Source organism: Pseudomonas sp. GW821-FHT07E12 (assembly GCF_058986605.1).
In genome coordinates, this window is sequence record NZ_JBYSVX010000043.1 from 1 (window position 1) to 41,107 (window position 41,107).

The following is a 41,107-nucleotide window of genomic DNA, read 5'->3' on the forward strand; positions in this document are numbered from 1 at the left end:
CCCCCCCCCCCCCCCCCCCCCCCCCCCCCCCCCCCCCCCCCCCCCCCCCCCCCCCCCCCCCCCCGCTCCTACACGGTCATCATTTTCTTGGGGATGCCTGATGCCCAATGACCTGCAATCACTGAAGGACGAGCTGGCGCATTTCGGCGACGACAACGACGCCGCCATCCGCGCCGGTGCCGACGGTCTGCGCATGCTCAACATCACCCCGGATACCGGCGAGCTGCTCGCGGTGCTGGTGCGTTCGATGCAGGCGCGGCGGGTGCTGGAGATCGGCACTTCCAATGGCTATTCCACCTTGTGGCTGGCCGAGGCGGCCGCCGCGATCGATGGCCACGTCACCACGCTGGAATTTTCCGAGGCGAAGCTGGCGATGGCGCAGCGCAACTTCGCGCGCAGTGGCCTGGAATCGCGGATCACGCTGGTGCATGCCGATGCCGGCGCGTGGCTGGCGCAGGCGCCGGAGGCCGGCTTTGATCTGGTGTTTCTCGATTCGGACCGCAGCCGCTATCTCGACTGGTGGCCGGCGTTGCGGCGGGTGCTGAGGCCGGGTGGGTTGCTGGTGGTCGACAACGCCACCTCGCATGCCGCGCAGATGGCGCCGTTCGAGCAGGCGCTGCGTGCGGACGGTGATTTCACCTGCGCGCTGGTGCCGGTCGGCAAGGGCGAGTTGCTGGCGGTGCGTGCGGGCTAGCAATCCCACCGTCGTCGTCCCCGCGCAGGCGGGGACCCAGTGACTTGGTTTGTGGTGAAGCAACAGAAGCAAAGCCACTGGGCCCCCGCCTTCGCGGGGGCGACGTTGAGTCGTTTGCGCGACGTGGCTACGGACTCACTGCGCCGGCTTGGCCACCTTGGCGAAGAACTCGTAAATGCCGTCGTCGCTCATCTTGCGTGCGTTGGCCAGTTCGCCGGCCTTGGTGGTGTAGACCACCTTGCCCTGCGGCGAGACCACCACCGCGGCGGGAATGCCCTTCTGGATCGGGTCGCCGTAGGCCTGGCTGATGTCCAGGTTGTGGTCGAAGTTGCCGACATCGACCTTCACCACCTCGAAGTGCTGCGCGATCAGTGCGGCGTTCTTGTCGGTGTGCAGCGACTTGTCGAGCGCGCGACAGTCGCCGCACCAGTTGGCACCGAACACCAGCAGGGTCGGTTTGTGTGCCTGCTTGCCGGCGGCCAGTGCCTGCGTCACCTGGGCCTTGGCGTCGGCGTGGTCGTCGTAGGGAAGGTCGACGGCCTGGGCCAGCGGTGCCAGCGCCAGCAGGGAAATCAGCAGCAGCTTGTTCATGGGCATGCCTCGCGGTGGGGAAGCCATCGTCCGCGTGGTCGGCCGGGCGCGTCAATGTGCCGGGGGCGTGCCTGGCGGGAAACAGTGGCGTGTTGGTGTGGGCAATGGCACGGTGGGTGCCGGTGCTGGGCCTTTAAAGCCCCCAGAAGTGTCGCCATTCCCGCTTTCGCGGGAATGACGGGAAAAAAGCATCCGGAATCAGTGAAGAGCCCTGACCAGGCTCTTAAAGAGTTCTTAAAAGCCCGGGCGCAAGCTGACAGTCCGAGGGCGAATGCCGCCCGCAACGGAGCGCTCCGATGGTCCTGCGCAATCCCCCTGTTTCATCCCTGGCCGATGCAGCTGCGCGACGCCGCGCGGAGTGCGCGGCATGATCGCGCTGGCGGTGTCGACGCCCCATGTGCGAGCCGTTGCGGTGCCGGTGATGCCGTCGCTGCGCCGGGCGCTTTCCGGCGATGCACGCGCGCTATGGTCGCTGTGCCACGAGGCTGCGCCTGCGTCACCGCTCGCGGCGGAAATGCCATTGCCGCTGCGCGAGGCGTTGTTCGATACGCCTTGCCGGAGTTGGGCGTGGCTGGCCGAAATCGGCGGTGAAAAGCTCGGCGTGATCGTCGCCAGCGTCGGCCTGGCATTGCCGCAGGGCGGTTATTGCCTGACCGTGGATGCGGTGTATGTGCGGCCGGCCTGGCGCGGACGCGGTATCGGTAGCCGTCTGCAGGCGCACGCGCGGGCAATGGCGGCGGAAATGGGCTGCCAGCAGCTGCGTTTGAGCGACGGACGGGTATTGCCCACGGTCGTGCCCGAGCACGAGGCGCCGCCATGAAGCGTCCGCGCCGTCGTCGCTACATCGCCTTGTTCTCGCTTACCTGTCTTGTTGGAGTCTCCATGTTCCTGGTTCCCGGCCGTACCGCCGAATATCCCGACTCGCCGCAGTTCCGTGACGGTGAGTTCGTCAATCCGATCACGCCCAAGATGCCGCAGGGACGCGAGGGGCTGACGCTGTGGTGGAAATTCCTGACCGGCAAGCGCCCGACCACGCGGCCGGCGCTGCCGGTGCCGGTGCAGCCGCTGACCGCGCAGATGCTGGAAAACGCGCCGGACAACCGGCTGTACCGGCTCGGCCATTCCTCGGTGCTGGTCAAGCTCGATGGCGGCTGGTGGCTGATCGACCCGGTGTTCGGCGAGCGTGCCTCGCCGGTGTCCTGGGCCGGGCCGCGCCGTTTCCAGGCGCCGCCGATCGCGCTGGATCAGCTGCCACCGCTGCGCGGGGTGATCTTCTCGCACGATCATTACGACCACCTCGACAAGCGCACGGTGCGCGCGTTGGCCGATCGCGCCGATGTATTCCTGGCGCCGCTGGGCGTGGGCGAGCTGCTGGTGCGCTGGGGCGTGAAACCGGACCGGGTGGAACAGCTGGACTGGTGGCAGTCGTTGCGCGTCGGTGAGGTCGAACTGACCGCCACGCCGGCGCAGCATTTCTCCGGTCGCGGCCTGTTCGGGCGCAATCGCACGCTGTGGGCGTCGTGGGCGATCCGCGCGCCGGGCATGAACCTGTTCTTCAGCGGCGACAGCGGCTACTTCCCCGGCTTCGCCGAGATCGGCGAGCGGCTCGGGCCGTTCGATGTGACCTTGATCGAATGCGGCGCCTACGACCCGCTCTGGGCCGGCGTGCACATGCTGCCGGAGCAGACCGTGCAGGCGCATCTGGATGTGCGTGGACGCTGGTTGCTGCCGATCCACAACAGCACCTTCGATCTGGCCTTCCACGATTGGAACGAGCCGTTGGAGCGGGTGGTGGCCGCAGCACAGGCGCAGGGCGTGGCGATTTCCACGCCGCTGCTTGGGCAGGCGGTGGATGCGGCTTCGCCGCCGCCGGTGGAGCGTTGGTGGCGCGGTCCGGCGGAAGCGGACCGGTCGCCGTCATCGCTGGTGGTCAGTGCGGAGCCGGAGCCGGCAGAGGGAATGCCACGCTGATACCCAGGCCCTGGCCGCCGATGCCGTCGGCGGCGCGCAGGGTCGCGCCGTGGCGGCCGGCGATGCGGGTCACCAGCGACAGCCCGATCCCGCTGCCGCGTTCGCCATTGCCGTTGCTGCCGCGGAAGAAGCGCTCGAAGATGCGCTCGCGCTCGGTGGCGACCACGCCCGGGCCGTTGTCGCGCACGCACAGCTGCGAATAGCCATCGGCGACGTGGCAGTCGATCTCGATACGCGCGCCTTCGCCGGCATAGCGCACCGCGTTGTCGATCAGGTTGCGCACCAGGATGCCGAGGTCGTCCAGATTGCCGCGCACCGGGGTCTCGCTGGCGGTCACCGACAACACCTGGCGCCGGCGCGAGGCCATGCCCTCGAACTCGCGCGCGACCATCGTCACCACCTCGGCCAGCTCCACCGTGCTGTCGTCGCGGTTGCGCTGCGAGGCTTCCAGACGCGCCGAATCGAGCAACTGCTGGGCCAGTCGCGAGGTGCGCTCGATGCCGCCGGTCAGGCGCTGCAACGCGAGCTGCGCTTCGTCACGGGTGTCGGCGTGCATGGCCAGCTCGGCCTGGGTCAGCAACGCCGCCAGCGGGGTGCGGATCTCGTGTGCGGCGTCGGCCAGGAACTGGCGCTCGCTCTGCATCGCCTCGCCCAGGCGCGCGAGCAGGGCGTTGAAGGATTCCACCAGCGGCAGGATTTCGCGGGTGATGCCGTCGGTCGGCAGCGGGGTCAGGTCGAGCGATTCGCGCCGCGCCATGTCACCGCGCAGCCGATCGATCGGGCGCAGGCTCCAGTGCACCGCCAGCCAGGTCACCGCGACCAGCGCCAGCAGCGCGATCAGCGCGTAGAACAGCCCGGCGCCGGCCCAGTAGCGCAGCTCGGCCTGCACCTGCGATTGCGCCAATCCGGTCTGCACCTGCACCCGGCCTTCGGCATCGCTGACGGCGTACACCCGCCACTGGTCGTCGGTGCTGCGGCTATGGCCGAAGCCGGGCAGGAAATCCGCCTTCAGCGGCGTCGCCGGCGCGCGCTGCGAGGCGACCACTTGTTCGTGCCCGGTCAGCGTCCAGACCTGGAACTGCAGCTTGTCGAACTTCTGCATCGACACCACCGCCTGGTCCGACGGCAGCCGCAACCGGCTTGATTCGCCGATGCCGGCGATGTCGCGCGGCATCGACAGCAGAATCTGTTCGGCGACCTCGCGCAGCATCAGATCGCTTTGATGACTCTGCTGGCGCGACATCTGCACGTAGCTGCACGCCAGCCACGCCAGCCAGCCGAGCAGCAGCACCGCCATGATGGCCTTGAGCAGCTTGAGCTTGAGCGAGCGATGGCGCATGTCAGCCGATCCGGTAGCCGATGCCGTGGACGGTGGCGATGAACTCATCGCCGAGCTTGCGCCGCAGCTGGTGCACGTATACCGCGATGGTGTTGCTCTCGATGGTGCCGTCACCGCCGTAGACCAGGGTTTCCAGCATCTCGCGCGGGACCGTGCGGCCGCGTCGTTCCATCAGCGCCAGCAGCGTGCGGTACTCGTTGGTGCCGAGCCGGATCGGTTCACCGTCGCGGCTGACCGTGCGCGAGGCCGGGTCCACGCTGACATCGCGCCAGGACAGCTGCGGCGTCACCCGGCCCTGCGCACGGCGCACCAGCGCGCGCAGCCGCGCGCACAGCTCATCGCTCTGGAACGGCTTGACCAGATAGTCGTCGGCACCGGCATCCAGGCCGCTGACGCGGTCGCTGAGGCGGTCGCGCGCGGTGACGATCAATACCGGGGTGGCGTCGTAGCGCTGGCGCATCCCGCGCAGCACGTCCAGCCCGGAACCGTGCGGCAGGCCCAGGTCCAGCAGCACCGCGTCGTAGGCGTGATCGACCAGCGCCAGACGCGCGGCGGTGACGTCCTCGGCGCGATCGACCTGCCAGCCGTCACGGACCAGCGCGGCGGCGACCGCGTCGCCGAGCATGCGGTCGTCTTCGACGAGCAGGACCTGGGACAAGGCGTGAATCCGGGAGGCTTAGTAGCCGGGGATAGTAGGACGGAAGCTTTAAGGAGTTCTTAAACAGCCCGGTTTGTGCTGGCGGGTGGTCCTTGTGGGAGGGCCTTCATCGAGGGACTTTCCTGTGGGAGGGACTTCAGTCCCGACGCTTTCCCGGGAAAGCGTCGGGACTGAAGTCCCTCCCACAAAGGCCTCGCTCCGGCGGGCTGGACTTGTCGAACACGAACAGGGCCTTCGTAAATCACAGCGCGCGCGCCGATAATGCGCGGGTGAGCAATACCCCTGAATCCGTGCAGATCCTGCACCTCGACGATGCCCTGGCCGTGGTCGACAAGCCGGCCGGCCTGATGGTCCACGACAGCAAGCTGGCGCGCGGCGAGGACGATTTCCTCGCCGACCGGCTGCGCGAACAACTGGGCCGGCCGATCTTCCTGATCCACCGGCTCGACCGTGCCACCAGCGGCTGCCTGCTGCTGGCATTCGACCGCGACGCGGCCAGCGCGCTCGGCAAGGCCTTGATGGGCGGCGAGGTCGAGAAGGATTACCTGGCGGTGTGCCGCGGCTGGCCGGCCGAGGAGGCGTTCACGGTCGATCACGACCTGGACGGCGGCCCCGGCAAGCCCCAGAAGAAGCCGGCGATCACCCATTTCCAGCGGCTGGCGACCGGCGAATTGCCGGTGCCGTCGACGGGTTTCGAGACCTCGCGCTACGCGCTGCTGCGCTGCCAGCCGCAGACCGGGCGCTTCCGCCAGATCCGCCGCCACCTCAAGCACCTGTCGCATCACCTGATCGGCGATACCAGCCACGGCGACGGCCGCCATAACCGCACATTCCGCATGTTGGGCGTGCATCGCATGCTGCTGCACGCCGAGCGGCTGGCGTTCCCGCATCCGTCCGGTGGCCGCATCGAGGTGCGTGCGCCGGTGGATGCGGAGTTCGGTAAGGCCTGCGATCTGTTCGGTTGGAAGGTCTGAGCGCCCAAACCATTCGTCATCCCCGCGCAGGCGGGGATCCAGCGGCTTTCCTTGCCTGCACCGCTCAAGTCGCGGGGTCTCCGATCCCCGGCCCTCGCGCATGGCACTCGGGCGTTCGGGCGGGCGAGAGCCAATGGCTCGCTGGCGGCCCGCCCTCACCCCCGCCTGCGCGGGGATGACGGAGGGGGAAAGCTCCGCTCTGGGGCGTCGTGATTACTTCGCTTGCGCCGCCGGCGCCGGCTCGTTGGCGATCGCCTGCAGGTCCTTCTGCAGGTTGACGAACATTGGCTGCATCTTCTGCTGGATCGCCACCATCAGGTTCTGCATCAGCGCCGGGGTTTTGTCGAGCAGGCTCTGGCCGGCCGGGCTCTCGTAGAACTCGGCCATCGCCAGCACGTCCTCGCGCGAGAACGATTGCTTGTAGAGGTCCACGTACAGCGGCCGCATCTGCGACCACGACAGCGCCTGGCGCAGGGTTTCGCGGGTGCGTGCCTGGATCCGCTCCAGCTTGTCCTTCTGCTCGGCGCTGAGTGGGCGCTGCGCAGCCAGCTGCTCGAACTGCTGGCGCTGCATCGCCTCGATCTGCGGCAGCATCGTGTCGAGCATGTTCTGCGCACGCGAGGCCGACAGCAGCCGGTTGACGTCGGCGTCGCTGGGCGGGGCGGCCAGTGCCAGCGGCGCGGCGGCGGCCAGCGCGACGGTCAGGCACAGGCGCACGGCCAGGGCGCGCAGCGGGCGGAATCGGGACTTGGTCATCGGAGCATCCTGCGGAATGAGCGAGGCGGCAGGATAACGCCGCCGGCCGCGCGGCCCTATCGGGGAGTGGGCCCGGCCCGGTCCCGCGCCGGCCGGGACCGGAACTACGTCCTGACACCGAGGGCCGATACAATCGGCACATGGGGTACGCACCAATCCACATCGATGCCACCTTGGCGATTCCGGAGACGGAGATCGTCGAGCGCTTCGTGCGCGCGTCCGGCGCCGGTGGCCAGAACGTCAACAAGGTCGCCACCGCGGTCGAGCTGCGCTTCGACGTGGCCGGCTCGCCGTCGCTGCCCGAGCCGCTGCGCGCGCGCCTGCTGGCCCGGCGCGACCGCCGGCTCACCGACGAGGGCGTGCTGGTGATCGACGCACAGCGCTTCCGCACCCAGGACCGCAACCGCGAGGATGCGCGCGCACGCCTGGCCGAATTCATTGCCGGCAGCCTGTCGGTTCCCAAGCGACGGATCGCGACCAAGCCTTCCCGCGCCGCCAAAGCGCGCCGCCTCGACGCCAAGCGCGGGCGCGGTGACATCAAGCGCGGGCGTTCATCGCCCAACGTGGAGTGAAAGTGAGTCAGACCGTCCCGCCGTTGCCGCCCACGGCACCGCTTGACCCCCTGCAGCAGCCGATCCCGCCGAACATGCCGCTCGCGCATGGCCGGTTCGGGCGCTGGCTGGGCCGCACCGCGCTGCGCCTGACCGGCTGGAAGATCGTCGGGCGGCTGCCCGACCTGTCCAAGCTGGTGATGATCGTGGCGCCGCATTCGTCCAACTGGGACGGCTTCCTCGGCTTTGCGGCCAAGTTCGCGCTCGGCTTCGGGGTCAAGGTGCTGGGCAAGGCCAGCCTGTTCTGGTGGCCGCTGGGGCCGCTACTCAAGCGCCTGGGCGCGATCCCGATCGACCGCAGCCTGCCGCAGGGCACGGTCGGGCAGGCGATCCGGCTGATCCGCGGCTCCGACAAGCTGTGGTACGTGCTGACCCCGGAAGGCACCCGCAAGCGCGTGGAGCAGTGGAAGGCCGGCTTCTGGAAGATCGCCAAGCATGCCGGCGTGCCGATCCTGCCGGTGTATTTCGATTATCCGAGCAAGACCATCGGCCTCGGCGAGCCGTTCTGGCCGGGCGAGGACATGGAGGCGGACATCGCCGCGATCCGGGTCTGGTACCGGCCGCGCATGGGCAAGAATCGCGGCACTGTCTGAAGCATGAAAAAAACCGGCCCCAGGGCCGGTTTTTTTGTTGCGTCGACCGGGCTATTGGCGACTACCGCCGAAATCCAGGCTGTATTGCAGGTACATGCTGCGTCCCACCGAGTCGTACCAGGCGATGTCGTAGTACGGATAGGCGCTGTAGGTGGGGTCCTTCGGCGGCATCTTGTCGAACAGGTTGTCCACCGCCAGCGACAGCCGCGAGCGTGGGTTGATCCGGTACTGCAGCGAGGCGTTGTAGCGCCAGGTCGCGGGGATCCACGGGTTGTCGCCGCTGTCCGGGTCGTAGCTCTGGTCATAGGCGACGTAGCTGGGCAGCTTGCCCAGGCGCTGGCCGTAAAGCGTGGTGGTCCAGGCGCCACGCTCCCATGACAGCGTCACGCCGGTCTTGGTGCGCGGGATGTCGTAGCCGCTGTTGATCGCGAACTCGTCGATGGTTTCATCGCCGGCATAGACCTGGATGTCGTGCGTGTGCACCCAGGTGTGGCTGCCGCTCAGGCGGAACGTGCCGATCGCGGTGTCGAGCCGGTAGTGCAGGCTCAGGTCCAGGCCGTTGGTGCGTTCGCGCGCGATGTTGATCGGGTTGACGTACACGCCGTAGAGCGTGCCATCGCTCAGTCGTGTCACCCGCGCCAGTGCGTCCACGCAGGTCGGCGAAGCGGCGTCGAGGTCGCCCAATCGGCAATCGGCCTCGTTGCGCAGGATCGCGTCCACGCGCATGTCCTGCACCTGGTTGCGCATGTCGATGTCGAACCAGTCCAGCGACACGTCGAAGTTCGCGATTGGCGAATACACCACGCCGGCAGTCCACGAGGTGCTGGTTTCCGGTTTCAACTTCTTGTTGCCGGAGCGGCCGCGGATGATGTTTTCGTCGCCATAGCTGCAATCGCTGTAGCTCTCGTCCGGCTCCTCGCTGCGGCAGCGGTAGTAATCCACGCCCGAGGTTTCATCGTTGCCGGGACCGGCGAACACGTAATGCAGGTCGGGCGCGCGGAACGCGGTGCCGTAGGAGCCGCGCAGCAGCAGTGATTGCACCGGGCGCCATTCCACACCGGCGCTCCAGGTCGGTTTGTCGATGGTGCTGCCGGCGAAGCGGTACTGGTCGTAGCGGCCGGCCACGCTCAGGTTGAGCGTTTCCAGCACCGGCATGCGCAGCTCGCTGGCCACCGCCCAGCGGTTGCGGCTGCCGCGGCCGTCGGAGTCCTTCCAGCTGTAGTAGTAATACTGCGTCGCCAGCGGATCGGGATTGAGCTGGTAAGCCTGCTGGCCGACCTCGGCGGTGGCCGACAGGCCGGCCTCGCCGCCGGGCAGCTTGAACAGCGATGGATGGGTCGCGGTGAAGGCGAGCGTGTCGTTGCGCGATTTCGGGTGGTAGTCGCTGCGTGCGGTGATGCTGTCGTACTCGGCACGGCTCAGCGGCGTATACAGGCGGGTCGGATCGGCGTCGTGGATCTCGTAGCCGGAGTCCTCGTCGATGCCGAGCGATTCGCCGAGGAACAGCGCGTTGGCCTTGGCCGCGATCACCTGCGGCCAGCTGATCCGCGACTGGTACTGCGAGTGGCTCAGCGAGGCTTCCCAGTCCCAACTCTGGCCGAAGCTGCCGGCCAGGCCGGTGGTCAGGCTGAAGGTCTTCTGGGTGCTGCGGATCATGCCGTTGCCGAGTCCACCCATCTCCTCGGGCGAAAACTGACGCTGCCAGTACTCCACCTGGTCGGTGGCGTGGTTGTAGAAATAGCCTTCCTCGTTGCCGTCGGTGGCCTGGTAGCTCCACGACAGCACGTCGCGAAACAACGCGACCTTGTGATAACCCAGCTGCACGTCGGCAAACCAGCGGATGCCGTTGCCGAAGTCGTAGTTGAGCGAGGCGTAGCCGTTCAGGCCGCGGCGCTGACTGAGGATGGTGCCGTAGCCGATCGCGCGATCGCTGCCGCAGTAGTAGCCGGGGCCGTAGTCGTCGAGCGCGTCGTCCCATTCGCCGTAGCGCGGACGCGAGGCGTGGTAGGTGCTGCCCTTGTTGAGCGAGGCCAGCCCGGCGCAGGTGTCCGCGCCGGGATCGAGGTAGGTGTCGTAGTAGTCGGTGCGCAGGAATCCACGCCGGGCGATGCGGCCGCTGGCGACCGGCGAATCCTGGCTGGAATCCTGGATCGCGCGTTCGTATGCCCACAGCGGTTTCTGATACGTGAGTTCGGCGCCGAACACGCTGTCGAACGCGCCCCGGCTGAAACCGGTGGAGAGCGTGACGTCATAAGACTCGCCACCACCACGCCGGGTGTCGCCGTAACGCAGGTCGAGATGGGTGCCGTCGATCTTCTTCTTGAGGATGAAATTGACCACGCCGGCGATCGCATCCGAGCCGTACACCGCCGAGGCGCTGCCGGTCAGCACCTCGATGCGGTCGATCATCCCGAGCGGGATGTTGGACACATCGGTGAAGTTGCTGCGGCCCTTGAACGGCATCGGGAAGTCGGCGATGCGGCGGCCGTTGACCAGCACCAGCGTGTGGTTGGGGCCGAGTCCGCGCAGGTCCACCTGCTGCGCACCGGGCGAGAAATCCGCGCCGCTGGCCGATTGCTGGCTCTGGGTCTCACCGCCGTTCTGGGTCATCGCCTTGAGCACGTCCGGCACGCTGGTGAAGCCGCTGGCCTGGATCTGCTCGGAGGTGATCACCGCCACCGGCGCCGGGCCTTCCACCTGCGCGCGCGGGATGCGTGAGCCGGTGACCTGCAAGGTCTGCAGCTCGGTCGGTGCCGGTGCTTCGGTCGTGGCGGCGGCGGGTACCGGCACGGGCTTGGGCGGCGGTGGCGGCGTGCTGCTCTGGCGCACGATCAGCACCGCGCCGGAGGGATCGCGTTTTGCCGCCCAGCCGGTGCCGCGCAGCAACTGATCGAGCGCCTGCTGTGGATTGGCGGCGCCGTGGCTGCCGGAGGTGCGCACGCCCTTGAGCTGATCGGCGCGATAGACGAACTGGCTGCCGGTCTGGCGCGCCAGCGTATCCAGCGCGGTCGCCAGCTCGCCGGCCGGTACTTCCGTCACCGCCTGTGCCTGCGCGGCCAGCGCCGCCGAACAGGCAAGACCCAGCAGCACACCCCGGTATGCATTGCGCATCGTGTTTTCCCCTGCGGCGCCGGCTCGTGGCGCCTTCCAATGTGCCGGGACGAACGAGACGCCGCGATCCCTACGTCCGGCTGCAGACGTGCAGCTCGATGCGCTGCTGGGTACGCGTGGTGCAGACCGGGAAGCCCTGTTCGAGCAGGCGCACGAAACCGTCGAGGTTGTCCCAGCGGAACTGCCCGCCGATCGGCAGCGCGCCGGTGCCGGCGTCGGTCACCACCAGCTGTTGGTGGTTGTAGCGGTTGAACTCGGCGGCGGCCTCGGCCAGCGGGGTGTTGCGGAAGGCGAGCAGGCCGCTGCGCCAGTCGAGGTAGCGCTCGGCCTCGGCGACGCTGAGGCGGCGTACCTGCACGCCGTGCGCATCGGCCTGCGCGACGCTGCCGGCCGGCAGCAGTGCCGCACCGGGCGTGGCCGGATCGTCCAGTCGCACCGTGCCCTCGGTGACCACCACGCGCACGCCATCGCCCTGATCGTCGCGACGCACCGCATAGCGGGTGCCGACCGCCACCGCCTGGCGGCTGCCGGCAGCGACCACGAACGGGCGGCTGCGGTCGTGTGCCACTTCGAAAAACGCCTCGCCGCGTTCCAGCGCGATGTGCCGTTCGCCGCGCGAGTAACTCACCGCGATCCGGCTATCACTGCTGAGTGTGGCGCGCGAGCCGTCATCCAGTTGCAGCGTGCGGGTTTGCCCGAGTGCGCTCTCGAATGACTGCGCCGGTATCGGCGCGGTGTACAGGCGCTGGCCGGTGATGCCGAGGGCAAGCACCGCGCAGGCCGCCAACGCGAATCCGATGCCGACGAAACGCCGCCGCCGTGGCCGCACGCCCGTACGCGCGGCGAAACGGGCGGCGAAACGGGCGGCGCGCAGATCGGGCACGGCCGCGACAGGCAGCGGATCGGGTGGTGCCAGCGCGCGCAGCCGCACGGTTTCTTCCCACGCCGATTGCAGTCGCAGCCAGGCAACGCGATGCGCCAGTGCCGCGTCCAGCCAGGCGTCGAGCGCGGCCTGATCGAGCGCGCTCCAGCTGTCCGCATCGTGCCGCGCCAGCCAGGCCGCGGCCTCCTGCTCAATCTGCCGATGGCTTGGCATGCGAACGTGCTCGTGCGGTGGCGTGCGGGCTGCCGGCCGGCTCGGCGGCGGTGCCGTGGAAACGGTCGGCGATCAGCCGCGTCGCACGCGCGATGTGTTTTTCCACGGTCTTCTCGCTGATACCCAGACGCATGGCGACCTCCTTCTGCGACAGTTCCTCGACCCGGCGCAGCCAGATCACCTCGCGGCAACGCTCCGGCAACGCCTCCAGCGCCTCGGCCAGCCGCCCCAGCAACTGGCGGCCGCCACACCAGCGTTCCGGCGAGGCCTCATCCACCAAGACGTTCAAGTCATCGAAATCACCCACCGGCTCGATCGACACCACCCGCGCGCGGCGGCGGCGATCGCTCATCAGATGGCGCGCGGTGGTGAACAGGAACGACTTGGGCGAGGTTGGCAGCGCGCGTGAGGCGGCCTCGTAGACGCGCACGTAGGTCTCCTGGCGCAGGTCGTGGACCTCGTCGCGCTGCGGCCAGCTGCGCAGCAGATAACGGGTCAGCGCGGCCTCGTGGACCAGCACCTGCTGCACGAACCAGTCGTCGAGGGGGGAGCGCATAGTGGTCACCATAGCCGATGATCGGGATCGCAACGGGGGAAATCGCTGCGTCGTTCGTCCTGTCATCCAGGGCCATCGCGGCCGTCCTTTCATCGATGGAGATCGAACATGAAGCTTCGTGTGGGCAAGATCGGCTGGCTGTGCGTGCTGTGGCTGCTGCCGTGGTTGGCGTTGGCGGCGGCTCCCGGTTACGAGCGCTATCTGGTCGGCGATCGCAAAGCGCCCACGCACGCCAAGACGGCTCCCGGTCTGCTGCTGATGGGGGGCGGCGACCGCAACCACGGTGCGCTGCGCTGGTTCTTCGACAAGGCCGGGCACGGCCACATCGTGGTGTTGCGCGCCTCGCTGGGTGGCGAGATCGGCGAGGAGTTCTATCGCGAGGTCGGCGGCGTCGCCTCGGTGGAGACGTTCGTCCTGCATGATCGTGAGCAGTCCTATGACAAGCAGCTGCTGCACGCGCTGGCCAATGCCGACGGCATCTTCATTGCCGGCGGCGACCAGTCGCGTTACGTGAGGTACTGGCGCGGCACGCCGGTGGCGAAAGCGCTGGACGCGCATGTGCGCGCCGGCAAGCCGCTGGGCGGTACCAGCGCCGGGCTGGCGATGCTGGGCGAGTACCTGTACGGCGCGATGGACGGCGGCAGCCTGAGCAGCGCCCGTGCGCTGGCCGATCCGCTCGGCGAGGCGACCACGATCGAGACCGGCTTCCTGCACCTGTCGTTGCTGAAGGGCGTGATTACCGACACCCACTTCCGCGAGCGCGATCGCCTGGGCCGGCTGTTCGCTTTCCTCGCCAAGGCCGAAACTGAAGCAGGTCATCCGCTACTCGGCCTCGGCGTGGACGAGAGCGCGGCGTTGGCGGTGGAGGGAGACGGCAGCGCCCGTGTGTATGCCACCGATCCGCAGGGTGGCGCGTGGCTGGTCAAGGGGGGATTGCCGCCGCAGCGCAGCGAGCAACCGCTGGAACTGTCAGCGACGCAGGTGTTGCGGATCGGAACCGGGTCGGTGCTGCACCTGCCGGACGGCCGTGTCGATGCGCCGCTGGCGGTTTCCAACTACGCCGCGCATGACGGCGTGCTGCGTCTCGTCGGCGGTACCAAGCTGGTGATCCATGGTGGCGCCGGCGTGACCCGTGGCGATCTGAACCCGCAGGAAGAAGCTGAAGCCCGCGCCGTGCTCGAACGCGCGTTGCGGGCTGGCAATACGGTGCTGGCGCAGGGCGGCACTGCGGTCGATGCGGTGGCCGCGACGATCACCGTGCTGGAGGACGCGCCGCAGTTCAACGCCGGCAAGGGTGCGGTGTTCACCCACGATGGCCGCAATGAACTGGACGCGGCGATCATGGACGGCGCCAGCGGCAAGGCCGGCGCGGTGGCCGGCGTGCATCGGGTCAAGAACCCGATCCAGCTCGCACGTGCGGTGATGGATAAATCCCAGCACGTGATGCTGGTCGGCGACGGCGCCGAAGTCTTCGCCAGACAGCAGGGCATCACCCTGGTCGATCCGTCCTATTTCCGTACCGAAAAACGCTGGCAGCAATTGCAGAAGGCGCTGAAGGAGGAGGCCTCCGGCCAGGCGCATGCCGATCTGGAAACCGCCAAGCATTTCGGCACCGTCGGTGTGGTGGCGCTGGACAAGCAGGGCCAACTCGCCGCCGGCACCTCCACCGGCGGCATGACCAACAAGCGCTACGGCCGGGTCGGCGACTCGCCGATCATCGGCGCCGGCACCTACGCCAACCCCCAATGCGCGGTGTCCGGCACCGGCTGGGGCGAGTTCTATATCCGCGCGGTGGCGGCCTACGACATCTGCGCACGGGTGAAGTACGCCGGCCAGTCGCTGGCACGCGCGGCCGACGAGGTGATCGACCGGCAGATTCCCAAGGCCGGCGGCGACGGCGGCGCGATCGCGATGGACTCGCAGGGCAACATCGCCTTCCCGTTCAATACCGACGGCATGTACCGCGGCTGGATCGACGGCGACGGGGAGCCGCACGTGGCGATCTTCAAGGGCGAGGAGCTATGAGTTAAGGCCGGGATTGGGGATTGGGGATGATCGGCCTTCGGCTGCTGTGAAGCGTTTCGGGGATTCGTAAAAGCGTGCCGCCCTTCCAATCCCCGATCCCGCCGCTGTTGTGGGAGGGACTTCAGTCCCGACAGGGCTTTACTGGTAAAGCCCTGTCGGGACTGAAGTCCCTCCCACAAATGAAGCCTCAACAACTACCGGATAGGTAATCGAGGTCAAGAGCTTTTACGATTCCCCATTCCCCATTCCCAGCTCTTCCGGCACATGCCGCCCAAAGCGAAACCGGGTAGCGTGCGCGCCTATCGCCGTCACCCCCTGATTCCCAGGAGTTTCATCCCATGTCGCGTACCGTCCTACTGGCCGCCGCCATCAGCCTGGCGCTGGCCGCCTGTTCCGGAAAAGAGTCCCCCGCCGTGCCCGAGAAGACCGCCACCGCCCAGCAGACCCCGGATGCCGCGCCGAACCCGCTGCTGACCGCCAGCACGCTGCCGTTCCAGGCGCCGCCGTTCGACAAGATCCAGGACAGCGACTACCTGCCGGCGTTCGAGCAGGGCATGACCGAGCACCTGGCCGAGGTCCGCAAGATCGCCGACAACCCCGCGCCGGCCGATTTCGCCAACACCATCGAGGCGCTGGAGCGCTCGGGCGAGACCCTGACCCGCGTCTCGCGCATCTTCTTCGGCCTGGTGCAGGCTGATACCAACGACGCCCGCCAGAAGATCCAGGAAGAGGTCGCGCCCAAGCTGGCCGCCCACCAGGACGAGATCAGCCTGGATCCCAAGCTGTTCGCGCGCATCAAGTCGATCTACGACCAGCGCGACACGCTGAGCCTGGATCCGGAGCAGAAGCGTCTGGTCGAGCGCGACTACCTGGAGTTCGTCCGCGCCGGTGCGCAGCTCTCCGACGTCGACAAGGACACCCTGCGCAAGCTCAACGTCGAAGAAACCACGCTCGCCACCCAGTTCCACACCAAGCTGGTCGCCGCGACCGCCGCCGGTGCGGTGGTGGTCGATGACAAGGCCAGGCTGGACGGCCTGAGCGATGGCGACATCGCCGCCGCCGCGCAGGACGCGCAGTCGCGCAAACTCGACGGCAAGTACGTGCTGTCGCTGCAGAACACCACCCAGCAGCCGGTGCTGGCCTCGCTGAAGGATCGCGACCTGCGCACGCAGGTGCTGCAGGCCTCCGAGACCCGCACCGAGAAGGGTGACGGCAACGACACCCGCCAGACCATCCAGCGCCTGGCCCAGCTGCGCGCGCAGAAGGCCAAGCTGCTCGGCTTCGACAGCTATGCCGCCTACAGCCTGGGCGACCAGATGGCCAAGGTGCCGGATGCAGCGCTGAAGCTGCTGACCGACACCGTGCCGGCCGCCACCGCCAAGGCGCGCAGCGAGATCGCCGAGATGCAGAAGGTGGTCGACGCGCAGAAGGGCGGCTTCAAGCTGACCGCGTCCGATTGGGACTTCTACGCCGAGCAGGTGCGCAAGGCCAAGTACGACCTGGACGAGTCGCAGATCAAGCCGTACTTCGAACTGGACAACGTGCTGAAGAACGGCGTCTTCTACGCCGCCACCCAGCTCTACGGCATCACCTTCAAGGAACGCACCGACATCCCGACCTACCACGCGGACATGAAGGTGTACGAGGTGTTCGACAAGGACGGCACCTCGCTGGCGCTGTTCTACACCGACTACTTCAAGCGTGACAGCAAGTCCGGTGGCGCCTGGATGGACGTGTTCGTCGAGCAGGACGGCCTCACCGGTGCCAAGCCGGTGGTCTACAACGTCTGCAACTTCACCAAGCCCGCCCCGGGCCAGCCGGCGCTGCTGAGCTTCGACGACGTCACCACGATGTTCCACGAGTTCGGCCACGCGCTGCACGGCATGTTCTCGAAGGTGAAGTACCCGTCGATCGCCGGCACCAGCACCTCGCGTGACTTCGTCGAGTTCCCCTCGCAGTTCAACGAGCACTGGGCGAGCGATCCGAAGGTATTCGCCAACTACGCCAAGCACTACCAGACCGGCGAAGCGATGCCGCAGGCGCTGGTCGACAAGATCCGCAAGGCACGCACCTTCAACCAGGGCTACGCGACCACCGAGTACCTGTCGGCCGCACTGCTCGACCTGGCCTGGCACACCCTGCCGGCCGACGCGCCGCTGCAGGACGTGGACAAGTTCGAAGCCGACGCGCTGAAGAAGTTCAAGGTCGACCTGGCCGAAGTCCCGCCGCGCTACCGCACCAGCTACTTCGACCACATCTGGGGCGGCGGCTATTCGGCCGGCTACTACGCCTACTTCTGGTCGGAAGTGCTCGACGACGACGCGTTCGAGTGGTTCAAGGAAAACGGCGGCCTGACCCGCGCCAACGGCGATACCTTCCGCGACAAGATCCTCTCGCGCGGCAATACCGTCGAGCTGGCCGACCTCTATCGCCAGTTCCGCGGCAAGGATCCGAGCGTGGAACCGCTGCTGGAAAACCGTGGCTTGAAGTAAGTCTGCTGAAAACTGTGTGCGGTCAGCCGTCGTCCCCGCGGAGGCGGGGACCCAGCGACTTCAGCTTCGCAAGTGAAGGCATAGCGCCCGCCAGTGCGGGCGCTGTGAAACAGACGGGATGGCGCTCAACGCCATCCCGTTTCTGTCTGCGCGGGTCATGACGATCGTCACTGGCCGCAGGCATGGGCCTGATCGATGCTGCGACGAACACCACGTCGGAGCCGGCCATGCACACATCCGAACAACCGAATCGCTGGCACAAGATCCGCCATTGGTTGCGCCGCGAGGCCTTGCCGCTGGCGGTGATGATCCTGCTGATGACCGCCGCGCGCTCCTCCTTCGCCAACCACTACTACGTGCCCAGCGGCTCGATGCAGCCGACGCTGCAGCCGGGCGATCGCGTGGCGGTGGACATGAGTGCGTATGGCCTGCGCCTGCCGTTCACCGAACGCGTCGTGATCGCGCGCGGCCGGCCGCAACGCGGCGACGTTGCCATATTCGATTCTCCGCACGACGGCACCCGCTTGATCAAGCGCGTGGTCGCCGTGGCTGGCGATCGCGTCGATGTGCGCGTAGGGCATCTGTACATCAATGGCGAGCCGCTGGCGGCTGATCAGAGCGGCTTGAGCGAGCGCTTCGGCGAGCGCACCGCGCAACTGGACCTGGACGACGGCGGTGGTCCGGACCTGACCGATGTGGTGGTGCCGCCGGGCAAGGTACTGGTGTTGGGTGACCATCGCGGCAACAGCTTCGACGGTCGCTTCTTCGGCTTCGTCGATGCCGATCGGATCTATGGTAAGGCGCTGGCGGTTTATTACCGCAGTGGTGAAGGATTGGAGTGGGCGCGGCTGTAAGGGCGCAGTCTGACGTGAGGTAGCCATCCTCCAGACCCGTCATCCCCGCTTTCGCGGGGATGACGATAGGAAGCACCGGAGGCCCGTGCCCATTGACACCCTCACCCCTGCGACCACACCGCCCACGCATAACCATCCGGATCGGCGAACTGAAAACGACGTCCGCCTGGGAAGTCGAACACCTCATGCGTGAGACGTCCACCTGCGCGCTCGACCGAAGTTTGGGTCGCGACAAGATCGTCTGAATACAGCACCACCAGCGGCCCGCCCGGCTGCGGCACGCCGTGGAAAAAGCCGCCGCTCAAACGGCCATCGCGGAACTCGCAGTAGTCCGGGCCGTAATCCTGAAAACTCCAGCCAAAGGCGTCACCGAAGAAACGCTTGGACTTGGCAATCGAGGCGACGGCGTATTCCAGATAGTCGATGCGATGGTGCGCGTCGGGGCGGGGCTGAGTCATGCGTGATGTCCGGTAGGATGACGCCACCAGTATCGTGATCTCACCACGTGCTGGCATGTGAAAAAAGCCGGTTGAACGCACGACGCCAATCACCGCTCCGACGGCCCACTCTCGTCATAGCTGCGCGGTGCAAACAGATCAGGCTGGATCAGCTCAATGAAAGCGCGCGCCTGCGGTGACAGGAACTTGCCCTTGCGCACCACCACACCGTAGCTGCGGGTCGGGAACCAGTCCTTCAGCGAGCGCATCGCCAGCTTGTCGCGGTCGGCCTCGGTCAGGCAGATCGCGGTGACGATCGAGATGCCCATGCCCATCGCCACGTACTGCTTGATCACCTCCCAGCCGCCGACTTCCAGCGCCACCGTGTACGGCACGCGGTTCTGCTGGAACACCAGATCCACCAATCGATAGGTGACCTGGCGCTTGGGCGGCAGGATCAGCGGATAGGGCGAGAGGTCCTGCAAAGTCAGGCGTGGCTTGCCGGCCAGCGGATGGTCGGGCGGCGTGATCAGCACCTGCTCGAAGCGGTACACCGGGGCGTAGCTGAGGTCGGCCGGCACGTCGAGCATCGAGCCGACCGCCAGATCGACCGCGTCCTCGCGCAGCAGCTCGGTGCCGTCGGCGCTGATCGCGTTGTGCAGGGTCAGGCGCACGTCCGGATGGCGCGCGCGGAAGTTCTCCACGATCTTCGGCAGCAGGTACAGGATCGTCGAGCTGTTGGCGGCGATGTTGAGTTCGCCGGCATCCAGGCCCTTCACCTTGTCGCGGAAGCTGGCCTCCAGCCCGTCCAAGCTTTCGACCAGCGGCTGCGCCATTTCGTACAGCAACTGGCCCTCGCGGGTGGGGGTCAGGCGGCGGCCGACCCGCTCGAACAGGACCACTCCCAGCTCACGCTCCAGCGCCTGCAATTGCAGCGTCACCGCCGGCTGGCTGACGAAAAGTGCCTCCGCCGCACGCGAAACCGAGCCCAGCCGCACCGTCTGGCAGAACGCCCGCAGCGGCTTGAGGCGGTCGGATTTGTAGGAAAAACGCGGACTTGCGTCGGTCTTGGTGGTCATGGCGTTATCAATATAAGCCAGTTTTATATAAATCATTGACAAAACTGTTTTGTCAAATACATCGCACGGCGAGATGGTGGCACCCCCGCAGCCAGCGCAGGAAACCACCATGTCCGCCACCGCTTCTTTGGCGAGTCCCCCGCAGGACCACCGCACATCCATATCGGCGGTCTCTTCCATCCGTCCCGAACCCATCGAGCGCGCGACCCCCGGCCTGACCCTGACCACCCAGGTCGTCGGCCAGTCCGAACTGCTTCCGGCCGCCGCCGTGGGGTTGCTGGTGTCGCTGCACCGGGCGATCGAGCCGGAACGGCAGGCCCGGTTGGCCGCGCGCCGTGAGCGGCAGGCGTTCTTCGACCGCGGCGGGTTGCCCGACTTCCGCAGCGACACCGCCGCGATCCGCGCCGGCGACTGGCGCGTCGCCCCACTGCCGGCCGCATTGCAGGACCGCCGCGTCGAGATCACCGGCCCGACCGACCCGAAGATGGTCATCAACGCGCTGAACTCCGGCGCCAAGGTGTTCATGGCCGATTTCGAGGACTCGACCTCGCCGACCTGGAAGAACCTGCTGGCCGGCCAGCGCGCGCTGATCGGCGCGGTGCGCGGCGACCTGAGTTTCGAAACGCCGACCAAGCACTACGCGCTGCGGCCGTTCGAGGAGCAGGCGGTGCTGATCGTGCGCCCGCGCGGCTGGCACCTGGACGAGAAGCACGTGCTGATCGATGGCCAGCCGATCGGTGGCGGCCTGTTCGACGCGGCGCTGTTCGCCTTCCACAACGCCCGCGCGCTGATGTCCAAGGATCGCGGCCCGTACTTCTACCTGCCCAAGCTGCAGTCGATGGAAGAGGCGGCGCTGTGGGAAAGCGCGCTGTCGCACATCGAGGCGATGCTGGGCCTGCCGCACGGGCAGATGAAGGTCACCGTGCTGATCGAGACGTTGCCGGCGGTGTTCGAGATGGACGAGATCCTGTACGTCCTGCGCGACCGCATCGTCGGCCTGAACTGCGGTCGTTGGGACTACATCTTTTCCTACCTCAAGACCTTCCGTCGCCATGCCGACCGCGTGCTGCCCGAGCGTGGCCAGGTGACGATGACCCAGCCGTTCCTGAAGGCCTATTCGGAACTGCTGATCAAGACCTGCCACCGTCGTGGCGCCCACGCGATGGGCGGCATGGCCGCGCAGATCCCGATCAACCACGACGAGGCCGCCAACGAGCAGGCGATGGCGCGGGTGCGCGCCGACAAGCTGCGCGAAGTGACCGCCGGCCACGATGGCACCTGGGTCGCGCATCCGGCGCTGATCCCGGTGGCGAAGGCGATCTTCGACGAGCACATGCCGACGCCGAACCAGCACCAGGTGCTGCGCAACGACGTGCAGGCCGATCGCGACATCCTGATCGCACCGAGCGTGGGCACGATCAGCCGCGCCGGCTTCGAAGGCAACGTCGAAGTCTGCGTGCGCTATCTGGCGGCGTGGCTGGACGGCAACGGCTGCGTGCCGATCCACAACCTGATGGAGGACGCCGCCACCGCCGAGATCAGCCGCTCGCAGCTCTGGCAGTGGCTGCATACGTCAGGTCAGCACCTGGACGACGGCACCGCGATCGACCTGCCGCTGCTGGCGACGACGCTGCACAGCTTGCCGACCCGCCTGGGCAGCCAGACCGGCCTGCCCGGCGCGACGCGGATCGGTGAAGCGATCGCGCTGCTGGATCGGCTGAGCCGTGCTGACGAGCTGGTCGATTTCCTGACGTTGCCGGCTTATCGGCTGATTGATTGATTTCATCCCGTCATTCCCGCGAAAGCGGGAATCCATGGACTTTGCTTTTTGCCCTCCAGGTTCCGACATCGACATCGACGTCCCTGGATTCCCGCTTTCGCGGGAATGACGAGCAAAAGAAGCGCAGCACCCCATCCAACGGAGTACACACATGACCACCAAGCTGCCCACCGCCACCGAGATCCAGCACGACTGGGACACCAACCCGCGCTGGACCGGCATCACCCGCAACTACAGCGCCGAGGACGTCGTGCGCCTGCGCGGCACCGTCCACGTCGAGCATTCGCTAGCGCGCCTGGGCGCCGAGAAGCTGTGGCGCTACCTGCATGAAAAGGACTTCGTCAACGCGCTCGGCGCGTTGACCGGCAACCAGGCGATGCAGCAGGTCAAGGCCGGCCTCAACGCGATCTATCTGTCCGGCTGGCAGGTCGCCGCCGACGCCAACCTGGCCGGGCAGATGTACCCCGACCAGTCGCTGTACCCGGCCGACTCGGTGCCGGCGGTGGTCAAGCGCATCAACAACACCCTGCTGCGTGCCGACCAATTGCACCACGCCGAGGGCAAGGACGAGATCGACTTCCTGCAGCCGATCGTCGCCGATGCCGAGGCCGGTTTCGGCGGCGTGCTCAACGCCTTCGAACTGATGAAGGCGATGATCGAAGCCGGCGCCGCCGGCGTGCATTTCGAAGACCAGCTGGCCTCGGTCAAGAAGTGCGGCCACATGGGCGGCAAGGTGCTGGTGCCGACCCGCGAGGCGATCGAGAAACTCAACGCCGCGCGCCTGGCCGCCGACGTCATGAACGTGCCGACGATCCTGGTCGCCCGCACCGACGCCGAGGCCGCCGATCTGGTGACCTCCGACATCGACGCCAACGACCGCTCGCATACCACCGGCGAGCGTACCGTCGAAGGCTTCTACCGCACCCGCAACGGCCTGGACCAGGCGATCAGCCGCGGCCTGGCCTACGCGCCCTACGCCGACCTGATCTGGTGCGAGACCGGCAAGCCGGACCTGGCGTTCGCGCGCAAGTTCGCCGAGGCCATCCACGCCAAGTTCCCGGGCAAGCTGCTGGCCTACAACTGCTCGCCGAGCTTCAACTGGAAGAAGAACCTGGACGACGCCACCATCGCCAAGTTCCAGAAGGAGATCGCCTCCTACGGCTACAAGTTCCAGTTCATCACCCTGGCCGGCTTCCACAGCCTGAACTACTCGATGTTCAACCTGGCCCACGGCTATGCCCGCCGCCAGATGAGCGCCTTCGTCGAGCTGCAGGAGGCCGAGTTCGCCGCCGCCGACAAGGGCTTCACCGCAGTCAAGCACCAGCGCGAGGTCGGCACCGGCTACTTCGACGCCGTTACCCAGGCGATCCAGCAGGGCCAGTCCTCGACCACCGCGCTGAAAGGCTCGACCGAGGAAGAGCAGTTCCACGGAGACAAGGCCGCCTGAGCCGAAGTTGCTTCGCCCAATCCTTCTCCCGCCTGCGGGCCGGGGCGCGGAGCGAGGTGCCCCCAGGGGGCGGATGAGGGAGGGGTACGGGCGAAGCCTCGTGCAGTTGAAACATCGCAGGGCTTCGCCCCGTGCCCTCACCCCAACCCCTCTCCCGCACGCGGGAGAGGGGCTTTGATTGCTGACACTCGGCGCTGATCAGGCCCCGGCAAGCCTCATTCGATCTTGATACGCCCGGACCCATTTGCCGAACCTCTAAGACTTTAATGAGAGGAGGACCCCGTTTCTGTTCCATCGCCGGCGCTACGATCGTCGAGAATCCACCACGGCAATGAGTCTCATTTAATTCTGAGATTAAATGTGACGCCCGGGTGGACAGGGGTTTCAACTGCTATGATCAAGGACTGACTGGCAGTCTTCGCCAGCCGCGGGATGACGGGGATGACGTGCGATAGCGCGGTGCCGGGGTCGGCTGACCTTACCGGCCATATTGTCGACAAGCTGCCGAATGCCTTGCATGCGGTGTTGACCGCTGACGAATTGGCGTTGTTCGCCAGGTTCGGACGTGAGTGTGAGTTTCGCGCGGGCGACGTCATCTTTCGTCGTGGCGAGATCCAGACCCAGATGTATGTGTGCCTGCAAGGCGAGATCGACCTCGACTTCGGCGAAGACCTGATCGTCAAACACCTCAGCTCCGGGGAGTTCTTCGGCGAGCTGGGCCTGCTGATCGGCAACCACGCCCGCAGCGCCGATGCCGTGGCCGCGACCGCCTCGCGCCTGATCGAACTGGATCATCGCGATTTCCAGCGGCTGGTCGATTTCGATCCGGCGCTGATCGCGCACTTTCTCCGCCGCACGATCCTGCGCGTGGTCAACAACGAACAGCTGCTGATCCGTCAGTTGCGACGTCGCAACCACGACCTGGAGCAGGCGCTGGACAGCCTGCACGCGACCTCGCACCAGCTCAACCAGACCGAAGAGCTGGTGCGCACCGACGAACTGACCGGCCTGCACAACCGCCGCGGCCTGGCCCTGCACCTGCAGGAATGCCGCCGCAGTGGCCGCCAACCCGGTTTCGGCCTGCTGCTGGTCGACTGCGACCGCTTCAAGCACGTCAACGACGAGTACGGCCACATCACCGGCGATCGCGTGCTGCAGAACATCGCGCAGGTGCTGCGCTCGGTGATGCACGAGAACGACCTGGCCTGCCGCCTCGGCGGCGACGAGTTCTGCGTGTTCGTCAACGTCGATGATGCACAGCAGCTTCGCCAGATCGGCGAGCGCGTGGTCGCGCGCGTGCATGCCGAGCTGGAGCGTACCGGCGAGATACCGCACATCTGCTCGGTCAGCATCGGCATCAGCCTGCTCGACGGCGCCGGTGGCTGGAACGAATGGTATGCGCGCGCCGACAACGCGCTCTACGAAGCCAAGCGCCTGGGCGGAAATCGCCTGCATGGCGTGGAAAGCGTGCCGGTCGCGGCCAGCTGACGTGTAGCGCCTGGGGACTCGGCCATGAACGATGCTCACCAACCCCAGCTCGAAGCCCCCCGGTTGCGCACCCTGCTGCTGACCGACCTGTGCGATTCCACCGAGCTGGTGGAGAAACTCGGCGATAGCCTCGCCGCCGAACTGTTCCGCGAACACGACCACATGGTGCTGATCCTGCAGCGCGAATGGCGGGCGCGACTGATCGACCGCTCCGACGGTCTGCTGCTGCTGTTCGAACGCCCGATCGACGGCCTGGGCTTCGCACTCGACTATGCGCGCGGCCTGCAGGAACTGGGCAAGACGCGCAAGCTCAAGCTGCAGGCGCGCGCCGGCCTGCACGTCGGCGAAGTGCTGACCTGGCGCAACAGCGACGAGGCCGTCAGCATCGGCGCCAAGCCGTTGGAAGTGGAAGGCCTGGCCAAGCCGATGGCCGCCCGACTGATGACCCTGGCCCGCCCCGGTCAGATCCTGCTCTCGGCCGTAGCCGAATCGCTGACCCACCGCGCCTCCCGCGAACTGGGCGAACGCGGCGATCGCCTGCTATGGAAATCGCACGGCCGCTGGCGTTTCAAAGGCGTGCCGACCGCACAGGAAATCTACGAAGTAGGCGAGGCCGGCCTCACGCCGCTACGCTCGCCCAGAAGCTCGGCGAAGGCTTGGCGCGACCTGCCGCTGTGGCGCCGACCTGCGGCGTTGGTAGCCGAAGTGGTGCTGGCAGCTGTCATCGGTATCGGGGTCTGGATTGCGATGCGACCGGAACCGGCGATCGCTTTCGCCGAGCGGGATTGGGTGGTAGTAGGAGATGTGCGCAATCTAACCGGCAACTCGTTACTGGATGACTCGTTACAACAAGCCTTTCGGATCAGTTTGGAGCAATCGCGATATGTGAATGTACTGGGCGATCTAAAAGCAAGGCAGTTGCTTGCTTTGATGCAAAGAAGCCCCAGCGAAGGACTCAATCGCGAAAATGCCATGGAGGTCGCGCAGCGAGAAGGTATTCGCTTTGTTTTTCTACCATCGGTTACCGAGGTTGGCGGCAAAGTTCGTGTCAGCGTAGAAGTCGTGGAGCCGAGCAGCGGGAACACAGTTTTTGCAACTCATCATGATGGTCGAGGTCTTGATTCGGTATTGCCTTCAGTAGACGAGGTTGTACGGTCGCTAAGGCTTGGGTTCGGCGAACCTCTAGCTTCCGCCTCACAAATGAGCTCTCCGCTGCCGCAAGTAGCAACGGCCAGTTTGGACGCCTTAAAGGCCTATGCATTGGGCGAGGCTTCCTACGCAAAAGGTGAATTGTCCTCAAGTCTTCGTTATTTCAAACAAGCCTTGGAATTGGATCCTAGCTTTGCGCTTGCACACGCCGGAATGATGCGAGTGCATATAAGACATGCAGACAATACAAATGCGAATCTGGAACTTGAACAAGCGCTGATGCTTTCTTCTCGCCTGCCAAAGCGAGATTTGCTTTATCTCCGGGCTTGGAAGGCGCAAGTCATGGACTTGCAGTTAGGCGAAGCGGCGCAGCGCTGGAAGACACTGGCGGAACTGTACCCGGACTTTTATCCAGCTTCGGCCAATTACGGTTGGTTAGCACTGGTAGCCGGTGACTACGCTGAGGCAGAACGGTATTCAATGGCTGCGGTATCTGCAAAGAACCCTCTCAACGGGCTTGCACTGGATCAGCTTGCGCGTGCGCAGCTGGGCCAGGGGAAATTTTCTGTATCTATACAAAATTTCCGTAAAGCCGATGCCGAGATGGGAATTTCATCCACGCTCGGGCTAGCATCGGCGGTTGCAGCAAGTGGCCAATTGAAGGAAGCCAATGAGATCGTCGAGCGTAGCATCAGCGTTAAAACTGCAAGTGCAGCGGTGGCGCGAGCTGGTTTAGCTATGCATGGCGACAATTGGAGAAAAGCTGCAGAAATCGCCAGGGAATATGCGGATTCGGTGAGTGAAGACTCCAATCTTATAAATCAAGATTTCCGAATTATTGAAATATCTTCCGAGATAAAAGGAGAGGATCGGGAAGTGGTTCGCCGGAGGCTTTATGATTATTTGCATGAAGTGGAGACTAAGGTGATGGCTCGGAATACCCCAGACTGGATTGAATACCGAGTCTTCGCACTTTACGCTGTTTATTTGCTGCAGCGCCTTGGAGATTCTCAGGTAGCATCTGAATATCTTCCAGCATTACGACCTTCATCGAACGAAGGAGGCTCTGATATTGCTCTACAACTCGCCACTATCATTGAGGCTAGTCAGCAACGGTTACTTGGCAAGCCCAAGACGGCTATTCAAATGCTCAGTGGACCAGGTGCACCAAGGATTTTCCAAGCACGCGTAGCTCTCCGCGATGCCTTGGCCGCCGCAGGTGACATTAATGGAGTGGAAAAACAGAACGAACTTCTTAAGGAGAAAATAGGCCAAGCTTATGCTGAGGTGGCCGGCAGTTACGTGTTTCAAGTACTGAATGTTTCGGATGCATCTTCTGCCGGCGCCCCCAAAAAAAAAGAAATATATGATTAATCGGTAGCGCGAAGATAATTCTGAACCTGCCCAGCTTCAAAGCAATGGGGGTTCTGGAAGGCGGCAGCCGAAATCAGAAATTCCGCAAGCGCCTCCTTTGCTGCGCTGATCTCTTCCTTTGATGCAAGCGTCGTGGTGACTAGGCATGCCCCTGTGCCAGAAACCGGAAAGCCCTGCGTGCGCATGGCCTCGGCGGGATCTTCCTGGAAGGCATTGCGGAAGTCATCATTGTCGGCAAGAAGGTCCAGCAATCTCAGCGCTTGAGCTAAGTCGAGCGGGACATTGTCGTTGGTGGGCTGGGTCATAGATTCCCCTGATTGATTGGAATGAATATTGCATTGCTTAAAGCGGTCGCTACATTGAACGACGCCTTCAGAGCATAACTCACTGTTTGTTCCAAGTGATTGCAACGATATGGTTGGTCAAGTCAGGCAGACTAAGCAAACGCCTTCGTTCTTGAGGCATGATGAGGATGAATCGGGTTAAATTCCATCGTCCTCTAAGCTTCAGGAAGGTGGTGGTATGTCTTGATGCTTGTATGTGCATAGGTCTGGCAGTCTACTTGTACAAAATAATGAATCATCCAGCCCATCACCCCCAGGTCTTTATGCACCCACAAACAAGTGCCTTGATTCGCCGTTGCGAAGTACTTTTTATGGAGCCGCTTGAGACGCTCGACTTTGACTTTGAAAGTTTACTGGTTGGCGGCGATGGATTGCGTCGGACCTTGATGTGGCGAGCTTTGGCACCGCATCTTGATGAGCCAATTGAAGTCGATGCGGCGCAACGAGAGGTATTAGGTCAGGTCAGTCCGTCACGTTGGATGGCATTCGAAGAGCTTGATGCTGACCGTGTCACTGTTGATACGTTACTCGCCAGTGGTTTATTGGTAACGACTGAGCAAGGCATCCTTGATGTTCATCGCGAGCGTGACGGGCGTCTACGCTCGGCCTACTGGCATCCGGTAGGGGCTGTGCTGCATGCCTTCACCCGCTGGGACGAAGTCGATGCGGTGAAGAACATGAAGGACTCTGGTACCGAGACCGCGCTGGAGATGCGTCAGGTGCTCGGTGTGCCCCCGGCTGAAGCCAAGCGTCTTGTGTCGGAAGACGAGGCGCTGATCCGCCTGCCGGAAGTGCCACACAACGACTTCGACGATCTCATGCATCGCCGTGTCACCTGCCGCAACTTCGATGTGTCGCGCCCGGTGCCGCTGGCCACGTTCTCCAAGATTATCGAGCGTGCCTTGGCCGCGCAGACGAAGGTCGAGGTGACTGAGGACATGGTGTTCCTGAAGAAGAACGTGCCCTCCGGTGGTGGCCTGCATCCGATGGAGGCCTATCTGATCGTGCAGAACGTCGAAGGGTTGGCGCCTGGTCTGTATCACTATCGCGCCGATGTTCATGCACTGGAAGCGCTACCGGCTCCGGAAGGCGAGTTGAGCGAGTTCGTGATGAACGCTGTCGCGCAACAGCACTGGTTCCGCGATGCCCACGTTCTGATCGTGTTGGCACCGCGCTTTGACCGCACGTTCTGGAAGTACCGTCAGCACGCCAAGGGCTATCGTGTGGTTACGTTGGAGGCCGGACATATCTCGCAGACGCTCTATCTGTCGGCCACCGATCTGGGATTGGGTGCCTTTATCACCGGTGCCATCAACGAGAAGCACCTGGAGCGTGCGTTTGGGCTGGATTCTGTCACTCAGGGAGCACTGGCAGTCTGTGGTTTTGGCTGGCGCGCCAACGTGATGACCACCGCCGAACTGGATCCTGCCAGTAAGATCTGGGCCTGAGGAATCAGGCCCAGATCACGCGGATTCAAGCTGCCCAATCCCTGTCGGCGCTGACATCCGATTGCAAGTAGCGTTCGGTGACGTTGTTCGCATCGAGTGCCGGAACGCTGTAGTTTGTCCCCCGCGTCAACATCCTACGAATATCTTCACGCGCTGCCATGATTGAAGCCTTATCGGCGAGGGTCACATTGCAGTAACAACGCTTGAGAAAGGCATCCAGCTCCGCCACATCGGCCACGTGTCCGACCTCGTGCAATGCGGCGGCAGTGTCGCTCGCGAAGCGCTCGCGAAAAGCATCATCTGTTGCGAGTCGATCGATCAGTCGCGTGGCGACAAGGGGTTCGATCTTCAGTGTAGGCATGGCTGACTGCTCCTGTTGTACTGGCGATGGAAGAATCAGGGCGCCCATCCCCATGCCGGAGTCGTGGCTATGGCCAACGGGCTTAGGCATGAGCGCGTCGTTACCGCAGCGCTGAGATAGCACGCACATCCAGGCAAGGCAATGTGGAAGCTCCTGAGCGGGGTTTCTCCTGCCCTCATTCCGTTTCAAACTCCACCAGCACCGCCCCCTCACTCACCAGCTCGCCTTCAACCACGCGATAAGCCTTGAGTACGCCATCAGCCGGCGCATTGAGGCTGTGCTCCATCTTCATCGCTTCCAGCACCACCAGCGGCTGGCCGCGGGTGACGTGGGTGCCTGGTATGACGGGCAAGGCGATCACGCGGCCGGGCATCGGTGCGCCGAGGCCGCCTTGCTCGACCGGTGGCTGGTCGGCTTCGGCGATGGCGTCGTGGATAAGGAATGGATGACCGTCATCCTGCCCGAACAGCTGCAGACGTGAACCGTCGCGCCAGGCCCGTAGTGACCATTGGCGACCAGCGAGGTTGATTCGCAGCAGTTCGCCGTCGCCCTGTGCGTGGGCATGGTCGTGACGTTCGCCCAATGTGACATCCCAGCCGTCGCCCTGTCGCTGTAGCCCGACTTCGCGCCGTTGTTCCCTGTGTTCCAGTTCGATCCGTTGCCGTGTCGGTGCGCCCAGGCGCCAGTCATTGGATTGCGCCCAGGGCGAATGCGGGTCGGCGGGTTCTGCTGTGGCGGCTGGACGCAGCGCCTGGGTGGCGAGTGCGGCGAGTAACCAGGCGGTGTCATCCAGTACGGCATTGTCGGGAAACAACGAGGCGTGCTCGCGCTCGATCAGTGCGGTGTCCAGTTTTGCTTTTGCGAAGGACTCGGTGGCCGTCAACCGCGCCAGGAATGCAACATTGGTGGTCACGCCGCCGATCTCGCATTGCGCCAGCGCACTGCGCATCCGCCGCAGCGCCGCATCGCGATCCACATCCCATACGATCAGCTTGGCGATCATCGGGTCGTAGTACGGGGTGATCGCATCGCCTTGCTCGACGCCGGTGTCCACGCGTACGTGCGGACCGGGCTCGGGCAGGCGCAGGTGGCGCAGGCTGCCGGTGGAAGGCAGGAATCCGCGATCGGCATCCTCGGCATACAGGCGGGCTTCGATCGCGTGGCCGTGGATCGTCAGTTGATCCTGCTGCAGGGGCAGCGGCGCGCCGGCCGCGACGCGCAGTTGCCATTCGACCAGATCGGTGCCGGTGATCATTTCGGTCACCGGGTGCTCGACCTGCAGCCGGGTGTTCATTTCCATGAAATAGAACGTGCCATCCGGCGCGGCGATGAACTCCACGGTGCCGGCGCCGACATAACCAACCGCGCGTGCGGCGTCGATGGCGGCGGTGCCCATCGCGGCGCGCCGTTCGGGTGTCATGCCGGGGGCGGGGGCTTCCTCCAGTACCTTCTGGTGACGGCGCTGTACCGAGCAATCGCGCTCGAACAGATGGATCACGTTGCCGTGCGTGTCGCCGAACACCTGCATCTCGATGTGGCGTGGACGTTCGACATACTTTTCGACCAGCACATGGGCATTGCCGAAGGCGTTCTGTGCTTCGCGCTGGCAGCTGGCGAGTGCGGCGATGAAGTCCCCGCTCGACTCGACCTTGCGCATGCCCTTGCCGCCGCCACCGGCACTGGCCTTGATCAGCACCGGGTAGCCGATGGCATCGGCCTGCTCGCGCAGGAACTCGGCATCCTGACGCTCGCCGTGATACCCCGGCGTCAGTGGCACGCCAGCGCGCTGCATCAGTGCTTTGGCGGCGCTCTTGTCGCCCATCGCACGGATCGCCTGTGGTGGCGGGCCGATGAAGATGACGCCGGCCGCTGCGCAAGCCTCGGCGAAATCAGCGTTTTCCGAGAGAAAGCCGTAGCCGGGATGGATCGCCTGCGCGCCGGTGGCATGCGCGGCAGCGAGGATGGTATCGCCGCGCAAATAGCTTTCTGCGGCGGGCGCGGGGCCGATATGGATGGCTTCGTCGGCCAGTCGCACGTGGCGCGCGTCGCGGTCGGCGTCGGAGTACACCGCGACGGTGGCGATGCCCAGGCGTCGGCAGGTGGTGATCACGCGGCAGGCGATCTCGCCGCGGTTGGCGATCAGGATTTTGTTGAAGAGATGGGTTGCCATGGAATCCACCAGTTGCAGCGAGGTGTAGGAGCGGCGCCAGCCGCGATGGGTTTTACCGGGAAAGCCTCATCGCGGCTGACGCCGCTCCTACGGGTTACATGCGGAACACGCCGAAGCGTGTTTCCTGCGCAGGAGCATTGAGCGCGGCGGACAAACCGAGCGCGAGCACGCGGCGGGTGTCGGCCGGGTCGATCACGCCGTCGTCCCAGAGGCGGGCGCTGGCGTAATAGGGATGACCTTGCCGCTCGAACTGCGCGCGGATCGGCGCTTTGAACGCGTCTTCCTCCTCGGCCGGCCATTGCCCGCCGCCAGCCTCGATACCATCGCGGCGCACGGTGGCGAGCACGCTCGCGGCCTGCTCGCCGCCCATCACGCCGATGCGCGCGTTCGGCCACATCCACAGGAAGTGCGGCGAGTAGGCGCGTCCGCACATGCCGTAGTTGCCGGCGCCGAAGCTGCCGCCGATCATCACGGTGAACTTCGGCACGCGCGCGCACGCCACCGCCATCACCAGCTTGGCGCCGTCCTTGGCGATACCGCCGTGTTCGTACTTCTTGCCGACCATGAAGCCGGTGATGTTCTGCAGGAACACCAGCGGGATGCCGCGCTGGCAGCACAGCTCGATGAAGTGCGCGCCTTTCAGTGCGGCTTCGGAAAACAGGATGCCGTTGTTGGCGATGATGCCGACCGGGTAGCCATGCAGGTGCGCGAAGCCGGTCACCAGCGTGGCGCCGTAGCGCGGCTTGAACTCGTCGAAACGCGAGCCATCGACCAGACGCATGATGACCTCGCGCACGTCGAACGGCTTGCGTGTGTCGGTGGGGATCACCCCGTACAACTCCTGCGCCGGATAACGCGGTTCCTCCGGCGGTTGCAGTGCCTGTGCATGCGGCGGCTTGCGCCAGTTGAGCTGGGCGACGATCGCGCGTACGCGGGCCAGCGCCTGCAAGTCGTTGTCGGCGTAGTGATCGGCCACGCCGGAGATGCGCGTGTGCACGTCGGCGCCGCCGAGCTCTTCGGCGGTGACCACTTCGCCGGTCGCTGCTTTCACCAGCGGCGGGCCGGCGAGGAAGATCGTGCCCTGTTCGCGCACGATCACGGTCTCATCGCTCATCGCCGGCACGTAGGCACCGCCGGCGGTGCACGAGCCCATCACGCAGGCGATCTGCGGGATGCCCTGCGCCGACAGGTTGGCCTGGTTGTAGAAGATGCGGCCGAAGTGATCGCGATCGGGAAACACCTCGTCCTGCATCGGCAGGAACGCACCGCCGGAATCCACCAGGTAGATGCATGGCAGACGATTCTGCTGCGCGATTTCCTGCGCACGCAGATGCTTCTTCACCGTGATCGGGTAATAGGTGCCGCCCTTGACCGTGGCATCGTTGGCGACGATCACGCACTCCACGCCGGAGACACGACCGATCCCTGCAACCACACCGGCGCAAGGCACCGCATCGTCGTACATGCCGTGCGCGGCGAGCGCGGCGATTTCCAGGAAGGGGCTGCCGGGATCGAGCAGGGCATCGATGCGCTCGCGCACCAGCAATTTGCCGCGCGCGGTGTGCTTGGCACGCGCGGCTTCGCTGCCGCCGAGGGCGGTGCGGGCGAGCGTGGCGCGAAGGTCCTCGACCAGAGCGCGCAGTGCGGTGGCGTTGGCCTGGAAGGTTTCGCTACCGGTTTGCAGTTGGGTGGTCAGCAGGGTCACGACACCGGATTCCTAGTGGAAGAGGCTTCAGCCCCGACTGCGGACACCCCGGAAAGCGTCGGGGCTGAAGCCCCTCCCACAGGTTGTCGCGTTGGATGGCGCTTGCACATCACTTACATCGTCCGCGCGAACAGCTCGCGGCCGATCAGCATCCGGCGGATTTCCGAGGTGCCGGCGCCGATCTCGTAGAGCTTGGCGTCGCGCCACAGTCGGCCGGTCGGATACTCATTGATATAGCCGTTGCCGCCGAGGATCTGGATCGCCTGACCGGTGGCCCAGGTCGCTTTCTCGGCGGCGTAGAGGATCGCGCCCGCGGCATCGCGGCGTGTGGTGTGGCCGGCGTCGCAGGCGCGCGCGACCGCGTACACGTAGGCGCGACACGCGTTGAGGCCGACGTACATGTCCGCCAGCTTGGCCTGGATCAACTGGAAGCTGCCGATCGGTGCATCGAACTGGTGGCGCTCATGCACGTAGGGCAGCACCACGTCGAGTGCGGCGGACATCAGCCCGAGCGGCCCGCCGGCCAGCACCACGCGTTCGTAGTCCAGTCCGGACATCAGCACGCGCACGCCGCCGCCGACTTCGCCAAGCACGTTCTCGGCGGGCACCTCGCAGTCGACGAACACCAGTTCGCAGGTGTTGGAGCCGCGCATGCCGAGCTTGTCGAGCTTCTGCGCGGTGGAAAACCCCTTGAAGCCCCTCTCGACGATGAAGGCGGTGATGCCGCGTGCGCCGGCGCCCGGATCGGTCTTGGCGTAGACCACCAGCACGTCGGCTTCCGGGCCATTGGTGATCCACATCTTGTTGCCGTTGAGCACGTAGCGATCGCCACGGTGCTCGGCGCGCAGCTTCATCGACACCACGTCCGAACCGGCACCGGGCTCGCTCATCGCCAGCGCGCCGACGTGCTCGCCGCTGCACAGGCGTGGCAGATAGCGTTGCTTCTGCTCGGCGCTGCCATTCTTGCGCAGCTGGTTCATGCACAGATTGGAATGCGCACCGTAGGACAGGCCGATCGCGCCGCAGGCGCGCGAGATCTCCTCCATCGCCACCACATGGGCGAGGTAGCCCATGCCGCTGCCGCCGAATTCCTCCTCGACCGTCATGCCGAGCAGGCCCTGCTCGCCGAGCAGGCGCCACAGTGCGGAGGGGAACACGTTGTCGTGGTCGGCCTGGGCCGCGCGCGGGGCAATCTCGCGTGCGGCAAAGTGGGCCACGCTTTCGCGCAGCAGGTCGATCTCTTCGCCCAGATCGAAGTTCAGGGCTGGCACATGCATGGGGCGACTCCGCAAAGACGGAACGCTCCGGGTGGGGAGTGGCGGCATGGGCCGCCAGCACGGGCGTTTTCAGCCAGCCTACTCGGTTATCTTCAAAAAGTGAACACAAATTCAAAAATTGAATATAGAATCACTCCATGGTCTACAAACGCTCAGCACTGATGGAAGAGCGCCTCGCCGGCAATCGCGAGCGGATCCTGCTGGCGGCACGCAAGCTGGTCGCCGGCGGTGGCTATCGCAACGCGCCGGTGACGGCAGTCGCGGAGGCGGCCGGGGTATCGACCGGGCAGATCTACCGGTATTTCCCGTCCAAGGCGGAGCTGTTCGTCGAGGTGCTCAACGAGGCGGTCACGCACGAGGTGGCGCTGCTGCGTGAGATCGCCACCGGTGAGGGCACGGCGCAGGCGCGGCTGCGCCAGGCGATCGAGTCGTTCGTACGACGTGCGTTGGCGGGGCCGGGACTGGCCTACGCGTTCATCGCCGAGCCGACCGAGCCGGAAGTCGAGGCCGAGCGTATCCGCGGTCGCCGCCTGTTCGGCGAGGTGTTCCGCGATCTGCTGGCTGCTGGCGTCGCGTCGGGCGAGTTCCCCGAGCAGGATCTGGATGTCGGCGCGGCCTGCATCGTCGGCGCGTTCACCGAGGCCTTGGTCGGGCCGATCGCACCGACGCGCACCAGCCCGCGCGATGGCGAATGGCTGGTCGAGGCGATCTGCGGGTTCTGCCTGCGTGCGGTGGGTGCGCGCGAAGCCCGCCAGCGTGCACGCAAGAAACCGTAGGAGCGGCTCTGGGTGGCCTCGGGCCATTAGCCGCGATGGGCTTTATCGAGAAGGCCCCATCGCGGCTAATGGCCCGATGGCCACCCAGAGCCGCTCCTACATAAAAGCGGCCAACACGAGTCCGACGACTGGAGCGGCCAGAGCGGCCGGCACAATCGCCTTCGGCCGATACGGCAGCAGCCACAGCGCCAGCACCACCGCGCCCGCGGTGAGCGCGCCGAGCCATTGAACCGGACCGATCGCCCAGCCGCGCGCGGCTACACACAGTCCGAACGCCACGACCAGCAGCAGCCAACCCAACACGCGCAACGTGCGCATCCGCTGCGGGCTGGCTTTGTCCTTGCCGTACAGCTCGAGCTGGTGCTTCTCCATCGTCAGACACAGCGCGCTGAAACCGGAGTAGCTGAGCGCGAGCGCAAGCCAGATCACGAGGCACTCTCCTGCACGGGCAGCGTGGCCTTGGTCGCGCGTGCTGGTGCGGCGCCGGCCTTGGCGCGCCGCTCCGCGGCCGACAGCGGTGGCTGCCAGTGCTGCATCCGCCAGCCGGCCACGCCCAGACACAGGCCGATGAACAAGGTGACCAGATCCACGCCGGCCAGCGCCCAGTCCCCGGCGGGCAAGGTGACGCCAAGATGGATATGCGTGGTCAGCGCGTTGAGTACCGGCACACCGGCGAACAGTGCAGCGCCCAGATACAACTGCCAGCTCCACATCGCGCGCTTCGGCCAGATGAAGGCCGCGACCAGCGCAGCGGCCCAGGACCAGAAGAACACCGAGACTTCGACCTCGGCACGCCCTGCGATACCGACCGGCACCAGCCGGTTGCCCCAGAAATAGCTGGCGAACGCAATTGGCAGGCCGGCGACCGCGCCGATGTTGAGCGAGTCGACCAGCCGCAGGCCGAAGCCGATGCGGCCGGCCTTCTGATGCTTGGGCCGCTCCTTCACCGCCCACAGCACCACGCCGCTGGCGACCATCAGGCAGCCGAGCAGGCCCGAGCCGAAGAACAGCAACCGCAGCAACGGCCGCGCGAACTCGGCCATGTGCAGGCCATACATCACGCCGCGTGTCTGTGTCGCGCCGCCTGCATCGTCGCCACGCCGGAGCAACTGCCCGGAGACACCGTCGAACAACAGCGAGGGCGCATCCACCGACAGCGACTGCGCGCGTTGGGTCACCGCGACGCTGGCATGCGCATCGCCGGGAAGATTGACGAACACGGTGCCGATCGCGGCGTCGGCGTGCCATTGCTGGCGTGCCTGTTGCAGGAAGCGCTCCAGCGGCAGCGTCGTTGCCGGTTTCCCGGCGGCTTCGCGGGTGTCGGCGAGACGGTTGAACGCCTCGTCGTAGAAACGCGTCTCGCCTTCCGGATAAGTCGCCTTGATGCCCCACGGCAGGTACATGAACATCAACGTGACGATGCCGGTGTAGGTGATCATTGCGTGGTACGGCAGCGCCAGCACCGCGCTGACGTTGTGGAAATCCAGCCACGAGCGCTGGCCCTTGCCGGGGCGGAAGGTGAAGAAGTCCTTGAAGATCTTCTTGTGGGTGATCACGCCGCTGATAATCGCCACCAGCATGAACATCGCGCAGAAGCCGACGATGTAGCGTGCCCAGTACACCGGGATGTAATGCAGGTCGAAGTGCAGGCGGTAGAAGAAGTCGCCGCCCATGGTGTCGCGTGCGCGGATCTCCTCGCCGGTGGACGGATCGACCGTGGCCTCGCCGTATGTCGGACGCGGCGGGGCTGTCGAGTTCGCCGGTGGCGTCGGATTGAGCCAGTACATGCTCATCACCGGGTCGCGCGGCGTCGGCAGGGTAATGCTCCAGCCCTTCGCATCACCGGCATGCTCGCGCAGGTAGTGCTCGGCACTGCGCAGCGCGGTGGCGGCATCGACCTGCGTGACCGGCAGCTCAGGGCGCATCCAGCGACTGATTTCCTGCCGGTAATAGCTGCTGGTGCCGCCCATGAAGATCAGCAGCAGCAACCAGCCGACCAGCAGGCCGGTCCAGGTGTGCAGCCACGCCATCGATTGGCGGAAGCCGTGTTTCATGGCGCACATCCCTGTGCGCCACCCTTCGGGCGGCTTCGCCGTGCAAAGCGGCTGTCCTGCCGTGCAGATTCTTGTGCGCCACCTAGCGGGCAGCAGCGCCGTGAAAAACGACGGTCCTGCCGGTTTTTCATGCCGCGCCCCGCTGCAGCAGTTCGGCGATGCCGAACATCAACAGCGCCGGCACCGCGATGCCGGCCCACGCTTTGAATGCACTGCGTACCGCGAACGCCCACAGCGCCGCGCAGGCGCATACAACAATGCCGCTCATCATGCCGGTGAGCACCGCCTGGCTGCGCGACATCGGCAGTGCCAGCGACATCAGCAGCGCGGTCGCGCTGGCCAGTGCGTAGCCACCGAAGATCGCCGCGCAGCTGCGCGACAGCACGCCGAGCCACGGGCGTTGCAACCCGTGGATAAACCGGTGTGCCAGCGAGCCGGCCAGCGCGGGGGAGGGGGCGTCGGACATCAGCGGCGGGTGCCGGTCATGCGCGCGCGCGTGGGCACTGCGCTGTTCATTCGGCGAGGAAGGTCAGCGTGCTGATGTGGTGGATGGTCTCGACCGACTTGCCGGCGATCTGGCGCTGCACCGGTTCCTTGTGGGTGGCGACCACGATGTAACGGCCATCAGCCAGCTGCGGCAGGGTGACCTGACCCTGGTTGTCGGACTTGAGCTGCTTGGTCCACTTGCGCTGATCGATCACCGTCACTTCGGTGTCCGCCAGCGGCTTGCCGCGATAGAGCACGGTCAGCGCGCTGCCACCGGGAGTCTTGGGCACCAGTTCGAAATCCAGCTTCGATGTCGTGTCCTGGCGGCCGGCGCGCGCGTAGTAGCTCACCGACTCGTACTTGCCGCCTTCGCCCTGCCAGGGCTCGAACACCTTGTCATCGGACAGCCAGGCGTCGCCGTCGCCATGCAGCGCCGCGACCAGATGGTCGTCCTTGCGGGTGATGCCGGTGGCTTTGCCGTGGGCGCCGAAGATATCCGGCGCGACCACGCGCTTGAGCTCGTCTTCACCGTGGTCGAGCACTTCCTCGGCCGGTTCGCCGAAATAGACCCGCACCGGACCGGCGCCGTCGCGTTCGATCCAGATTTCGTGCGCCTGGGCGGACATGCTCAGGCAGGCAAGCAACAGGGTCGGCAACAGCGATCGCTTCATGGCGGGAATTCCTGTGTAGGAAGAAAAGAGAACGAGTGGCGGTGCGGCAACTCGGATTTATTGGGAATGATACTCATTTGTTGCGGGCGCACAAAGTCACGAATCCTTGCCGCAGTGCCGCAAAGCATCCGCTGGCGCGGATGCGCCCGGGTGGAAATTCCCCCGGAAAACGCCTTGCCGTGTTCAGCAACGCGAACACTGTGATGCGGCCGGCCAGATGAATCGGGGGCTGCTCTATACTCCGGCGGCGTAGCGAAGGTCCTTTAGACCCACAGCCAGGAGGGGAGCGCGTGCGGAATTACGATCTCGAGTTCCTGAAGAAGTTCTCGATGGTGATCGGCTTGCTGATCCTCATCACGCTCGGCCTGATCGGCCTGGCGGCGCATCTGCAACGTGCCATTCCCGACGAGGTCTCGCCGAGCGCGGCCAAGCGCACCGAGCAACGCATCGCGCCGAGCGGTGCGGTGTATGCCGGCGCCACCGGTGTGGCGGCCCAGGCCGCAGCGCAGGCGGCAGCGTTGGCCAAGGCGGCCTCGCAGGTCGCTTACGGTGGCAGCACCGACGGCAAGACGATCTTCGACAACCTCTGCACCGCCTGCCACACCAACGGGGTGGGCAAGGCGCCGACGCTGGACCATTCGCATTGGGATGCGCGCCTGGCCCAGGGCAAGGACACGCTCTACAAGCACGCGCTGGAGGGCTTCACCGGCCCCGATGGCGGGATCATGCCGCCGAAGGGCGGCAATCCGGCGTTGAGCGAGGAACAGGTCAAGGCCACCGTCGACTGGATGGTCGGCAACCTGAAATAGCCCAGCCGTTATGCTGGCTGGCCTGCGCGCCGCCTTCAGGGCGGCGCGTTCGTTTCCGTCATGTGGAGTCCACTTCCTGATGTCACCTCGCCTGCCTGTTGCCGCCGGCTTGATCGGCCTGCTGTCCGTCGTTGCCTTTTCCTGTGCTGCAGCCGAGGGCGTGGTGCCGATCGGGCAGATCCAGGGCCGTGGCGCTTCCAGCCCGTTGGACGGCCGCGAGGTCACGATCGAGGGCGTGGTGACCGCCGATACCCGTGTGGGCCTGGCAGGCTTGTTCGTGCAGGACGAAGGCGATGGCGATGACGCCACTTCCGATGGTGTGTTCGTCACCGGCGTCATCGATCGCAGCGTGTCCGCCGGCACGCGGCTGCGCATCAGCGGCCGTGTCGCCGAGGTCGGTGCCGGTGGCAATGCGACGCTGACCACGCTGCAGGCCACGCAGGTCGAGATCCTGGCGCGCGACCAGCCGTTGCCGGTGCGCGTGCTGCACGCGCCGCCGTCGGACTGGGAGGTGCTTGAGGGCGAGCACGTGCGCATCGAGGCAGCGCTGACGGTGGCGGGCAGCGATCGGCTGAGCCGTTACGGCGAGCTGAAGCTGGCGTTCGGCGGCCGGCTCTGGCAACCGAGCGAACTGGCGGTCGCCGGCACACCGGCGTATGCACAGTTGCAGGCCGACAACGCGCGTCGACAGCTGCTGCTGGACGACGCCAGCAATGCGCGTGACCCGGCCACCGTGCCGTATCTGCCGGCCGGTGCGGAGGTGCTCAGCGGCGAGACGGTGACGGGTGTCGAAGGCATCGTCGATCAGCGTTACGACGGCGGTTATCGGCTACAGGTGACTGTGCCGCTGGTGCTGTCCAGGCCGCAGCGCCCGGCGGCGCCGAAGGTGCGCGGCGATCTGCATATCGCCTCGTTCAATCTCGAAAATTTCTTCAATGGCGATGGCCATGACGGTGGCTTCCCGACGCCGCGTGGTGCACGCACGCCGGCGCAATACCACGCGCAGCTGGCCAAGCTGGTGGCGACGATCCGGCCGATGCAGGCCGATGTGGCCGCACTGATGGAACTGGAGAACGACGGCTACGGCCCGGATTCGGCGATTGCCGCGCTGGTGGACGCGCTCAACGAGGGGCAGGGCAAGGCCGGCGATTGGCGTTTCATCGATGCCGGCAGCGGTCCCGGCGACGATGCGATCCGGGTCGGATTGATCTATCGCGCCTCCCGGGTCACGCCGGTCGGCAAACCGGCCACGCTGACCGGCGAACCGTTCGATCGCTACAGCCGGGTGCCGCTGGCGCAGGCGTTCAAGGCGCAGCGCGGTCCGGCGTTCGTGGTCGTCGCCAACCACCTCAAGTCCAAGGGCTGCAATGGCGCGACCGGACGCGATGCCGACCAAGGTGACGGGCAAGGCTGCTGGAACGCGATGCGGACCGAATCGGTGCAGCGCTTGCAGCAGTGGCTGCAGACCGATCCAACCGGAGCCGGCACCGGATACACGGTGCTGCTCGGCGACTTCAACGCCTACGCGATGGAAGATCCGATCCGCGCGCTGCATGCGCAGGGCTGGCAGGACGCATTCGCGGTGGTGGGTGTCGAGCGGCCCTACAGCTACGTCTACAACGGCCTGAGCGGGCGACTGGACCACGCACTGGTAAGCCCGGCGCTGGCCCGGCGCGTGCGTGGCGCGGCCGAATGGCATGTCAATGCCGATGAGGCGGACGAGCAGGGCTACGCCGGTCGCAACGTGCCGGGGCCGTGGCGTAGTTCGGACCACGATCCGCTGGTGATTGGGATTTCGTTCTAGCTCATGGTGGATAAACCGGTGAGCCGTCCTGCTGGTCGGCGCGGTGGATCTTCTGTGGGAGGGACTCCGGGTGGCCTCGGGCCATCAGTCCCGACGAGCTACCGATAAAGCGTCGGGACTGATGGCC

At 65.7% G+C, this 41,107-nt stretch carries 35 protein-coding genes; 17 read left to right on the plus strand and 18 right to left on the minus strand.

Annotated features, from left to right (window positions below; translation table 11 throughout):
- The first annotated feature begins 100 nt into the window (after positions 1 to 100).
- Positions 101 to 694: an O-methyltransferase gene (locus AC3WJE_RS18555; protein WP_493732307.1), complete on the plus strand. Its 594-nt coding sequence runs from the start codon at positions 101 to 103 to the stop codon at positions 692 to 694.
- A 135-nt stretch (positions 695 to 829) separates the two neighbouring features.
- Here AC3WJE_RS18555 and AC3WJE_RS18560 read toward each other — a convergent pair whose 3' ends face one another.
- Complete coding sequence (locus AC3WJE_RS18560) at positions 830 to 1,285, minus strand: thioredoxin family protein (RefSeq protein ID WP_493732308.1); 456 nt, start codon at positions 1,283 to 1,285, stop codon at positions 830 to 832.
- Between the two features lie 367 nt (positions 1,286 to 1,652).
- Here AC3WJE_RS18560 and AC3WJE_RS18565 point away from each other — a divergent pair, with 367 nt between their 5' ends.
- The gene (locus tag AC3WJE_RS18565) at positions 1,653 to 2,105 is read left to right on the plus strand and encodes a GNAT family N-acetyltransferase (RefSeq protein ID WP_493732309.1); all 453 of its coding nucleotides are present in this window, start codon (positions 1,653 to 1,655) and stop codon (positions 2,103 to 2,105) included.
- A gap of 62 nt (positions 2,106 to 2,167) precedes the next feature.
- Entirely contained in the window at positions 2,168 to 3,256 is a 1,089-nt protein-coding gene (locus tag AC3WJE_RS18570; RefSeq protein ID WP_493732340.1) for an MBL fold metallo-hydrolase, read from the plus strand.
- Here the strand turns inward: AC3WJE_RS18570 and AC3WJE_RS18575 are convergent.
- Together AC3WJE_RS18575 and AC3WJE_RS18580 are read right to left on the minus strand one after the other, a co-directional pair.
- Positions 3,216 to 4,595 carry a sensor histidine kinase gene (locus tag AC3WJE_RS18575; RefSeq protein WP_493732310.1) on the minus strand — a complete coding sequence of 460 codons (1,380 nt, stop codon included), beginning with the start codon at positions 4,593 to 4,595 and terminating at the stop codon, positions 3,216 to 3,218. The genes AC3WJE_RS18570 and AC3WJE_RS18575 overlap by 41 nt on opposite strands.
- 1 nt (position 4,596) lies before the next feature.
- On the minus strand, positions 4,597 to 5,253 hold the full coding sequence (locus AC3WJE_RS18580) for a response regulator transcription factor (protein WP_493732311.1): 657 nt from the start codon (positions 5,251 to 5,253) through the stop codon (positions 4,597 to 4,599).
- A gap of 269 nt (positions 5,254 to 5,522) precedes the next feature.
- On the opposite strand from AC3WJE_RS18580, the gene AC3WJE_RS18585 reads away from it, so the two are divergent.
- Positions 5,523 to 6,227, plus strand: a complete 705-nt coding sequence (locus AC3WJE_RS18585; RefSeq protein WP_493732312.1) for a pseudouridine synthase — start codon at positions 5,523 to 5,525, stop codon at positions 6,225 to 6,227.
- Positions 6,228 to 6,440: 213 nt separating this feature from the next.
- Here the strand turns inward: AC3WJE_RS18585 and AC3WJE_RS18590 are convergent, their stop codons facing one another.
- Entirely contained in the window at positions 6,441 to 6,983 is a 543-nt protein-coding gene (locus AC3WJE_RS18590) for a DUF2059 domain-containing protein (RefSeq protein ID WP_493732313.1), read from the minus strand.
- A 140-nt stretch (positions 6,984 to 7,123) separates the two neighbouring features.
- Here AC3WJE_RS18590 and arfB point away from each other — a divergent pair, with 140 nt between their 5' ends.
- Complete coding sequence (gene arfB / locus AC3WJE_RS18595) at positions 7,124 to 7,555, plus strand: alternative ribosome rescue aminoacyl-tRNA hydrolase ArfB (RefSeq protein ID WP_493732314.1); 432 nt, start codon at positions 7,124 to 7,126, stop codon at positions 7,553 to 7,555.
- A gap of 2 nt (positions 7,556 to 7,557) precedes the next feature.
- A complete protein-coding gene (locus AC3WJE_RS18600; protein WP_493732315.1) occupies positions 7,558 to 8,187 on the plus strand; it encodes a lysophospholipid acyltransferase family protein in 630 nt (209 codons plus the stop codon).
- Between the two features lie 51 nt (positions 8,188 to 8,238).
- Here the strand turns inward: AC3WJE_RS18600 and AC3WJE_RS18605 are convergent, their stop codons facing one another.
- The 3 genes from AC3WJE_RS18605 to AC3WJE_RS18615 form a co-directional block, all read right to left on the minus strand.
- Entirely contained in the window at positions 8,239 to 11,298 is a 3,060-nt protein-coding gene (locus AC3WJE_RS18605) for a TonB-dependent receptor domain-containing protein (protein WP_493732316.1), read from the minus strand.
- Positions 11,299 to 11,368: 70 nt separating this feature from the next.
- Positions 11,369 to 12,394, minus strand: a complete 1,026-nt coding sequence (locus tag AC3WJE_RS18610; RefSeq protein ID WP_493732317.1) for a FecR family protein — start codon at positions 12,392 to 12,394, stop codon at positions 11,369 to 11,371.
- The gene (locus AC3WJE_RS18615) at positions 12,372 to 12,950 is read right to left on the minus strand and encodes an RNA polymerase sigma factor (protein WP_493732318.1); all 579 of its coding nucleotides are present in this window, start codon (positions 12,948 to 12,950) and stop codon (positions 12,372 to 12,374) included. The genes AC3WJE_RS18610 and AC3WJE_RS18615 overlap by 23 nt, the downstream gene beginning before the upstream one ends.
- Positions 12,951 to 13,058: 108 nt before the next feature.
- Between AC3WJE_RS18615 and AC3WJE_RS18620 the strand changes: the two genes are divergently transcribed.
- The 3 genes from AC3WJE_RS18620 (at position 13,059) to lepB (ending at position 18,321) form a co-directional block, all read left to right on the plus strand.
- Positions 13,059 to 14,975: an isoaspartyl peptidase/L-asparaginase gene (locus AC3WJE_RS18620; RefSeq protein ID WP_493732319.1), complete on the plus strand. Its 1,917-nt coding sequence runs from the start codon at positions 13,059 to 13,061 to the stop codon at positions 14,973 to 14,975.
- A 338-nt stretch (positions 14,976 to 15,313) separates the two neighbouring features.
- Positions 15,314 to 17,467, plus strand: a complete 2,154-nt coding sequence (gene dcp / locus AC3WJE_RS18625) for a peptidyl-dipeptidase Dcp (protein ID WP_493732320.1) — start codon at positions 15,314 to 15,316, stop codon at positions 17,465 to 17,467.
- 227 nt (positions 17,468 to 17,694) lie between these two features.
- Complete coding sequence (gene lepB, locus AC3WJE_RS18630; RefSeq protein ID WP_493732321.1) at positions 17,695 to 18,321, plus strand: signal peptidase I; 627 nt, start codon at positions 17,695 to 17,697, stop codon at positions 18,319 to 18,321.
- A 101-nt stretch (positions 18,322 to 18,422) separates the two neighbouring features.
- On the opposite strand, the gene AC3WJE_RS18635 is transcribed toward lepB, so the two are convergent.
- Positions 18,423 to 18,779: a VOC family protein gene (locus tag AC3WJE_RS18635; protein WP_493732322.1), complete on the minus strand. Its 357-nt coding sequence runs from the start codon at positions 18,777 to 18,779 to the stop codon at positions 18,423 to 18,425.
- An 89-nt stretch (positions 18,780 to 18,868) separates the two neighbouring features.
- A complete protein-coding gene (locus AC3WJE_RS18640) occupies positions 18,869 to 19,837 on the minus strand; it encodes a LysR family transcriptional regulator (RefSeq protein WP_493732323.1) in 969 nt (322 codons plus the stop codon).
- A 109-nt stretch (positions 19,838 to 19,946) separates the two neighbouring features.
- On the opposite strand from AC3WJE_RS18640, the gene aceB reads away from it, so the two are divergent.
- The 4 genes from aceB to AC3WJE_RS18660 all read left to right on the plus strand — a co-directional run bounded on the left by aceB (position 19,947) and on the right by AC3WJE_RS18660 (position 27,075).
- A complete protein-coding gene (gene aceB / locus AC3WJE_RS18645) occupies positions 19,947 to 21,617 on the plus strand; it encodes a malate synthase A (protein ID WP_493732324.1) in 1,671 nt (556 codons plus the stop codon).
- A gap of 151 nt (positions 21,618 to 21,768) precedes the next feature.
- Positions 21,769 to 23,064 carry an isocitrate lyase gene (gene aceA / locus AC3WJE_RS18650; RefSeq protein WP_493732325.1) on the plus strand — a complete coding sequence of 432 codons (1,296 nt, stop codon included), beginning with the start codon at positions 21,769 to 21,771 and terminating at the stop codon, positions 23,062 to 23,064.
- Positions 23,065 to 23,505: 441 nt separating this feature from the next.
- Entirely contained in the window at positions 23,506 to 24,552 is a 1,047-nt protein-coding gene (locus AC3WJE_RS18655) for a GGDEF domain-containing protein (RefSeq protein WP_493732326.1), read from the plus strand.
- A gap of 24 nt (positions 24,553 to 24,576) precedes the next feature.
- On the plus strand, positions 24,577 to 27,075 hold the full coding sequence (locus AC3WJE_RS18660) for a putative peptide modification system cyclase (protein WP_493732327.1): 2,499 nt from the start codon (positions 24,577 to 24,579) through the stop codon (positions 27,073 to 27,075).
- On the opposite strand, the gene AC3WJE_RS18665 is transcribed toward AC3WJE_RS18660, so the two are convergent.
- A complete protein-coding gene (locus AC3WJE_RS18665) occupies positions 27,072 to 27,380 on the minus strand; it encodes an NHLP-related RiPP peptide (RefSeq protein WP_493732328.1) in 309 nt (102 codons plus the stop codon). The two genes, AC3WJE_RS18660 and AC3WJE_RS18665, sit on opposite strands and share 4 nt — an antisense overlap.
- Before the next feature lie 302 nt (positions 27,381 to 27,682).
- On the opposite strand from AC3WJE_RS18665, the gene AC3WJE_RS18670 reads away from it, so the two are divergent.
- Positions 27,683 to 28,867, plus strand: coding sequence for a putative peptide maturation dehydrogenase (locus AC3WJE_RS18670; protein WP_493732341.1), 1,185 nt, complete (start codon positions 27,683 to 27,685; stop codon positions 28,865 to 28,867).
- A 25-nt stretch (positions 28,868 to 28,892) separates the two neighbouring features.
- Here AC3WJE_RS18670 and AC3WJE_RS18675 read toward each other — a convergent pair whose 3' ends face one another.
- From AC3WJE_RS18675 to AC3WJE_RS18690, 4 genes are all read right to left on the minus strand, one after another.
- Positions 28,893 to 29,228, minus strand: coding sequence for an NHLP-related RiPP peptide (locus AC3WJE_RS18675; RefSeq protein WP_493732329.1), 336 nt, complete (start codon positions 29,226 to 29,228; stop codon positions 28,893 to 28,895).
- A 175-nt stretch (positions 29,229 to 29,403) separates the two neighbouring features.
- Complete coding sequence (locus AC3WJE_RS18680; RefSeq protein WP_493732330.1) at positions 29,404 to 31,398, minus strand: acetyl/propionyl/methylcrotonyl-CoA carboxylase subunit alpha; 1,995 nt, start codon at positions 31,396 to 31,398, stop codon at positions 29,404 to 29,406.
- 94 nt (positions 31,399 to 31,492) lie between these two features.
- The gene (locus AC3WJE_RS18685; protein WP_493732331.1) at positions 31,493 to 33,103 is read right to left on the minus strand and encodes a carboxyl transferase domain-containing protein; all 1,611 of its coding nucleotides are present in this window, start codon (positions 33,101 to 33,103) and stop codon (positions 31,493 to 31,495) included.
- A gap of 113 nt (positions 33,104 to 33,216) precedes the next feature.
- On the minus strand, positions 33,217 to 34,380 hold the full coding sequence (locus AC3WJE_RS18690; RefSeq protein ID WP_493732332.1) for an isovaleryl-CoA dehydrogenase: 1,164 nt from the start codon (positions 34,378 to 34,380) through the stop codon (positions 33,217 to 33,219).
- Positions 34,381 to 34,517: 137 nt separating this feature from the next.
- Here AC3WJE_RS18690 and AC3WJE_RS18695 point away from each other — a divergent pair, with 137 nt between their 5' ends.
- On the plus strand, positions 34,518 to 35,156 hold the full coding sequence (locus AC3WJE_RS18695; protein ID WP_493732333.1) for a TetR/AcrR family transcriptional regulator: 639 nt from the start codon (positions 34,518 to 34,520) through the stop codon (positions 35,154 to 35,156).
- 96 nt (positions 35,157 to 35,252) lie between these two features.
- On the opposite strand, the gene AC3WJE_RS18700 is transcribed toward AC3WJE_RS18695, so the two are convergent.
- The 4 genes from AC3WJE_RS18700 to AC3WJE_RS18715 form a co-directional block, all read right to left on the minus strand.
- Positions 35,253 to 35,585 (minus strand): DUF3325 domain-containing protein, encoded by a 333-nt coding sequence (locus tag AC3WJE_RS18700; protein ID WP_493732334.1) that lies wholly within the window; start codon positions 35,583 to 35,585, stop codon positions 35,253 to 35,255.
- Positions 35,582 to 37,210 carry a PepSY-associated TM helix domain-containing protein gene (locus tag AC3WJE_RS18705; RefSeq protein ID WP_493732335.1) on the minus strand — a complete coding sequence of 543 codons (1,629 nt, stop codon included), beginning with the start codon at positions 37,208 to 37,210 and terminating at the stop codon, positions 35,582 to 35,584. The genes AC3WJE_RS18700 and AC3WJE_RS18705 overlap by 4 nt, the downstream gene beginning before the upstream one ends.
- Before the next feature lie 127 nt (positions 37,211 to 37,337).
- Positions 37,338 to 37,676 carry a DUF3649 domain-containing protein gene (locus AC3WJE_RS18710; RefSeq protein ID WP_493732336.1) on the minus strand — a complete coding sequence of 113 codons (339 nt, stop codon included), beginning with the start codon at positions 37,674 to 37,676 and terminating at the stop codon, positions 37,338 to 37,340.
- 46 nt (positions 37,677 to 37,722) lie between these two features.
- A complete protein-coding gene (locus AC3WJE_RS18715) occupies positions 37,723 to 38,367 on the minus strand; it encodes a DUF4198 domain-containing protein (RefSeq protein WP_493732337.1) in 645 nt (214 codons plus the stop codon).
- Between the two features lie 290 nt (positions 38,368 to 38,657).
- On the opposite strand from AC3WJE_RS18715, the gene AC3WJE_RS18720 reads away from it, so the two are divergent.
- Together AC3WJE_RS18720 and AC3WJE_RS18725 are read left to right on the plus strand one after the other, a co-directional pair.
- The gene (locus AC3WJE_RS18720; protein ID WP_493732338.1) at positions 38,658 to 39,176 is read left to right on the plus strand and encodes a c-type cytochrome; all 519 of its coding nucleotides are present in this window, start codon (positions 38,658 to 38,660) and stop codon (positions 39,174 to 39,176) included.
- Positions 39,177 to 39,255: 79 nt separating this feature from the next.
- Positions 39,256 to 40,980 (plus strand): ExeM/NucH family extracellular endonuclease, encoded by a 1,725-nt coding sequence (locus tag AC3WJE_RS18725; protein ID WP_493732339.1) that lies wholly within the window; start codon positions 39,256 to 39,258, stop codon positions 40,978 to 40,980.
- The last annotated feature ends 127 nt before the right edge of the window (positions 40,981 to 41,107 follow it).

Coding starts and splice junctions, on each gene's coding strand:
- lepB (WP_493732321.1), top strand. CDS start 17,695: ATGCACACATCCGAACAACCGAATCGCTGGCACAAGATCCGCCATTGG.
- AC3WJE_RS18665 (WP_493732328.1), bottom strand. CDS start 27,380: ATGACCCAGCCCACCAACGACAATGTCCCGCTCGACTTAGCTCAAGCG.
- arfB (WP_493732314.1), top strand. CDS start 7,124: ATGGGGTACGCACCAATCCACATCGATGCCACCTTGGCGATTCCGGAG.
- AC3WJE_RS18635 (WP_493732322.1), bottom strand. CDS start 18,779: ATGACTCAGCCCCGCCCCGACGCGCACCATCGCATCGACTATCTGGAA.
- AC3WJE_RS18620 (WP_493732319.1), top strand. CDS start 13,059: ATGAAGCTTCGTGTGGGCAAGATCGGCTGGCTGTGCGTGCTGTGGCTG.
- AC3WJE_RS18690 (WP_493732332.1), bottom strand. CDS start 34,380: ATGCATGTGCCAGCCCTGAACTTCGATCTGGGCGAAGAGATCGACCTG.
- AC3WJE_RS18655 (WP_493732326.1), top strand. CDS start 23,506: ATGACGTGCGATAGCGCGGTGCCGGGGTCGGCTGACCTTACCGGCCAT.
- dcp (WP_493732320.1), top strand. CDS start 15,314: ATGTCGCGTACCGTCCTACTGGCCGCCGCCATCAGCCTGGCGCTGGCC.
- AC3WJE_RS18570 (WP_493732340.1), top strand. CDS start 2,168: ATGTTCCTGGTTCCCGGCCGTACCGCCGAATATCCCGACTCGCCGCAG.
- AC3WJE_RS18695 (WP_493732333.1), top strand. CDS start 34,518: ATGGTCTACAAACGCTCAGCACTGATGGAAGAGCGCCTCGCCGGCAAT.
- AC3WJE_RS18670 (WP_493732341.1), top strand. CDS start 27,683: ATGCACCCACAAACAAGTGCCTTGATTCGCCGTTGCGAAGTACTTTTT.
- AC3WJE_RS18560 (WP_493732308.1), bottom strand. CDS start 1,285: ATGAACAAGCTGCTGCTGATTTCCCTGCTGGCGCTGGCACCGCTGGCC.
- AC3WJE_RS18555 (WP_493732307.1), top strand. CDS start 101: ATGCCCAATGACCTGCAATCACTGAAGGACGAGCTGGCGCATTTCGGC.
- AC3WJE_RS18605 (WP_493732316.1), bottom strand. CDS start 11,298: ATGCGCAATGCATACCGGGGTGTGCTGCTGGGTCTTGCCTGTTCGGCG.
- AC3WJE_RS18680 (WP_493732330.1), bottom strand. CDS start 31,398: ATGGCAACCCATCTCTTCAACAAAATCCTGATCGCCAACCGCGGCGAG.
- AC3WJE_RS18590 (WP_493732313.1), bottom strand. CDS start 6,983: ATGACCAAGTCCCGATTCCGCCCGCTGCGCGCCCTGGCCGTGCGCCTG.
- AC3WJE_RS18575 (WP_493732310.1), bottom strand. CDS start 4,595: ATGCGCCATCGCTCGCTCAAGCTCAAGCTGCTCAAGGCCATCATGGCG.
- AC3WJE_RS18705 (WP_493732335.1), bottom strand. CDS start 37,210: ATGAAACACGGCTTCCGCCAATCGATGGCGTGGCTGCACACCTGGACC.
- aceB (WP_493732324.1), top strand. CDS start 19,947: ATGTCCGCCACCGCTTCTTTGGCGAGTCCCCCGCAGGACCACCGCACA.
- AC3WJE_RS18710 (WP_493732336.1), bottom strand. CDS start 37,676: ATGTCCGACGCCCCCTCCCCCGCGCTGGCCGGCTCGCTGGCACACCGG.
- aceA (WP_493732325.1), top strand. CDS start 21,769: ATGACCACCAAGCTGCCCACCGCCACCGAGATCCAGCACGACTGGGAC.
- AC3WJE_RS18565 (WP_493732309.1), top strand. CDS start 1,653: ATGATCGCGCTGGCGGTGTCGACGCCCCATGTGCGAGCCGTTGCGGTG.
- AC3WJE_RS18725 (WP_493732339.1), top strand. CDS start 39,256: ATGTCACCTCGCCTGCCTGTTGCCGCCGGCTTGATCGGCCTGCTGTCC.
- AC3WJE_RS18610 (WP_493732317.1), bottom strand. CDS start 12,394: ATGCCAAGCCATCGGCAGATTGAGCAGGAGGCCGCGGCCTGGCTGGCG.
- AC3WJE_RS18640 (WP_493732323.1), bottom strand. CDS start 19,837: ATGACCACCAAGACCGACGCAAGTCCGCGTTTTTCCTACAAATCCGAC.
- AC3WJE_RS18675 (WP_493732329.1), bottom strand. CDS start 29,228: ATGCCTACACTGAAGATCGAACCCCTTGTCGCCACGCGACTGATCGAT.
- AC3WJE_RS18615 (WP_493732318.1), bottom strand. CDS start 12,950: ATGCGCTCCCCCCTCGACGACTGGTTCGTGCAGCAGGTGCTGGTCCAC.
- AC3WJE_RS18715 (WP_493732337.1), bottom strand. CDS start 38,367: ATGAAGCGATCGCTGTTGCCGACCCTGTTGCTTGCCTGCCTGAGCATG.
- AC3WJE_RS18660 (WP_493732327.1), top strand. CDS start 24,577: ATGAACGATGCTCACCAACCCCAGCTCGAAGCCCCCCGGTTGCGCACC.